57 protein-coding genes and 1 tRNA gene (2 of these 58 running past the window's edge) are annotated in these 55,199 nt (G+C 61.6%); 32 read left to right on the forward strand and 26 right to left on the reverse strand.

The window, feature by feature from the left end; translation table 11 throughout:
• Positions 1 to 277 carry the 3' end of a uracil-xanthine permease family protein gene (locus M1E02_RS20845; protein ID WP_479376071.1) on the forward strand. Its footprint begins 1,085 nt before the window's first position, so 277 of the gene's 1,362 nt are visible here — the last part of the coding sequence; the start codon falls outside the window, past its left edge; its stop codon occupies positions 275 to 277.
• Between the two features lie 122 nt (positions 278 to 399).
• Positions 400 to 684: a DUF1540 domain-containing protein gene (locus M1E02_RS20850; protein WP_479376072.1), complete on the forward strand. Its 285-nt coding sequence runs from the start codon at positions 400 to 402 to the stop codon at positions 682 to 684.
• Positions 685 to 804: 120 nt separating this feature from the next.
• On the opposite strand, the gene M1E02_RS20855 is transcribed toward M1E02_RS20850, so the two are convergent.
• A complete protein-coding gene (locus M1E02_RS20855) occupies positions 805 to 1,428 on the reverse strand; it encodes a hypothetical protein (RefSeq protein WP_479376073.1) in 624 nt (207 codons plus the stop codon).
• A gap of 81 nt (positions 1,429 to 1,509) precedes the next feature.
• Positions 1,510 to 2,409 (reverse strand): SDR family oxidoreductase, encoded by a 900-nt coding sequence (locus M1E02_RS20860; RefSeq protein ID WP_479376074.1) that lies wholly within the window; start codon positions 2,407 to 2,409, stop codon positions 1,510 to 1,512.
• A 200-nt stretch (positions 2,410 to 2,609) separates the two neighbouring features.
• Between M1E02_RS20860 and M1E02_RS20865 the strand changes: the two genes are divergently transcribed.
• Together M1E02_RS20865 and M1E02_RS20870 are read left to right on the forward strand one after the other, a co-directional pair.
• Complete coding sequence (locus M1E02_RS20865) at positions 2,610 to 3,101, forward strand: DUF6328 family protein (RefSeq protein ID WP_479376075.1); 492 nt, start codon at positions 2,610 to 2,612, stop codon at positions 3,099 to 3,101.
• Between the two features lie 50 nt (positions 3,102 to 3,151).
• Positions 3,152 to 3,814 carry a DUF6766 family protein gene (locus tag M1E02_RS20870; RefSeq protein ID WP_479376076.1) on the forward strand — a complete coding sequence of 221 codons (663 nt, stop codon included), beginning with the start codon at positions 3,152 to 3,154 and terminating at the stop codon, positions 3,812 to 3,814.
• A gap of 44 nt (positions 3,815 to 3,858) precedes the next feature.
• Here M1E02_RS20870 and M1E02_RS20875 read toward each other — a convergent pair whose 3' ends face one another.
• Positions 3,859 to 4,983 (reverse strand): glycerate kinase, encoded by a 1,125-nt coding sequence (locus M1E02_RS20875; RefSeq protein ID WP_479376077.1) that lies wholly within the window; start codon positions 4,981 to 4,983, stop codon positions 3,859 to 3,861.
• A gap of 138 nt (positions 4,984 to 5,121) precedes the next feature.
• Here M1E02_RS20875 and M1E02_RS20880 point away from each other — a divergent pair, with 138 nt between their 5' ends.
• Positions 5,122 to 6,810, forward strand: coding sequence for an alkaline phosphatase D family protein (locus M1E02_RS20880; RefSeq protein ID WP_479376078.1), 1,689 nt, complete (start codon positions 5,122 to 5,124; stop codon positions 6,808 to 6,810).
• Positions 6,811 to 6,854: 44 nt separating this feature from the next.
• Here M1E02_RS20880 and M1E02_RS20885 read toward each other — a convergent pair whose 3' ends face one another.
• Positions 6,855 to 7,187 carry a hypothetical protein gene (locus tag M1E02_RS20885; protein ID WP_479376079.1) on the reverse strand — a complete coding sequence of 111 codons (333 nt, stop codon included), beginning with the start codon at positions 7,185 to 7,187 and terminating at the stop codon, positions 6,855 to 6,857.
• Between the two features lie 95 nt (positions 7,188 to 7,282).
• The gene (locus tag M1E02_RS20890) at positions 7,283 to 8,188 is read right to left on the reverse strand and encodes a LysR family transcriptional regulator (protein ID WP_479376080.1); all 906 of its coding nucleotides are present in this window, start codon (positions 8,186 to 8,188) and stop codon (positions 7,283 to 7,285) included.
• Between the two features lie 125 nt (positions 8,189 to 8,313).
• Here M1E02_RS20890 and M1E02_RS20895 point away from each other — a divergent pair, with 125 nt between their 5' ends.
• The 3 genes from M1E02_RS20895 to M1E02_RS20905 all read left to right on the forward strand — a co-directional run bounded on the left by M1E02_RS20895 (position 8,314) and on the right by M1E02_RS20905 (position 10,745).
• Positions 8,314 to 9,288, forward strand: a complete 975-nt coding sequence (locus M1E02_RS20895) for an EamA family transporter (protein ID WP_479376081.1) — start codon at positions 8,314 to 8,316, stop codon at positions 9,286 to 9,288.
• A gap of 85 nt (positions 9,289 to 9,373) precedes the next feature.
• A complete protein-coding gene (locus tag M1E02_RS20900) occupies positions 9,374 to 9,982 on the forward strand; it encodes a dihydrofolate reductase family protein (RefSeq protein WP_479376082.1) in 609 nt (202 codons plus the stop codon).
• Positions 9,983 to 10,067: 85 nt separating this feature from the next.
• On the forward strand, positions 10,068 to 10,745 hold the full coding sequence (locus M1E02_RS20905; RefSeq protein WP_479376083.1) for an ASCH domain-containing protein: 678 nt from the start codon (positions 10,068 to 10,070) through the stop codon (positions 10,743 to 10,745).
• A gap of 46 nt (positions 10,746 to 10,791) precedes the next feature.
• Here M1E02_RS20905 and M1E02_RS20910 read toward each other — a convergent pair whose 3' ends face one another.
• Positions 10,792 to 11,010, reverse strand: coding sequence for a DUF6480 family protein (locus M1E02_RS20910; protein ID WP_479376084.1), 219 nt, complete (start codon positions 11,008 to 11,010; stop codon positions 10,792 to 10,794).
• A 255-nt stretch (positions 11,011 to 11,265) separates the two neighbouring features.
• Here M1E02_RS20910 and M1E02_RS20915 point away from each other — a divergent pair, with 255 nt between their 5' ends.
• From M1E02_RS20915 to M1E02_RS20925, 3 genes are all read left to right on the forward strand, one after another.
• The gene (locus M1E02_RS20915; protein WP_479378237.1) at positions 11,266 to 12,054 is read left to right on the forward strand and encodes a histidine phosphatase family protein; all 789 of its coding nucleotides are present in this window, start codon (positions 11,266 to 11,268) and stop codon (positions 12,052 to 12,054) included.
• Positions 12,038 to 12,973 carry an NAD(P)H-hydrate dehydratase gene (locus M1E02_RS20920; RefSeq protein WP_479376085.1) on the forward strand — a complete coding sequence of 312 codons (936 nt, stop codon included), beginning with the start codon at positions 12,038 to 12,040 and terminating at the stop codon, positions 12,971 to 12,973. Before M1E02_RS20915 ends, M1E02_RS20920 begins: the two co-directional genes overlap by 17 nt.
• Before the next feature lie 126 nt (positions 12,974 to 13,099).
• Positions 13,100 to 13,315 (forward strand): hypothetical protein, encoded by a 216-nt coding sequence (locus M1E02_RS20925; protein ID WP_479376086.1) that lies wholly within the window; start codon positions 13,100 to 13,102, stop codon positions 13,313 to 13,315.
• A gap of 77 nt (positions 13,316 to 13,392) precedes the next feature.
• On the opposite strand, the gene M1E02_RS20930 is transcribed toward M1E02_RS20925, so the two are convergent.
• Positions 13,393 to 13,581 carry a hypothetical protein gene (locus M1E02_RS20930; protein ID WP_479376087.1) on the reverse strand — a complete coding sequence of 63 codons (189 nt, stop codon included), beginning with the start codon at positions 13,579 to 13,581 and terminating at the stop codon, positions 13,393 to 13,395.
• Positions 13,582 to 13,884: 303 nt separating this feature from the next.
• Positions 13,885 to 14,205, reverse strand: coding sequence for a hypothetical protein (locus M1E02_RS20935; protein ID WP_479376088.1), 321 nt, complete (start codon positions 14,203 to 14,205; stop codon positions 13,885 to 13,887).
• 80 nt (positions 14,206 to 14,285) lie between these two features.
• On the opposite strand from M1E02_RS20935, the gene M1E02_RS20940 reads away from it, so the two are divergent.
• Positions 14,286 to 14,744, forward strand: a complete 459-nt coding sequence (locus M1E02_RS20940) for a hypothetical protein (RefSeq protein ID WP_479376089.1) — start codon at positions 14,286 to 14,288, stop codon at positions 14,742 to 14,744.
• Here M1E02_RS20940 and M1E02_RS20945 read toward each other — a convergent pair.
• The gene (locus tag M1E02_RS20945; RefSeq protein ID WP_479376090.1) at positions 14,741 to 15,601 is read right to left on the reverse strand and encodes a class I SAM-dependent methyltransferase; all 861 of its coding nucleotides are present in this window, start codon (positions 15,599 to 15,601) and stop codon (positions 14,741 to 14,743) included. The two genes, M1E02_RS20940 and M1E02_RS20945, sit on opposite strands and share 4 nt — an antisense overlap.
• Before the next feature lie 186 nt (positions 15,602 to 15,787).
• Between M1E02_RS20945 and M1E02_RS20950 the strand changes: the two genes are divergently transcribed.
• A complete protein-coding gene (locus M1E02_RS20950; RefSeq protein WP_479376091.1) occupies positions 15,788 to 17,404 on the forward strand; it encodes an ATP-binding protein in 1,617 nt (538 codons plus the stop codon).
• A 51-nt stretch (positions 17,405 to 17,455) separates the two neighbouring features.
• On the opposite strand, the gene M1E02_RS20955 is transcribed toward M1E02_RS20950, so the two are convergent.
• Complete coding sequence (locus M1E02_RS20955; protein ID WP_479376092.1) at positions 17,456 to 17,590, reverse strand: hypothetical protein; 135 nt, start codon at positions 17,588 to 17,590, stop codon at positions 17,456 to 17,458.
• A gap of 143 nt (positions 17,591 to 17,733) precedes the next feature.
• On the opposite strand from M1E02_RS20955, the gene M1E02_RS20960 reads away from it, so the two are divergent.
• Positions 17,734 to 18,762, forward strand: a complete 1,029-nt coding sequence (locus tag M1E02_RS20960; RefSeq protein ID WP_479376093.1) for a hypothetical protein — start codon at positions 17,734 to 17,736, stop codon at positions 18,760 to 18,762.
• A 278-nt stretch (positions 18,763 to 19,040) separates the two neighbouring features.
• The gene (locus tag M1E02_RS20965) at positions 19,041 to 20,603 is read left to right on the forward strand and encodes a putative bifunctional diguanylate cyclase/phosphodiesterase (protein WP_479376094.1); all 1,563 of its coding nucleotides are present in this window, start codon (positions 19,041 to 19,043) and stop codon (positions 20,601 to 20,603) included.
• Positions 20,604 to 20,615: 12 nt separating this feature from the next.
• On the opposite strand, the gene M1E02_RS20970 is transcribed toward M1E02_RS20965, so the two are convergent.
• The 7 genes from M1E02_RS20970 to M1E02_RS21000 form a co-directional block, all read right to left on the reverse strand.
• Positions 20,616 to 21,419, reverse strand: coding sequence for a glycerophosphodiester phosphodiesterase family protein (locus M1E02_RS20970; protein ID WP_479376095.1), 804 nt, complete (start codon positions 21,417 to 21,419; stop codon positions 20,616 to 20,618).
• Between the two features lie 28 nt (positions 21,420 to 21,447).
• The gene (locus tag M1E02_RS20975) at positions 21,448 to 21,693 is read right to left on the reverse strand and encodes a hypothetical protein (RefSeq protein ID WP_479376096.1); all 246 of its coding nucleotides are present in this window, start codon (positions 21,691 to 21,693) and stop codon (positions 21,448 to 21,450) included.
• 110 nt (positions 21,694 to 21,803) lie between these two features.
• The gene (locus M1E02_RS20980; protein ID WP_479376097.1) at positions 21,804 to 22,622 is read right to left on the reverse strand and encodes an HAD family hydrolase; all 819 of its coding nucleotides are present in this window, start codon (positions 22,620 to 22,622) and stop codon (positions 21,804 to 21,806) included.
• 56 nt (positions 22,623 to 22,678) lie between these two features.
• A complete protein-coding gene (locus M1E02_RS20985; protein ID WP_479376098.1) occupies positions 22,679 to 23,209 on the reverse strand; it encodes a YbhB/YbcL family Raf kinase inhibitor-like protein in 531 nt (176 codons plus the stop codon).
• Between the two features lie 30 nt (positions 23,210 to 23,239).
• Positions 23,240 to 24,241 (reverse strand): PfkB family carbohydrate kinase, encoded by a 1,002-nt coding sequence (locus M1E02_RS20990; RefSeq protein WP_479376100.1) that lies wholly within the window; start codon positions 24,239 to 24,241, stop codon positions 23,240 to 23,242.
• Positions 24,242 to 24,307: 66 nt separating this feature from the next.
• Positions 24,308 to 25,654, reverse strand: a complete 1,347-nt coding sequence (gene nhaA / locus M1E02_RS20995; protein ID WP_479376101.1) for a Na+/H+ antiporter NhaA — start codon at positions 25,652 to 25,654, stop codon at positions 24,308 to 24,310.
• A gap of 94 nt (positions 25,655 to 25,748) precedes the next feature.
• Complete coding sequence (locus tag M1E02_RS21000) at positions 25,749 to 26,552, reverse strand: alpha/beta hydrolase fold domain-containing protein (RefSeq protein ID WP_479376102.1); 804 nt, start codon at positions 26,550 to 26,552, stop codon at positions 25,749 to 25,751.
• A gap of 230 nt (positions 26,553 to 26,782) precedes the next feature.
• Between M1E02_RS21000 and M1E02_RS21005 the strand changes: the two genes are divergently transcribed.
• Entirely contained in the window at positions 26,783 to 27,886 is a 1,104-nt protein-coding gene (locus M1E02_RS21005) for a GTP pyrophosphokinase (protein ID WP_479376103.1), read from the forward strand.
• Between the two features lie 128 nt (positions 27,887 to 28,014).
• Entirely contained in the window at positions 28,015 to 29,178 is a 1,164-nt protein-coding gene (locus tag M1E02_RS21010; RefSeq protein WP_479376104.1) for a GGDEF domain-containing protein, read from the forward strand.
• Positions 29,179 to 29,220: 42 nt separating this feature from the next.
• On the opposite strand, the gene M1E02_RS21015 is transcribed toward M1E02_RS21010, so the two are convergent.
• Positions 29,221 to 29,928 carry a LysR family substrate-binding domain-containing protein gene (locus M1E02_RS21015; protein WP_479378238.1) on the reverse strand — a complete coding sequence of 236 codons (708 nt, stop codon included), beginning with the start codon at positions 29,926 to 29,928 and terminating at the stop codon, positions 29,221 to 29,223.
• Between the two features lie 205 nt (positions 29,929 to 30,133).
• Between M1E02_RS21015 and M1E02_RS21020 the strand changes: the two genes are divergently transcribed.
• The 4 genes from M1E02_RS21020 (at position 30,134) to M1E02_RS21035 (ending at position 33,488) form a co-directional block, all read left to right on the forward strand.
• On the forward strand, positions 30,134 to 30,532 hold the full coding sequence (locus M1E02_RS21020; RefSeq protein WP_479376105.1) for a DUF5997 family protein: 399 nt from the start codon (positions 30,134 to 30,136) through the stop codon (positions 30,530 to 30,532).
• Positions 30,533 to 30,660: 128 nt separating this feature from the next.
• The gene (locus M1E02_RS21025) at positions 30,661 to 31,335 is read left to right on the forward strand and encodes a hypothetical protein (protein ID WP_479376106.1); all 675 of its coding nucleotides are present in this window, start codon (positions 30,661 to 30,663) and stop codon (positions 31,333 to 31,335) included.
• 168 nt (positions 31,336 to 31,503) lie between these two features.
• A complete protein-coding gene (locus M1E02_RS21030) occupies positions 31,504 to 32,655 on the forward strand; it encodes an NRAMP family divalent metal transporter (protein WP_479378239.1) in 1,152 nt (383 codons plus the stop codon).
• A gap of 8 nt (positions 32,656 to 32,663) precedes the next feature.
• Entirely contained in the window at positions 32,664 to 33,488 is an 825-nt protein-coding gene (locus M1E02_RS21035; protein WP_479376107.1) for a putative hydro-lyase, read from the forward strand.
• Between the two features lie 97 nt (positions 33,489 to 33,585).
• Here the strand turns inward: M1E02_RS21035 and M1E02_RS21040 are convergent, their stop codons facing one another.
• Positions 33,586 to 34,284 (reverse strand): GntR family transcriptional regulator, encoded by a 699-nt coding sequence (locus M1E02_RS21040; protein WP_479376108.1) that lies wholly within the window; start codon positions 34,282 to 34,284, stop codon positions 33,586 to 33,588.
• 725 nt (positions 34,285 to 35,009) lie between these two features.
• Between M1E02_RS21040 and M1E02_RS21045 the strand changes: the two genes are divergently transcribed.
• On the forward strand, positions 35,010 to 39,530 hold the full coding sequence (locus tag M1E02_RS21045; RefSeq protein ID WP_479376109.1) for a beta strand repeat-containing protein: 4,521 nt from the start codon (positions 35,010 to 35,012) through the stop codon (positions 39,528 to 39,530).
• Between the two features lie 288 nt (positions 39,531 to 39,818).
• A complete protein-coding gene (locus tag M1E02_RS21050; protein ID WP_247041639.1) occupies positions 39,819 to 40,085 on the forward strand; it encodes a GlsB/YeaQ/YmgE family stress response membrane protein in 267 nt (88 codons plus the stop codon).
• A gap of 126 nt (positions 40,086 to 40,211) precedes the next feature.
• On the opposite strand, the gene M1E02_RS21055 is transcribed toward M1E02_RS21050, so the two are convergent.
• The 4 genes from M1E02_RS21055 to M1E02_RS21070 form a co-directional block, all read right to left on the reverse strand.
• Positions 40,212 to 41,960 (reverse strand): acetyl/propionyl/methylcrotonyl-CoA carboxylase subunit alpha, encoded by a 1,749-nt coding sequence (locus M1E02_RS21055; RefSeq protein ID WP_479376110.1) that lies wholly within the window; start codon positions 41,958 to 41,960, stop codon positions 40,212 to 40,214.
• Positions 41,957 to 43,630 carry a 5-oxoprolinase subunit B/C family protein gene (locus M1E02_RS21060; protein WP_479376111.1) on the reverse strand — a complete coding sequence of 558 codons (1,674 nt, stop codon included), beginning with the start codon at positions 43,628 to 43,630 and terminating at the stop codon, positions 41,957 to 41,959. The genes M1E02_RS21055 and M1E02_RS21060 overlap by 4 nt, the downstream gene beginning before the upstream one ends.
• Positions 43,627 to 44,385, reverse strand: a complete 759-nt coding sequence (locus tag M1E02_RS21065) for a LamB/YcsF family protein (RefSeq protein WP_479376112.1) — start codon at positions 44,383 to 44,385, stop codon at positions 43,627 to 43,629. Before M1E02_RS21065 ends, M1E02_RS21060 begins: the two co-directional genes overlap by 4 nt.
• Before the next feature lie 106 nt (positions 44,386 to 44,491).
• Positions 44,492 to 44,884: a VOC family protein gene (locus tag M1E02_RS21070; protein WP_479378240.1), complete on the reverse strand. Its 393-nt coding sequence runs from the start codon at positions 44,882 to 44,884 to the stop codon at positions 44,492 to 44,494.
• Between the two features lie 94 nt (positions 44,885 to 44,978).
• On the opposite strand from M1E02_RS21070, the gene M1E02_RS21075 reads away from it, so the two are divergent.
• Positions 44,979 to 45,620 (forward strand): NADPH-dependent F420 reductase, encoded by a 642-nt coding sequence (locus M1E02_RS21075; RefSeq protein WP_479376113.1) that lies wholly within the window; start codon positions 44,979 to 44,981, stop codon positions 45,618 to 45,620.
• Positions 45,621 to 45,718: 98 nt separating this feature from the next.
• Here the strand turns inward: M1E02_RS21075 and M1E02_RS21080 are convergent, their stop codons facing one another.
• Positions 45,719 to 46,552: an alpha/beta fold hydrolase gene (locus M1E02_RS21080; RefSeq protein WP_479376114.1), complete on the reverse strand. Its 834-nt coding sequence runs from the start codon at positions 46,550 to 46,552 to the stop codon at positions 45,719 to 45,721.
• Positions 46,553 to 46,659: 107 nt separating this feature from the next.
• Between M1E02_RS21080 and M1E02_RS21085 the strand changes: the two genes are divergently transcribed.
• Positions 46,660 to 47,268, forward strand: a complete 609-nt coding sequence (locus M1E02_RS21085) for a TetR/AcrR family transcriptional regulator (RefSeq protein ID WP_479376115.1) — start codon at positions 46,660 to 46,662, stop codon at positions 47,266 to 47,268.
• A gap of 40 nt (positions 47,269 to 47,308) precedes the next feature.
• Here M1E02_RS21085 and M1E02_RS21090 read toward each other — a convergent pair whose 3' ends face one another.
• Positions 47,309 to 48,745 carry a flavin monoamine oxidase family protein gene (locus M1E02_RS21090; protein WP_479376116.1) on the reverse strand — a complete coding sequence of 479 codons (1,437 nt, stop codon included), beginning with the start codon at positions 48,743 to 48,745 and terminating at the stop codon, positions 47,309 to 47,311.
• A 141-nt stretch (positions 48,746 to 48,886) separates the two neighbouring features.
• Between M1E02_RS21090 and M1E02_RS21095 the strand changes: the two genes are divergently transcribed.
• From M1E02_RS21095 to M1E02_RS21105, 3 genes are all read left to right on the forward strand, one after another.
• A complete protein-coding gene (locus M1E02_RS21095) occupies positions 48,887 to 49,576 on the forward strand; it encodes a TetR family transcriptional regulator (protein WP_479376117.1) in 690 nt (229 codons plus the stop codon).
• Positions 49,577 to 49,699: 123 nt separating this feature from the next.
• Positions 49,700 to 50,827, forward strand: coding sequence for an L-talarate/galactarate dehydratase (locus M1E02_RS21100; protein ID WP_479376118.1), 1,128 nt, complete (start codon positions 49,700 to 49,702; stop codon positions 50,825 to 50,827).
• A 10-nt stretch (positions 50,828 to 50,837) separates the two neighbouring features.
• Positions 50,838 to 51,545 (forward strand): FadR/GntR family transcriptional regulator, encoded by a 708-nt coding sequence (locus M1E02_RS21105; RefSeq protein WP_479376119.1) that lies wholly within the window; start codon positions 50,838 to 50,840, stop codon positions 51,543 to 51,545.
• A 75-nt stretch (positions 51,546 to 51,620) separates the two neighbouring features.
• On the opposite strand, the gene M1E02_RS21110 is transcribed toward M1E02_RS21105, so the two are convergent.
• Positions 51,621 to 51,703 (reverse strand) — tRNA-Leu (locus M1E02_RS21110).
• Between the two features lie 366 nt (positions 51,704 to 52,069).
• Here M1E02_RS21110 and M1E02_RS21115 point away from each other — a divergent pair.
• The 4 genes in view from M1E02_RS21115 to M1E02_RS21130 are tightly spaced (at most 2 nt apart) and all read left to right on the forward strand, a layout consistent with a single transcriptional unit that may run on beyond the window.
• Positions 52,070 to 52,816, forward strand: a complete 747-nt coding sequence (locus M1E02_RS21115) for an FhaA domain-containing protein (protein ID WP_479376120.1) — start codon at positions 52,070 to 52,072, stop codon at positions 52,814 to 52,816.
• Positions 52,813 to 53,304: an FHA domain-containing protein FhaB/FipA gene (locus tag M1E02_RS21120; RefSeq protein WP_479376121.1), complete on the forward strand. Its 492-nt coding sequence runs from the start codon at positions 52,813 to 52,815 to the stop codon at positions 53,302 to 53,304. Before M1E02_RS21115 ends, M1E02_RS21120 begins: the two co-directional genes overlap by 4 nt.
• 2 nt (positions 53,305 to 53,306) lie before the next feature.
• Positions 53,307 to 55,028 (forward strand): PP2C family protein-serine/threonine phosphatase, encoded by a 1,722-nt coding sequence (locus tag M1E02_RS21125; protein WP_479376122.1) that lies wholly within the window; start codon positions 53,307 to 53,309, stop codon positions 55,026 to 55,028.
• Positions 55,025 to 55,199, forward strand: partial view of an FtsW/RodA/SpoVE family cell cycle protein gene (locus tag M1E02_RS21130; RefSeq protein ID WP_479376123.1) — the 5' portion only. It continues 1,286 nt past the right edge of the window; 175 of the gene's 1,461 nt are visible here — the first part of the coding sequence; the start codon lies at positions 55,025 to 55,027; its stop codon lies beyond the right edge, outside the window. The genes M1E02_RS21125 and M1E02_RS21130 overlap by 4 nt, the downstream gene beginning before the upstream one ends.

The raw sequence follows: 55,199 nt of genomic DNA on the forward strand, positions 1-55,199 counted from the left end.
GGTCAACTTCTCCAACCCCATCAACCTGACCACGGCCGCCGTCGCCCTTATCATCGGCATCGCGGACTACACGTGGACTCTTGGTGAGCTCACGTTCACCGGGATCGCCCTTGGTTCAGCGGCCGCCCTGATCATTTACCACGGCATGAAGGCGATCGCAGCAGCACGCGGAAGCGTGGCCGAGCCGGAGACGGAACCATCGGCGAAATCGGTCCTGCCGCCAGCTGCCAAGGCTGCCGCCGCCGGGGTAAGGCGCCCAGGGAAGAAGCGGCGTTAGGAGAAGTTCCAATCGCGGAAATAGGTCACACGATTGGGTCTTTTTGATTGGGCTGAACACGCCTAACGTGGGAATCAGCCAGCAGCCCGTCCAGGGCGGGCAGAACCACGGAGGATCTTGCTATGACATCGCACGTCGCCGACTGCAGCGTAACTAACTGCTCCTTCAACGATCATTCAGAGTGTAATGCGGCAGCCATTACGGTTGGCGGAACTGAAGACCACGCTCTCTGCGCCACTTTCATTGATATCGGGGTCCATGGCGGCCTGCCCAAGGTACTTGCCGACGTCGGAGCTTGCCAGCGGACGGAATGCATCCATAACGAGCACCTGATGTGCCAGGCGCCTGAGGTTCATGTAGGACCGGGCAAGGACAACGCCGATTGCCTGACGTACGCACACGCTTAAACCAGCAATTTCTGCACAGAAAGTGCCGGCCGCCCCTTGGGCTGCCGGCACTTTCTTGTTTAGAACTTCCTGAGAAATCCGCTGCCTCCGGCTAAGGTTGCTGCTGGCAGGATTCCGCTGCTAACCGGCGTCGAAAGTTTCCTTGTCGTCTTCGCGGTCCTGCGGGGACCGCTCATCCGGAAGGTCGGTTCCGCTCCCATCCGGGATCCCTGCCGCATCCGGCTCAGGCTCCGAGGAAAAGGGCCGCCCCGATGCGTCGTCGGTGTTGGTTTCGTCCATCTCTGCTTCAACCGAGGGAACGGCAGCGCCCGGATCGTCATAGTCGGCGGAGTCATCCCCCGAGGGATCGGGGAGCTGCTGCTCCGGAATCTCATCGGGATGGGCAGACACGGGATTACCCGATCCGCCCGGTCCTGCCGAGGATCCGGGCACAGGCTCGAAGCCGGGGTCGGTGCTTTCGTTTTCTGCCATTATCTGGTCCTCCGTTCCTCCGAAGCGGCCTGCTCCGGGCTCTCCTGCACTGTCCTTGTCCTCGGTTCCAAACTGGCTCAAATCCGGGGATTCCGCCGGAAACTGCTCCCCCTCGGGGCTGTCCTGGCTTAGCCCTGCCGCGTCAAAGGCTTCTTCCTGGCGGGGTTGTGCAAACTGTTTGTTGTCACCAGGGGGCATTTCCTGCTCAGCGGTTGGCGTGCCATAGCCGCCGGCTTCCTCCGTGACGCGATCGTTCTGGCTCTCCTCGTTCATTTCTTCCTCCTTGTTAGTCGGTTCTGAACTGGCCGGTTTGCCACCGGGGTCCCTGGTTCATTGGACTGGCTGCTTGGGGATTCAGAGGCCTTTGCCGCCGGTGACCGGCAGCACGGCTCCGGAAATGTAGGAGCCTTGCTCGGAAGCCAGCAAAACGTAGGCAGCAGCCAGCTCGGCGGGCTGCCCTGCCCGCTGGAGCGGCGTGTCCTGACCAAAAGAGGGCAGCTTGTCCGGCCACTCAGTGGCCGGAATCAGGGGAGTCCAAATGGGGCCGGGGGCAACGGCGTTCACCCGGATACCCTTGGGTCCCAGCTCCTGGGCCAAGGCCTTGGTGAAAGCCACCTGCGCACCCTTGGTCATGGCATAGTCGATCAGCTGGGGTGATGGATTGAAGGCCTGGATGGACGCGGTGGTAGTGATCGATGCCCCTGGTTTCAGGTGCGGAACCGCCGCCCTGGCCGTCCATAGGAGCGAGTAGATATTGGTCTTGAAAACCCTGTCGAATTCTTCTGTCGGCAGCGATTCGAAGCTGTCCCTGTTCTTCTGGTACGCAGCGTTGAGGACCACAACATCCAGTCGGCCGAACTCGGCCAGCGTGTCCTCCACGATCCGGGAGCTGAACTCCTCGCTCCTGCCGTCACCCGCCAGCAGCAGAGCCTTCCGCCCCGCTTTCCGGATCCAGTCGGCTGTGTCCTGCGCGTCTTCCTCTTCCTCCGGAAGGTAGGAAATCGCGACGTCGGCGCCCTCCCTTGCGAAGGCAATGGCCACTGCCTTGCCAATCCCGGAATCGCCCCCGGTGATCAAGGCTGCCTTTCCGGTCAGGAGGTCCTTGCCTTCATAGCTAAACTCGCCGTGGTCCGGCTTTGGATCCATGGGCCCCGTAAGGCCTGGCTGCTCTTGCTCCTGCTGGGGGAACGGCCCCGAGTGGTAGCCTCCCCTGGGATCCCGCGGCTGCTCTTGCTGCTTGCCTGCATCACTCATAGTCCACCTACCCAACGTGTCGGTTTTCTTTAGAGGCCGGTCCCTCCCGGCCCTTCGAAACTATCCCAGCAATCTGGACAAGTCCACATTTACCAGAAATTAGTCAGCAAACTTATTATTGCTTGAAATTGACGGGCCTCAAGCCTAGGTTGAGAGTTAGAACCGCTTGGTGGCCGACGACAGTGCCGGAGGTGAAGGCCATGACCGATCCCGAAGCCCAGCAACGCAGCGGCCGGAACGAAACTGTAGAAGAACAGATGGACCGGAACTGGATGGAGCTGATCCAGGAGCTCCGGGTCCTGCAGACGGGAGTCCAGATTCTCGCAGGGTTCCTGCTCACCCTCCCCTTCCAATCCCGGTTCGAGTCCCTCGATGACTATCAGGTGACCCTCTACCTCGCCAACGTTGTCCTGGCCGCGCTTACCACCGCCCTTATCCTGCTGCCGGTCAGTGTGCATCGCCGTCTTTTCCGGAAGCGGCTCAAGGCCACACTCGTGTCCAGCGCAGACAGGATCACCAAGGTGGCACTCGGCGGCGTTGCCCTCCTTAGCGTGGGAACGTCATCACTGGTATTCGATGTGGCAGCCGGCCGTAATGCCGGCATCACCGCAGGAGCGGCACTGCTGGCCGTGCTGATCGTCCTGCTGGTCTATGTTCCGATTCATCTTCACAAACAAGCTGAAAAGAGGTAGCTCCGGGCGGAGTCACCGCGACGATATAAAACACACAACCAGGAGGAGTCATGGGTAAGTGGGTCAAGGAACACGGCCTGCTGCTGGCCAACATCGCACTGTTTCTAGTCTTCTTTGGCGGCATGATTATCAGCGGAGCCCAGAGCTACAGCGAAGACCAGATGGCCCATGGGGAGCCAGGGGTCACCGTGATCGAGTACCTGGGCACCGGGCAGTTCCTCGAGGCGACCTTTGAAAACTGGGAGTCCGAATTCCTCCAAATGGGCATGTATGTCATCCTCACGGTTTTCCTTTTCCAAAAAGGATCCTCGGAGTCGAAGCCAGTGGATGATGACGCCCCCCAGAATGAGGATCCCCGCGATGCCAAGGTCAAGGACAACACTCCCTGGCCCGTCAAGCGCGGCGGAATAATCCTCAAGCTCTATGAACACTCCCTGTCCATACTTTTCCTGCTCCTCTTCCTGGCCTCAATGACCCTGCACGCGGTTGGAGGCGTCGAGGAGTACAACGAGGAACAGGCCGCCCACGGCCAGCCCGAGGTGACATTCCTGGGCTACCTGGCTACAAGCCGTTTCTGGTTTGAGTCCTTCCAAAACTGGCAGAGCGAGTTTCTTGCCGTCGCGGTCCTGGTGGGCGCTTCCGTGTATCTGCGTGAGAAGGGATCGCCGGAATCAAAGCCGGCGGCTGAGCCGCACTACGAGACGGGATCCTGATTGAGGGTCCGAAAGGCGCGCCCACCAGAGCCGGGCCCGGCTCGTCAGGCGCCCTCCAGCACCTGGCTCGTGGCCCACGTCAGGTATTTCGCGGCCTGCGCGACGGCGTCCTCGGGGCTTGGGGCGACATCCAGCAGCTGCGCCGCCGCCACAACTCCATGCTCGGCCAGCTCCTCGAGGGTGACCAGGATCCGGCCGGCCACCACAATGACGGGGATCCCCCGTTCCTGGGCGGCGGCTGCCAGTGCAATGGGGGCTTTCCCTGTCAGAGACTGTGAGTCCATGGAGCCCTCACCAGTGATCACCAGGTCCGCGTCAGCCAGTTGTTTAGCCAGCCCGGTCAGGCCTGCCACCAGGGCAAACCCCCCTTCCAGCGCCGCGTCACTGAACGCCAGGAACGACGCCGGGAACCCACCTGCCGCGCCTGCTCCCGGAATGTTGACGTCCCGTCCGGTGGTTTCGCGGAGTACCGATGCCCAGTTCCGGAGCCCCGCATCGAGCTGCTCTACCGCGTCGGCGTCGGCACCCTTCTGCGGCGCAAACACGTGGGCGGCTCCCACTGGGCCGTAGAGGGGGTTCCGGACATCCACGGCGATACGGAATTTGACCCGGCTCAAGCGGGGATCCAATTCGGTGGCATCAACTGCGGCCACATCGACAAGCGCTCCGCCACCCAGCGGGACGATATTTCCTGCCGTATCAAGAGGCTTGAGTCCGAGGGCCCGCAACGCGCCACTCCCGCCGTCGGTCATTGCTGAGCCGCCAAGACCCAGCACAATCTCGGTTGCCCCGGCATCCAAGGCCGCGGCAATGAGCTGGCCGCAACCGTAACTGTGAGCCCGCAGCGCGTTCTGCGGAGTGGGTTCAACGTGCGCCAGGCCTGAAGCCTGGGCTGTTTCGATCACTGCAGTTACTGCACCGCCGGCATCAGTCCTCAGCGCCCACGCTGCGCCGATGGGAGCCAAAATGGGACCGACGACGGCGTTGATTCTTTCCTCGTAGCCTGCCGCTACCGCGGCTTCTAAGGTTCCTTCACCGCCGTCGGCTATTGGAAACTGTGTGGCAACAGCGTCAGGGTAGACGCGCAGGACTCCTTCGGCGATGGCACTGGCGGCTTCGGCAGCCGTGAGCGATCCCTTGAACTTGTCCGGAGCGATAAGAATGCGCATGAACCTATCCTGCCACTTACCAACCGGAAAGCGCTTGCCGCTGGGTGGTTGCATACGATCTATGACGCACCGCCGAAGCCACGAAATCAGGAGCGTCCAGATCTGGCCGGACCCCGTCTCAACAGGTACAACTGAGTAATGATCACCTCACCGTTGGTGCTCGGCCCCATGATGCGGTACGTCGATGGAAACTCCGCGAGTATCTGGGTGGAGACCCTGAATACCGCACAGGTGTCCGTCCGTTCCGAGAGCAGAGTCTGGGCGGCGCGTACCTTCTCGGTGCACGGCCACCACTACGCGCTGGTGGAAGCGGAAGGGCTGGCGTCAGGGCAGATGTCTTCCTACACCCTCGAAATCGACGGAGCACAAGTCTGGCCCGATCCATCATCCGCGTTCCCGCCCTCACAGATGGCAGCGCTGAAGCCCGGCCAGCCCCTGCGGATGGCCTTCGGCTCTTGCCGCACCAGCGTTCCACACGATGAATCCGGCAACCGCACCCATGGCGTTGACTCGCTGCGCGCGTATGCACTGAGCATGGCCGCGGACAACAACCAGCCCTGGCCTGACCTGATTGCATTCCTTGGAGACCAGGTGTACGCCGATTCCACCAGCGAGCAAATGCAGCAGTTTATCCGCGCCCGCCGGGACATCAAGCAACCCCCTGGCGAGGAGCTCAAGGACTACGAAGAGTACGCGCATCTCTACTACCTGGCATGGTCAGACCCCGCAAACAGATGGCTGTTGTCCACTCTGCCCAGCGCAATGATCTTCGACGATCACGATATTCGCGACGATTGGAATGCGTCGCTGAGTTGGCGAAAGAAGATGGCCGCGGCGCCCTGGTGGCCCGAGCGGATTGTCGCAGGACTCGCGGCATATTGGGTCTACCAGCATCTGGGCAACCTGTCGCCGCAGGGGCGGGCTGAGGATCCTATCTGGCAGAAAGTGGCCCGTCACCGGGGTGATACCGAACTCGACCTGAGCGCCGAACTGGACAGTTTTGCGGCCCGGGCCGATCAGGACCCTACTTCCTATCGGTGGAGCTTCAGCCGGGACTTTGGGGATACCCGGCTGATTGTGCTCGACTCCCGTGCCGCCCGGCACCTGGCACCGGAAAGCCGGGCACTTCTGGACCAGGCAGAAATGACATGGCTTGACGGCCTGATGCGCGGTGGTTTCCGGCACGTTCTGGTGGCCACGTCGCTGCCGTTCCTGCTGCCGATGGGACTGCATCATGTCGAGTCCTGGAATGAAGCCGTTTGTGAGGGCGCCTGGGGGAAACCGGCCGCCGCGGCTGCCGAAAAGGTACGTCAGGCAGTCGATCTTGAGCACTGGGCGGCCTTCCAGAAAAGCTTCCACGAGGTGGCCGCCATGGTGAGTGAAGTTGCCGACGGCGAACGCGGACCGGCTCCGGACACCGTCACCTTCCTCTCCGGCGACGTTCACTTCTCTTATGTATCGGAAGTGGAGCGCCCCTCCGGCAGCCGGATCATCCAGGCAGTCTGCTCCCCTATCCGCAACCCGTTGCCACGGCTACTGAGGTCGTTCACAGCCCTTACTTCCTACGGTTTGGCTACGCCTGTAGGCGCCTTGGTGGCGCGCTCGGCGAGTGTCCCTGATCCGCCATTCCGCTGGTCCGGCGTCAAAGGTCCGTGGTTCGTCAACAACCTGGCGTGTCTTGAGGTGGCAGAAGAAGGGCTGAAGCTGTGGTGGCAGACCGGCGTCGTGGACGGAGACGATCACCTGCACCCGCGGCTGGAACCTGTCGCATCGCTCACTTTATCTCCACGTGCAGCTGGCGTTGAGCCGGCCCGGGAACAGCGGTAAGGGCTGCTCGAGCCGTCAACCGGCCTTCCTCACCGGACATCGAGTCAGCCCGCTGGGCCTCCAGCCTGGAGTTGCGTGGCGGCGGACGGCAATTGATGGGGGTTCTCAGGACGATCCCGGTCTGAGGGTGTGGGTTCCCACGAATCGTAAGTACGGGGAGTGCGAAGGTCACGTGAGCGCTTCAACAGCCCCCGGCACAACAGCACCAGCCCGCCAAGCAGCAGGGCCAGGCCCACGATCATCGGAAGCATTGAACCGACCCCGGCCCTTCCGGATGCAACCTCGTACAGCGGTAAGGGCAGGACGAAAACCGACCCGAAGAGAGCCAGAATCCCGATCGCGGTCTCAATCAAGCCTTTTGCTTTGGTAACAGCCATCCCCATGTGTCCTTTGCTCGGCGCCTGTATCTCATTGAAGCGTGTCCTCGGAGAAAGGGGAAGGTGCTCCGGTGCGTCAGACGCGACTGAATCGGTCAGCCTGCTGCCGGGGCGATCCCCCTCAACAGTCCGGCAAGGTGCTGGATCCCGGGGCTGGCGGTCATGGTCTTCCGGTACACCATGCCAACGCGGCGTCCCGGTACAGGCTTGACTACCGGAACAGCCACAACGTCTGCAGGCAGGGCAGGCCTGCCCAGACGGGGAACGAGTGCCACCACAACCTTCTGCTCCACTAGCGCAATGTGGGTTGAGAAATCCGGATCGTAGACCTGGATATCCGGGACGCGCCCAAGATCCGCAAAAATCCTGAGCAAGGCCTCGTTGCAGATGGCGCCATTCGGGGTGCTGATCCAGCGCTCGTCCACCAGGTCGGCCGCTTCCACCTGGCTCCGCCCGCCCAAAGGATGGCTGCGGTGAACCAGAAGGTCCGCGATGTCCTCACACAACCATTCGAGCTCCAGGTGTTCGGGGATCACCAGCGGTACAGAGTTCCAGTCGTGGACAATGCCAAGGTCAGCTTCTCCGCCGGCTACACGGGCCACCGCTTCGCGCGGATCTTCGGCCAGCACACTGACGTCCAGATCCGTTCCGGAGGAGGAAAGCATGCCCAGCATCGGCCCTATGAGGCCCCGGCAAGCTGTGGAGAAGGCCACCACTCTCAGTCGGCCATACGGTTTGGTCGGATCGCTGAGCAGCGTGGACTGCAACTCTTCCAGCTCGGAGAGAATGCGCCGCCCATACGCAGCCAGGGTCAGGCCACGCTCCGTCAGCAGCACGCCGCGCCCGCGCCGCTCAAGCACCGAGAACCCGGTCTGCTTCTCCAGCTTCTTTATCTGCTGGGATACGGCTGATGGGCTGAATCCCATCACCTCCGAGGCTGCGATCACGGAACCGTGTTGCTCCACAGCCGCTAGCGCCTGAAGAGATCCGATGTCAATCATGAAGCAAATCTACACGGTATCAGGCATGAATCAACGCTTGTCCTTCATCCTTTGCCCTGCGAAAGTTAGGAACAGGAGGTTCGCCAATTTGCCGGCAGAAACACTCCATTTCAGAAGTGAGGAACATGACCACCCGCCATTCTCTGCTTGCGGCCCTCGTCGCCGTTCTATGGGGGCTGAACTTCGTCGCCATCGATCTGGGTCTTCATGCGAACGGCCGGGATGTTCCGCCACTGTTGTTCGTCGCGATGCGGTTTCTCCTGGTCGTCTTCCCCTGGATTTTTTTCATTCGCAAGCCGGACGTTAGCTGGGCGGCAATTATCGGCGTCGGACTCTTCATGAGCGCAGGCCAGTTCGGACTGCTGTACCTGTCCATGGCACTGGGGATGCCAGCCGGGTTGGCTTCCCTTGTCCTGCAGGCACAGGTACTTCTGACGGTGCTGCTGGCCGCCCTGTTCCTCGGCGAGCGGCCAAACCGCCGTCAATTGGCCGGGGTTGTGCTCGGCGTTGCGGGCTTGGCGATTGTGGCAGTTGGCCGCAGCTCTGTCGCGCCGCTGCTTCCCTTCATCATTGTGCTGGGTGCGGCACTTTCCTGGGCCGCCGGCAACGTGATCGCCCGCAAGGCCAAGTCGGCTTCCGGGCTGGGCCTGGTGGTCTGGTCCGGTGCTGTGGTCCCCCTTCCCCTTATTGCGCTTTCGCTGGTGATCGATGGTCCGGATGCCATCGCCGCTACGATGCTGGACCTCCAGGCCGGAACTGTGCTGAGTGCGGTTTACACGGCGGTTTTCGCTTCATTGGTGGGTTACGGAATCTGGAACTGGCTGCTCGCCAGATACCCGCCGTCGGCCGTGGTTCCTTTCACCCTGCTTGTGCCAGTGGTTGGGATGAGTGCTGCATGGCTGGCTCTGCAGGAGGTGCCGTCAGTGACGGAACTCGCCGGAGGCCTGCTACTGCTGGGAGGAGTTGCGACGGCGGTTCTCACCAGAGGCGGCGGACTGCCCAAGCCAAAGCAGGACGCTCAACAGCAGGCCGGACCAAAGGAAGTTCCAACGCCGGTTCCGGCCGGAACGACCACCGGTGCGGAGCAAGCGAGCCGCTGACGCCAAGCCAAAACCAGAGGAGGGTATGGTTTGCAGCAGATCCTTCTTGCGGTTTAAAGGCCTGACTTCAACCAAAGGAACCGAAATGGACACCACCCCCTCGGAACCAACCCGCGGTCGGAAAGACGTCCCGGCCATTTTGGACATAGGTATCTCCCTGGATGGCTTCGTCGCCACCCATGACCAGGATCCGGCGGAGATCCACGATTGGATGTTCGGCCGCAAAACCGCGGCGGACGAGGTGTTTGCCCGGGACATCATGGACCGCGGCTCGGTGATCATGGGGCGCAACACGTTCAATGTTTGCTACGACGGCAAGGCCCGGGACGGACCCGCATGGCCGGTCCCGATGTTCGTCGTGACCCACGAGAAGCGGGAACCGTTGGACTGGGACGGAGTCCCCTATACATTCATTTCAGGACTGGAGGATGCCCTGGCCGCGGCGAAGGATGCTTCGGACGGCCGCCCCGTGCAGATAATGGGCGGAGGGACTCTTGCCGCCCAGTACATCGCATCGGGTCTGTTGGACGAGGTGCGGATTCATATCGCACCAGTCCTCATCGGCTCCGGCGTTCCGCTTTTTACCGCAAAGAACCCCGGTACCGGACCTGGGAAGGTGACCGCGTTCGACGTCGTCCGCTCTGTCCAGACACCGGCGGCGACTCATCTGGTACTCAAACCCCGGAAGAACTGAGCGCTGTCCCGGCCCTGAGTGCGGGCTGCTCAAGATTGCTAGTGACAGTGAATGGTTCCTGACACGCCTGTTACCGTGGTCGCTTGTGAAACCATTTGAAGCCGAGCGCCGCGTAATTGATACCGCAGAAGCCCTGGCACGCACCCTCGGGGCCAATGACAATCACACGGTGGCAGCAGCGGCAATGGACATAGACGGGAACATTCACCAAGCAGTGAATGTGTACCACTTCAACGGTGGCCCGTGCGCCGAACTCGTTGTCCTTGGAGTTGCGGCAACTGCCGGGGCGAAGCAGCTTCTGACTATCGCCGCTGCCGGCGACAGGGGGCGGGGTCTCATCCCCCCATGCGGTCGCTGCCGGCAGGTGCTGCTTGATCATCATCCCGACATTTTGGTCGCCGTGCCCTCAGAGAAGGGCCCGCTTGTTCGGCCTATCCGGAAGCTTCTACCGGACACCTACTTTTACCCGGATGCCGACGGTCGACGCATCGTCAGGTTCAATAAGCGGTATCACGACGCCGTGATGTCAGGCGGGAAGACCACCACAATCCGCTGGGATGAAACCATCTCCGTGGGACCAGCCACCTTCGTCTTCGAGGACCATCCGAATTTTGCTTATGTCGAGGGCGAGATCCTGTCCGTCGAGCCAATGTGGTTGCAGAATCTTGATGCCGAGCACGCCGCGGGACTGCAAGCGCACTACCCTTCGATGCCTGAAAATGCAGAGCTGTTGCGTGCTACATTTCGCGTCGCTGGCTCCTGAGCATCTCGGCTCCTGAATACCTGGCGAACACCTACATGGTTGGCAGTTATTCGTCGTGACCCTGGTCGGAGCTCATCTGGTCTTCGGCGGGCGGAGTCTCCCCCGGTGGCACTCCTCCGCCGGGTTCAAGGCCTGTGATGTTTCCGTTGGCGGGATCGGGGTTGGCCGAGGCTCCTGGATCATCGCGGTCCGGGCTGGGATCGGAAGGTTTCCGCCCGGGGCGGTCGGGATTAGCCGGATCATTTTCGGGGTGGTACGTACTCACTGGATGCCATCCTCTGCGGAACTCGTCAAGCGTTACGGGTTGGTGGGCTGCCAGCCTAGCCCCCAATAACAGGCCACCACAACAGCAGGAGCATCACAAGGCAACGAGCCACCACAAGCTTCCCTCACGATGACCACACGCCGAATCGAAGACGAGACGCACGGGAGGAGGCCGTAGTAACGTGGGCCTTCCTGAACCGTTGTCCCGGAAGGGGCGGCGACACCGGCCGCTGAGGCCCGGATCATGGGGGTAGCGATGCACGAATCCCGGACTGGCCGCCCAGTCCAAGAGCCCCTTGCCGTGCCGGGCGCCGTCGAGCTCATGCTGGTCCGCCACGGTGAGAGCCAGGGAAACGTAGCCGCAACGGTAGCCCGTGAACAGGGCGCGCACGTGATTGACGTGCCGGCCCGGGACGCCGACGTCGAGCTTTCCGCCACAGGACGCGAGCAGTCTTTGGCCCTGGGGCGTATGCTGGCCGGGTTCCCCCAAGAGCAACAGGCCACGTCCGTCTGGTCCTCGCCTTACGCCAGAGCACGGCAGACGGCGGATCTGGCGGTCCGCAGCGGTGGCTGGCGAGCGCCCGTGCTCGCCGACGAACGTTTACGTGACCGGGAACTGGGCATCCTGGACATGCTGACCTCAGCCGGCGTGGAGGCCCGCCTTCCGGAGGAAGCTGCGCGGCGCCGGTGGCTTGGAAAGTTCTACTACAGGCCCCCCGGAGGCGAGTCCTGGGCCGACGTCGCACTCCGGCTGCGGTCTCTCCTCGCCGACCTGGACCGCCAGCACAGTGGCGGCCGCGTCATGCTCGTCTGCCACGACGCCGTGATCTTCCTGTTCCGCTACATCCTGGAAGGCCTGTCGGAACGGGAGATCCTGGATATCGCTGCCACATCGTCTGTCCTGAATGCTTCCTTGACGCGGTTCATACGCCCCGAAGGTTTTGGCCCCTGGACTTTAGAGAGTTTCAACGTCGCGGATCATCTGGTGAGCGGTGGCGTGGCCGTGACAGAACATGCCGGAGATACCAATGTCCACCCCCTCTGAAAGTCCGCGTCCCGAACTGGTGACGCCAACCCTTTTGCGCAATTGGCCTCTCCCGGGCGGCGGTTCCAGCAAAGAGGACCGAGGCTCGGTCCTGGTGATCGGCGGGGCTCGCAAAACGCCTGGGGCGGCGCTGCTTGCGGGTCTTGCCGCTTTGCGAGCGGGAGCGGGGCGGCTCACCCTCGGTGTAGGGGAATCGGCGGCAATCCACCTGGCCATCGCCTTGCCCGAATCAGGTGTGGTTGGGCTGGCCGAGACACCTGCTGGTTCCGTTCGTGGGGACGGTGTAGGCGCCTTGGCAGGAACCCTGCAGAAGGCTACTGCGGTGTTGGTAGGTCCTGGCCTTGATAACGAAGAAGAAGCCGCCGGGCTCCTAAGGGAACTGCTTCGGCTTGAAACTGAGGTGAACGGTCCTGAAGAGGACGACGGCGATGCGTCCGGCGGCGACGACGCCTCCCCTCCCACTATTATCCTGGATGCCTACGCCCTGGGTTGCCTTCCGCCGATGGTGGATGAGCTGCATTCTTGGGCAGGGCGCCTGATCCTGACGCCGAACACTAAAGAGGCCGGAATTCTCCTGGGCCGTGATGTGAAAGACCTGATCTCCGACGTAGCTGAGCTTGCCTCAAAGTTTCAGGCCGTGGTCACTTGCCAAGGGGTTATTGCCGATCCAGAAGCCGGACTCTGGGAGATCACCACTGGCTACGGTGGCCTGGGCACCTCAGGCAGTGGTGACGTGCTGGCCGGGGCCATCGCAGGCTTGAAGGCCCGCGGAACCACCGTGGCCCAGGCCGCTTGCTGGGGCACCCACCTCCATGCGGCGGCGGGAGACCGGCTCGCCAGCCGGTTGGGAAGCCTGGGTTATCTGGCCCGGGAACTCGCAGATGAGCTGCCCCCACTGATGATGGAACTCGGCACCTGACCCGCTACCAAAAGGGAATAGTTGCCCGTCCCGCGGACCCATTCCTCCGAGGCCTTGATCCTGTCTTTCGCCTGGTGCCACACTGGAACATAGCTGGGAAAACAGTTCAGATATGGAGGTTCCGCCATGGCAACTCTTCTCGATCGGTTCATGAAAAAGATCATGAGGCGAATCGATCTGGAGCCCAACAAGTCCGAGCGTGAGACCCGCATGAACGCAAAGGCGGCAGGCCCGTTCAGCACGCGTGGGACCAAGTACCGCGGCCGTTCAGGCTATCGGGCAGGCACGGGCCGGACACACAAGGCAGGCCGCTGGACCAACATGCTCCACCGGGGCCACTGACGTCCTGATAGTTAGTTCCTTAGGGGCCGGCTAGTGCCTTAGGGGCCGGTGTGTGGCCCGCTGAAGATGGCTGCGGGTCAGCTTCCTGTCTCCTCGGGATGTTTGCGCGCCCTCTTTTCCTCTGGCGGTGTGGGGTCGTCGTCGGGCACAAAATCGGGATCAAGTATCGGTGAAAGAGCGTCGGGAGGCAAGAACTTCCCTGCCTTCCTATCGGTCGCCGCGTCCTTATCGAGCCCGGGGGTGTCATCGGCTGGAATATCACTCATAGCCCCACGGTAGGCCGCTGGCTGCATCCTGTCGAGGAAGCTTCCGGACTCGACCCCAGCGTCCGCAGCAGGGACGCAAAATGCCGATTCTCTTCTAGAATTGAAGCGGGGCCGACGGCAATACAGAGCCCCGGTGAGCGGGGTGCCTTCCCAGCTGCCGCCGGCCCTTAATTGGAGGGCAGTCTCGTGGCTGCCAACGGCAGCTAGGCTGCAGGAATGACCACCCTAGTCCTTTATTCTGACGCCCAGGCGGCTGAGCTCTACAACGTGCTCAATCCCTGGGGGCCCAGCGATGATTTCTATCTATCCCTGGCAATGGCGGCGCCGTCCGTCCTCGACGTCGGATGCGGCACCGGAGGGATGCTCCATAGGGCTCGGGGATTGGGCCATCAGGGACGGCTGCCGGGCCTTGACCCTGATGCAGCCGCCTAAAGGTGGAATCCTGACCATCCCCGCACCACCCTGCGCTTCCTCGGTCCTGATACCTTGTCCGGCTTCCTCACAGACGCCGTCGCCGCCTCGGTGCTCCGTTTCGATGGTTCCCTGCCCACTCGACGTTCCGCAGCGTCGATCAGGCAGGGAACCGTCGAAACGGGCATGGAACTCTGGACTAATCGTAAGCATGCTGATAAATCTGGAAGCACAGACCGAATCACTCAGCCGGATAACTATCGGCCGGGAGGACCTCAGGTGAGGAGTTGGTGATGGGCATCGGAGACAACATCAAAAAGGCCGCGGAGAACGCCATGAAGGACTTGGGGGGCACGGCCGATCCCGTCGACGATGCCCATGTTCCTGAGCCAGGCCAGCGAGACGACGACATTCAGGTCCACTCCTCCATCAGCGAGGGGGCCAACGCCATGGATGACGAGGCGGACGACTACCCTCAACGCCAGGGCATGTCTGCCGGCGGTTTTGCCGAACAGGGGCAATCCGGATCTCGCCAATCCGGGGCAGGCAGCAGTTTCCCCGGGACCCCGGACCAGCCGCCTCCCGGCACGCCTCCGGAACCACCGGAAACCCTCCCGGATGACAGCCCTCCCTTAGGCAATCCAGAGGCACCGAGCGGTCCGGCCGGACTACCCGATCCGGATCCGGAGGAACTTCGCGCAGACCCCTCCGAGGCTGACGGAGACCCAACGTCCAGCATGGGGCGGGGCTAGCCCTGTTTGGCCCGGAGCGCCGCGTAGTAGCCCGGAATAAGCTCAGGCGTGGACGCATCCTTCATGGGGACTGTCTCAATGAATGTGGCGCCTTCCTCCAGCACTTCCCACTCGGAATCGGGGAAGGTCCGCCGCCGCTCGGGCGCGCCGAAATGGCCCGGCATCGGCAAGCGCCGTATGGCGCTTTCCAGTGGCGCCGGAATCGACCGGAGCGTTGCACCAAGATACGAAACGTATTCCACGGCATTGCCTTGGAAGTCTGTCTCGGCCAGGAACACGCGGCCCCGGATGCCAACAAGCTCCTTGATATTGCCGGCGAGGGCAGCCTGATCCGCCTCGTTCAGAACGTGGAGCACGCCGCGCAGGAAGACATTAACGTCGGGCAGGTCGGCATGGTGCGATGCGGGATTGTGCAGTTCGGAATTATGCGGTCCGGAACTTCCCGCGTATGCCTCGCCGGCCACCATACTCCCCGCTCGGGGGCGGGTCATATCCATCGTCAGAAACGAGACATTGGTGATTCCCGCGGACTCGCTCCGCGCCCGTTCCACGGCATGGGAGGAAATGTCCACACCTACGGCGGCCGGAAAGTTTGCTGCGAGCCAGCGCGTAAAAGTACCGTTTCCACAGCCAATGTCCAAAACAGGCAACTCGGGATCAAGGTGCTGTTTCAGACTTCCTGCATAATCAAGAAGTTCATGGTCTCCACCAGAGTCCCAAAGGACTTCACCGTGGGCACCGGTGGCTTTCACGCGGGCCCAGTAACGGTCCCAGGCAACGCTGCGCTCTCTGGGAGCACCAGCAGACAGCCATACAAGCTTGGGAACCAGCAGGTACTTTTTCAGCGCGGAGAGCATGGTCCAAATATAGATGTTTCTGCTGGTCCGGGTCGGTTTGTTGAGCGCCGTGGACGGCGCGGCGCTCCCGGCCATTCCCGTTAGAAGTGACCAATTCACCTTTTGGCGGCTGCTGTCGCCCTACAATGAACTGAACCAGAACCGGAGGGGGCACGGGTGGTAAGACAATCATCGGAGAAATTGCCCATGCCACGCACTGCCATCATTGCCGACCACGATGCCGGAAGGCTTGCCTCCGTCGGAGCAGTGCTGAGCAGCGCCGGATATGCCGTTGCGAGCGCTTCCGACCATCAGGCACTGGCAAAGTTGCTGGCCGACCAGCCGGATGCGAGCATCGTGGTTTTGGACCAGTCCTTCGCAGAAGCCACAACAACAGCGCCCATCCTCCTCCTCGTCGATCTGGCAGATGGACTGAAAACTGCACCTGGGAACTGGCATGGCGTAGCGGACTTCATCGTCAAGCCTCCATCTCCCGAAGAGCTTGTGTTCAGGGCGGATTCCATCATCCGCAGCGTCGCGGCAAGGTCAGAGGTCCGCAACTATGCTGAACGGCTCCGCGAACGGCTCCGGGATGTTTCCGCAGCCATCAGGACCACCAATGATCCACGCGTGATTGCCGATCACGTTGTCAACGGCTTCGGCAAGACCTTCGAGGCGGACCGCGTACTTTTCACCACTTTCGAAGACCAGCGGGTTCCCCGGATCACCGCCGAGTGGAAGCGCAGAGACCTGCCGCCGCTCACCGAGGGCCTGGAGGGAGCCGAGTGCGCGGCCCACCGCCTGGCAGACCGCCTTTGGGCTGAAGGTGACGTCCTGATAGTCGATGATCACAGAACCCATGAGTGGGCTGCGGATGACCTGGAGCTGCGTGACTGGATGAGCGGGATGAATCCCCGGACTTCAGCACTGATTCCGGTCGGCGAAGGAAACTCATCGCTGGGCCTTATCTGGATCACCCAGCTGGACTCGCCGCGTTTCTGGTCACGGACCGAGATCTCCATGATCCAGCACGTGGCAGGAAACGTTGCCTACGGCCTGATCCAGGGACACCTCATCAGCGGCCAACAACAGGTCCTCCGGCAACTGCAGCAACTGGATCAGGCCAAAACGGATTTTCTTGCCACCGTGAACCACGAGCTAAGAACGCCACTGACCTCTATCACCGCGTACCTCGACATGATCAGGGATGGATCAGGCGGAAAACTCCCCCATGAAGTCAACAGGATGCTGGATATCATCGTCCGAAACTCCGAACGTCTACGGCGGCTCATCGAGGACATGCTGGCTGTTTCCAAACCGGACTATGAAGCCACCGGACTCCACCTGGCACCGTCCCGGGTGGGCCACACGCTGCGGATCATCACTGCTGCTCTCCGGCCCCTGGCAGAGCAGCGGCAGGTCGATATCTCCCTGGACCTTGACCGGCGGGACCCGGACGTCATGGCTGACGAAGTGCAGCTGGAACAGGTCTTCACCAATCTGGTATCCAATGCCATCAAGTTCACACCCCGAGGGGGTAAGATCGCCGTCGGAAATACTTACAGTGAGGACGACGACGGGGAGCCGTGCGTGGTCGTCCATGTGACGGACACCGGAGTAGGTGTTCCGGACGACGAAATCCCGCATTTGTTCACACGTTTCTACCGTGCCTCGAACGCCACTTCCGGCGCTGTACCCGGCAGCGGCCTGGGCCTTGCTATTGCCCACGACATCGTCGAACGCCATAAAGGAACCATGGACGTTCGTTCCAAATTGGGCGAAGGAACCACTATCGAAGTTCGACTTCCACTAGCGGGACCTTAAGCAAAACTGCCTCTGGATTACTAGTCCAGAGGCAGTTATGGTGAATAGGCTTTACTTCGGCCACCATCCGGAAGTCTGTTCCAAAGAGGGCTTCGTGTTTTTATCCGACGCTGCTGTGGCGGGGGCAGCAAATCCCGCCACAGCAAGGATGCCGGTGAGCAAGAATGTAGCAGCAATCTTTTTCATCCTGTGATCCTTTTTATCAATTAGGTGCAGTAAATCATTACGGACGCTATTATAGCGCCCAATAATCAATATTCACTCGGCTGAATTCCTAAGTTTTAAGGCAGGGAACCCGCAGGTTCCCCCTCACCATGGATAATTGGGGAATGGCCAAGCCCGAAAAACTGTCGCCCTACGTCCTTGCCGATCTGCAGGCCCGTGAGAGCTTCAAAAACCGCGACTTCCAGGCCGCTTTGGAACTGGCCAGGGAAGCTGCGCGGCAGTCCCTTGAAGCCGGCGATCAGGCCGGCTGGTGGAACATGACCTACCTGCAGGCCGAATGCCAGCGGGACCTTGAATCGCTCTGGGACTGCCTCGAACTTGCCCGGCAACTGGCCGAACATCCGCTCTCCGCCGCCAAACCGGAGCTTGCCGCACGCACACACATCATGCTGTCCACGGCTCACCAAGGGCTGGGACATCTCGCCGAGGCTGCCGCAAATGCCGCCCGAGCCGGCGAACTTGTGTCCAGGGATGAGGAGCAGGTGGACCTGCAGATTCAGGCTCAACGGGCGCTTATCGCTGCCCTCGCCGAGAGCCGCAGAGTTGACGAGGCTTGGCGGGAATCCCTGGTGCTGGAGACGCTGGTGACGGATCTAGTGGATGAGGACACAGCGGGGAAGGCTTACTGGGTCATCGGCAATGTGGCTTTCCTCAGTAAACGGATTGAAGACGGCGGGCGGTACCACGATATGGCCGCTGAGCAACTGTCACGTTCGAAGGACGTCGATTTATGGGCGCATTTCAATAGGGCCTCGGCAGTGATGCGACTCGAAGCCAACCTGACCGATCCAGCAACGCTCCGGTGTATTGAGCGGGCCGAACTGGCCACGGACATTGTTGGCGGAAGTGAACGCGACCAGTTGGAAATGTCTTTTGTTCGGGCGTACTGGTATTTCCTGACGGGAGACGTGGAAAACGCGCTTTCCCTGCTGAAATCTGTATGTGCACGATCGGAAATCCTGCCTGCTCAAACAGCAGGAGAAGCACGTTTCCTGTTAGGCAAGGCTTTGGTTGCCAACGGCGATTTATCAGACGCCCGGGAACAGTTGAACACTGCACAAGTGCTATTCGAAGCTGCTGCCGCTACCGAGCGAAGCGAGGAAGTCCGGGCTTTTGCAGGCACAGTAGAATAGTCCTCGCATGGAATAGGCAGTCTCGGTGCTGGTTTTCCAAGCAACTGCACAATTAGTCCAGTTATTGGCGGAGGGATGCTTTACCGCCGCAGGGGCGGTATTTTAGGGACAAAACTCCGTCCCGCAACCGGGGATAGAGTCGGGAGGGCGGATGCCTCTCCCCTAGTGCAAGCGGGGGTTCATGTCAGAGTCACTAACGTTTCAGGTAGCGCCGGGCACCCTCCCGTTCACCGTGAATGACGCCGTTCGAGTCACCCTTCCGTTGATGGGCGTGCGAGATGTTCGCTGAAGACGATCCCCGCCTGGGACAGTTGCTTGACGGCATCGTCCGGCTGGCTGCCGGCGAGCTGCATTCCAGGATAGAAGTGTCCCCTGCGAGAGATGAGCTTGATGCCATCATCATGGGGACTAACCTCCTGGCCGAGGACCTCGAGATTATTTATCAGGAGCTCGAGCAACGGGTCGAATCCCGTACGCAACTACTGCACGCGGCGCATGAAGAAATGCGTGCCATGGCCCTCACCGATTCGTTGACTGGCCTGGCTAACCGCAGCGCGTTTGTGGCCGCCCTTACCCAGGCACAGGCTGACTCCGCCGCAACAGAAGACGGCCAGCCGCCCGCCGTCGTGCTTCTGGATCTTGATGCCTTCAAAAGCATTAACGACACGCGCGGCCACGCTGCCGGAGACCGGGTGCTTGCCATGGTGGGGGACAGGATCCGGCGCGCCGTCCGCGAAACAGATGTGGTGGCTCGTTTGGGTGGAGACGAGTTTGCGGTCATGATGCCAGCTACCTCCGCAACGCGTGCTGCAGGTGTGGGCACCAGGATCCTTCAGGCGCTTAGCGAGCCTATCGAGATTGACAACGACACCATCCACTGCGGAGCAAGCATGGGCCTGCGGATCAGCGAACCGGGGGAAACTGCCGAGCAGCTGATGGTGGAGGCTGATATCGCCATGTACGCCTCGAAGGCAGAGGGCCGGAGCAGGCTCAAAATCTTCGAGCCATCCATGCTCCACGCCCGCCAGCTAAGGAGCCAGCTGGCGGAGGATCTGCGGGGCGCCATAGCGGACTCTGAGTTGGTGCTCTTCTATCAGCCCATCGTGGAGCTTGCCAGCGGGAGGATCGAGGGCGTTGAGGCGCTGGTCCGCTGGAACCACCCGGAGCGCGGCATGGTGATGCCGGACGAGTTCCTACCGATTGCTGAGGATGCAGGCCTGATGTCCGAGCTGGGTATCTGGGTCCTCCGGACCGCCATAGAGCAATTGCGTCATTGGCGCGAAGATGGAATCGCGCCTCCTGAAATGTCCATGCGCGTAAACATCGCAGCCACTGACCTCCAGCGCCTGGAGTTTATTGAAGAAGTGAGGGATATCCTCACCCGCGCCGATCTCAGTCCTGACCTGCTGGTCCTCGAGCTGACGGAGCAGGCCATCATCATGGGGAACGAGCTGGACAGATACTCCCTTAACAGCCTCCGCAAGCTGGGTGTTGGTCTGGAGATTGATGATTTTGGCACCGGCTACTCCTCCATCAGCTACCTTCGCCGGCTTCCTGTTGACCGGGTGAAAGTTGACCGTTCAATCCTTATGGAATTGGGCACCGACCCGGATCAGCCTGCGCTGATCGCAGCAGTCCTGCAGCTGATCCGGGCATGTGGCCTGGAAGCTGTTTGGGAAGGGGTGGAAACAGCTGAACAGGCCGAATACCTGCGCAGTATCGGCTGCATCAGCGCCCAGGGTTACTACTACAGCCGCCCGCTCGCGGCCCTGGACATGGCCCGGTTGCTGCAGGTGGACCATGCGCCGTGGAATCACTCGGCCGGTTTGCACCCGAGCTGACCGGCGCCCGGCCTAGCGGGAAGGCCCGTGCCACGCCCCCCGTTCCTGCAGCACACGCTTCAGCAGGTCCGCCCGGTCCGTTACGATCCCGTCCACGCCAAGGTCCAACAGCCTGTTCATTTCAGCTGCATCGTTGATGGTCCAGACGTGAACCTGCAATCCGTGCCGGTGCGCCCTCCGGACAAGCGCGGGAGTCACCACCGGTACCCTGCCTCGGCGGACAGGTACCTGAAGGGCATGGATTCCCCGCATGATGCGTCCGAGCAGCCATGCTGGAAGGAAGCGGCCCAGCAGAACGAACATGGCGCTGGTCACCGTTCCGGCCGATGCTGCCACAGGTTTACTGAGGAGTCTGAGCACAGCCCTCCGCCGCAGGTCCGAGAAGCTGGTAACCAGTACCCGGTCGTGCGCCCCGTGGCGCTCGATGGCGGCGGCGAGGCTGCGTACCGAGTTCCAGTCCTTAACGTCCAGGTTCAGCCTGACATCAGGAAACTCATCCACCAGCTCGTCAAAAAGAGGGATGGCCTCCACTCCACCGATCTTCGCGGCAGCCACCTCCGCAGCGCTTAGGCGGGAAATGCGGCCTTCACCGTCAGTGATGCGGTCAAGGTGATCGTCGTGAAAGAGGAACAGTACGCCGTCGGCCGTGGTGTGAACGTCCGTCTCCAGATAGCGGTAGCCAAGGTCCACGGCGGCGCGGAATGCAACCATGGAATTTTCGAGCCCTTCAAGGGAAAAACCTCTGTGGGCCATGGCTATAGGCACGGGCGCGTCCGCATCATTCAATGACGCCAGGAAAGGAGGCGGCTCACTCATTCCTGAAGCGTAACGCGAAGGCGTGCCCTTAGCTGGTGGGAAGAATCTCCACGCCGTCGCTGCAGTGCACCAGCGTGCGGCCGCGGCCGCCGTCGAGGTCCACCCATATGGTGGTGTGATCCCGGCTGACCGCGTCAACGAAGCCACCCGTCTCAAAACCCGGCGCGCTGCGGACAAGGACACGATCCCCCTGGCGGAGGGCCTTCCAGCGCACGTCCGGTTCCACGTGGCGCAACGGCTGGTCTTCAACCCTGTTACTGCGGTACCTGGACATTTTCTTCCCGTCCTCTTCTTAGAGTGATCCTCTGCAATTGGAAGAGTAGGGCGCCAAAATGAACGTTGGTTGACCGTTGGCTGGGAACGAGGTGGACAGTTAAGGACCGCCTAGGAAAGTCTCACACCAAATTTCTGCAACTTGGCCTCGAGGATCTGGGCCACGCCGTCGTCATCAAAGTGCGGTGCCTGCTGACCTGCCGCCCGGATTGCGGCAGGGTGCCCGCTTGCCATGGCATAGCCGTCGCCTGCCCAGCGAAGCATCTCGATGTCATTGGGCATATCTCCGAAGGCAACAACATCTGCTGCGTCTATCCCCAAAGAATCCGCATATTCAGCGAGGGTAACGGCCTTGTTGATGCCGGGAAAGGCGATCTCCAACATGGCCACAGTGGGTGCCGAATGGGTCACCGACGCCAGGTGTCCCACCGCAGGCGCTACCTCGGCCAGGAACTCATCGGCTGTTCCTTCACGGACGACGGCGAGGAACTTCACCACGGCGTCATCTGCTGACAGCGTTGTGTGCAAGGGGGCAGGAGTGAACTGGGCAAGGAGTTCACTGGAATCGTTCTCGATGAACCCCGGCTCCAGGTGGAAACTGGTGAGGGTTTCCGCCGCGAAGAGCGCCGAGGGCCGCAATTCCTTGATGATCCGCCGCAACTCGAACACCGCTTTGAGGTCCAAGGTCCGGGCTGAAACCAACCGGTCTTCTTCCAGATCCCAAACGACCGCACCGTTGGAACAGATGACCCTCCCGGTGTGGCCCAGCTGGTCCTCCAGCGGATGCAGCCAACGCGGGGGTCTTCCCGTAACGAAGACAAGTTCGACGCCGGCAGCCCGGCAGGCACGGAAGGCACGGATGGTGCGGTCGCTGATTTTTCCGTCGTGTCCCAGGATGGTTCCGTCTATGTCACTTGCTACGAGCCGCATGAGGCAAGTCTACGTGGGCTCTCACCACGAGCGGCGCGCAACGGAATTCCCTGGATCTACCGCCGCTCGAACATGCCCTTCAGCCGTGCACGGCCCAGGGTGAGGTCTGCAAGCTTGGACACTATCGAGGCGGCCGGATCACTCGAAGCCACGCCAAGCTGTTCAGTGCCCAGGGCGTGGACCACCAGCAGATACCGGTGAGGCCCATGCCCCGGCGGTGGCGCGGCGCCCACAAAACCCGAAAAACCGGCGTCGTTCTGGAGCTGGACGGCCCCCGAAGGCAGGAAAGCATTGTCGCGGGATCCAGCACCGGCTGGCAGCGAGGTTATGTCCGCTGGGATGTTCGCAACCGCCCAATGCCAATACCCTGGGCCTGGCGCGTCGGGATCAAAGACTGTGAGTGCATAGCTTTTGGTTCCCTCAGGGGCGCCTGACCAGCTGAGCTGTGGCGATTCGTCCTCACCGCCCGCTCCGAGCACACCGCTGGTTTGGGCCTGCGGGAGAACCTGTCCGTCCTGGAAGGACTCGCTGCTTACTTGGAAGCTTGCGATACCGGACGTTGCTTCGAATGGATCAGGTACTGTCATGGCTGCCTTTCGGTTCGGTAAAAATCCGGTTCAGCTGCGGTCTGAATCAGCGAGGCCGACGGCGGGGACGTCTCCTTCCGGGGCGACCTCCCCGTTGAGGACCAAGGCATGGTTGAGTTCGCTGCGGGTGGGCGGATTTGCCCCTGCGCGGGACACATTTACGGCGGCTGCAGCGGCGGCGCGACCAAGGAGCCCGGCGAGGGTCTGCGGAGTCATTGCACGCAGTTCCTTTCGGTTCTGCCCGCCGTCCAATCCCAGGTCCACCACTCCTGAGAGCAGCGCCGCCATGAAGGAATCCCCTGCACCCACTGTGTCTGCAACGTCAACCACAGGGGTGACTGCTTCGGCTTCGCCCGCAGCTGCTATTCCCCAGGGGTTCGCCGGGCCGCGGGTCACTACCACCATGGCCGGACCTTCGGACCCGCCAAGGGACAACCAGCGGCGGGCAGACTCGAAGATGTCCGCCCCGGGGTAGAGCCATTCGAGGTCCTCATCAGAGGCCTTAACGACGTCCGCGAGTGACACGAATTTCTCGGCCTGCCGCCGCGCATAGTCCACATCCGCAACGATGCTTGGCCGGCAGTTGGGATCGAAGCCGATGGTGGCGGAAGGGTGTGCATGTTCAACGGCGGCCAACACTTCCGCCGCGCCCGGCGCCAGCATGGTGGCAATGGATCCGGTATGCAGCAGCGTGGTTCCCTGCAGCATGAAGGGAAGCCGGTCAATGAGGCCGGGAAGTTCCCAGGCGAGGTCGAACGTATAGGTGGCGGCGCCGTCGTCGTCGATCAGTGCAGTGGCCACGCTGGTGGGCAGCGAGTCCGGGCCCTGGGGCACCATCACGGAGCTTGACCGGAGGTGGGCAGCAACGGAATCACCATAGGCATCGCGCCCGTAGCGGCCGATGAACTGAACCGGGTGGCCAAGGCGGGCCAGCCCTACCGCCACATTCAGCGGGCTTCCGCCTACGTGGGCTTCAATTCCCGTTGGACGTTGCACAACGTCAACCAGGCCCTCGCCGATTACTGTGAGCATGCTCCCCACTTTGCCAGAGAATGCCGCATTCTGGCTGCCTTCCCCCGACCCGGAAAGAGCAGTGATTCAGGAGTTCGTGTCCTTGGCATAGACATCAGGGATCCCGTCGTTGTCCGCGTCCAGCTTGTCCTCTTCCTCTTCCAGGCGGTAGACGCGGTTCCTGGCACGCAGCACCACTGTTGCCAGGACCGAGGCCAGAAGGGAAGCGGCCAGGATTCCCACCTTGGCGTGATCGTCCTGAACTGTTCCATGCCCGAAGCTCAGCTCCGCAACGAGGAGGGAGACCGTAAAGCCGATCCCGGCGAGCAATGAAATTCCGAACACGTCGATCCATTTGAAGGAGCTGTCGAGCGTAGCCTTGCTCGTTTTAGTCAGGACCCAGGTGGTGCCTATAATGCCGATCGGTTTACCAAGTACCAAGGCAGCAATGATGCCGACGGCGACCGGATCGACCAGTGCCGAACGGAGTCCTTCCCAGCTGCCAACGGCCACGCCTGCGGAGAAGAAGGCAAAAATCGGCACGGCAATGCCGGCCGAAATTGGCCGAAAACGGTGCTCAAAGAGTTCCGAGAGGCCGGGGCCGGCTTCAGGACCGCCACTGGCCTGTGACCGCAGGACGGGGATCGCGAAGCCAAGGAGGACGCCGGCCACAGTGGCGTGGATTCCCGAAGCGTGCACCAGCGCCCAGACGATGACCCCCAGCGGTAGCAGGATGAGCCACGCGGCCCACACACGGGTCCCGAAGAACCGGCGGTACTTCTGGGCCAGGAGGGTGTAGAGGCCCAGTGGGATCAGCGCGAGCAGCAGGGGCATCGGCTGGATGTTCTCCGAGTAGAAGAGGGCAATGATAGAGATGGCAATGAGGTCATCAACAACGGCCAGCGTCAGGAGAAAGATCCGGAGCGCGCTGGGAAGGTGGGATCCGATGATGGCCAGGACCGCGACTGCGAAAGCAATGTCCGTAGCCGTAGGGATGGCCCAGCCTCGAAGGGATTCAGGGCTGGCGAGGTTAATTACGGCGTAAATGACTGCCGGTATCACCACGCCACCCGCAGCGGCAGCCACCGGAACCACCGATTTATTGAATTGCCTCAGGTCTCCCGCAACAAATTCACGTTTGAGCTCGAGTCCTACAAGGAAGAAGAAAACGGCAAGGAGCCCGTCAGCGGCCCAGGCTCCGAGACTGAGCTCCAGGTGCCAGGGTTCGTAGCCGATTTTGAAGTCCCGCAAGGCGAAGTAGCTATCTGACGCCGGAGAGTTTGCCCAGACCAACGCGATAATGGCAGCGGCCACCAAGAGTGCCCCGCCAACGGTTTCTTTGCGGAGGATCTCGCCGATGCGCAAAGACTCGGCGTAGCTTCCGCGTCCGAAGATGGTGATGCGCGGGGGATTTGGTACAGGCTTCTGGCTCATCTGGGTCCTCAAGGTAGCGTCGACAAAGTCACGCCGACCAGACTTCCCGGCACACCTGCCATCCAGTCTAGGGGACGGCTAAGCCCCCGCGCACTTATCCCAGCAGGCCCTGAACCAGTTCCCGGCATTTGCGGTATGACGGTGCCTTCGGATCGATCAGCGCAAAGTGGTCTCCCGGCAACTTCAGCAACTGAACGGGTGCACCTGCAGCCCGGGCAGCAACTGCATAGGCCTCGGACTGGCTCAGGGGAACGGTATCGTCCTCCAGGCCGTGGACCGCGTAAACGGGCACCGTCAGCGGGACCGTGCTCATCGGGTCCACATACATGTGGCGCTTGGGATACCTCCGGGCCGGCCCGCCAAGGAGATTGCTGACGGCGCCGTTGCTAAGGTCCAGCTTTTCCGCATCCGCCAGGTTGAGCAGGCCGGATTGGCTGACAACCCCCGTGAGATGGACGGCGCCGTTGCCGTTCTTGCGGACCAGCTGACGGTCTGCCTCAGGCGCTGGGAGGCTTCCTAGCTTGTCACGGCCCGCTGCCCACACGGCCAGGTGCCCGCCCGCCGAATGCCCCAGGGCAACCACGTTGCGAAGATCAAGGTCATGTTCTTCAGCGAGATCCCTCAGCTTGTCGATGCCGGCCAGAACATCCTCAAAAGTATGGGGCCATCCACCACCGTTTCCGGCCCGCCTGTACTCCAGGTTCCATGCCGCCATGCCGTGCATCGCAAGATCCCGCGCCAGCGGTTCGCCCAACTCAGCACCGTATTGGGAACGCCAGTATCCGCCGTGGATGACCACAACAATACCTTTGGGTGTTTGTTTGCCATTGGCTTCCGGCAGGAAAAGTTCGCCCCACTGACTGGGATCTGCACCGTACTGGTACTTGTGCCGCTTCACTGCATCCTCCTCGGGGCGTGTTTCTACAGAAAGCGGACCATGCCCCAACTGTCCCGCCTACTGCGGCGACGCCTGGTCTCGACGATGCACATCAGTTAGATCCGAGCCTACCTTGGCCTTTGGGATGCAAACCCGATTTGCTGCGGTGGGATTGCCTGATTCCGGATGGTCGGCGTTTCCCGGCGGGGTGTCAGTCCCATCGTGTCGCACCCCCGCCGTAAGCTGACTGTATGGCGAGCAATTGGGACTTCCTGGACACTGCCCAAAAGCAGGCTGTCCAGGAGAATGTCGAGCTTTATGAGCGCGTGCGCCCGGCTCTGAAGCTGGTTACGCGGGAGGTTCTTCTGACGCTGCGGGGCATGCTCAAGGACACTGAAGTCACGCCGTTGTTTGTCACCGGCCGTACCAAGACCGTGGAGTCCTTCCGGGAGAAGATTTCCCGGACGGAGGAGCCGCTGGAGCCGGGAGGCCCTCCGGTTTTGAAGTTCCCGGACCCCTTCCGCACGCTTAACGACATGGTGGGAGTGCGTGTCATTACCAAGCTGCCGGCTGAGAACGCAGTGGTGGCGAACCTCATCAAACGCCAGCGCCAGCTTTTTGACTGCCGTGGTGACCGGGAAAAGGACATCGGGTCCATTGAGTCGGGGACCTATGGGTACTCCAGCCGACATCTGATCCTCCGGACCATCCAGAACGAGGCCGTGAAGGACTACCAGCAAGCGTTCAATCCGGATCTGCCCGCCAACGGCAGCTACTTTTTTGAATGCCAGATCCGCACGGTTTTTGCCCACGCCTGGAGCGAGATCGAGCACGATATCCGATTCAAGGCTGAAGACCCCCGTGCCTGGACCCCGCATTTCGACCGGCAATTCACCGCAACGGCCGCCATGTTGGAAACAGTGGAAGGCGCTTTCGCTGACCTGCATGAGCGCTATGAGGAGGTTCGCAGCTTCTGGGACACGGAAGGTGAAGGTGCGGCACCGCTCACCCCCAACCGCATCCGCGATGTCTGGCGGACGCTCCTGCCGCACGTGGACCGCAAGGTCGACGACGATTGGGGCTGGGCGGCCGAGCTGATGGCCGCCCACGGCCTCAACCAGACAATGCAACTGGCGGAGCTTCTCAGCGCCAATCGGATCACTGAGGTTCGACGCGCCTTGGACCACCGGTATTCGCCGGGACCGGACAGGTTGCTGGATGACCTCCTGCTCTGGCAGTACGGCACCAAGCACATCGATCTCACCGCTGAATCGCCCGACGTCGTCCCCCACCCCAGACGGGACAGCCTGCAGCGGAGGCTGAAGCAAATCGAGCGGTATCGCCTGACCCAATAAGATTTCCGCTGCGCTCCCGGCACTGCGCCCAACGCATCCCGGCAAACTCCGGCAAAGATCGTTACACCGGCGTCCGGTAAGTGGGATACTGGGGCTTCGCAGGCTCGTTCAGCAGGGGGAAGAAGGGCATGGTCCTCGATACAGCTACCCTCAGGGTCGCTTTCGCCGTGATGGCCTTGGTACTTGGTCTCCTTTTCTACTTCTCGGCGTACCGGAGCACCCGCTCGGCGTACAGCGCCTGGTGGTGCTTCGCGCTCATACTGTTCCTCGCCGGCTCCGCGTCGTTGCTCCTCGAAGGAACGCCTCTTCAGTGGCTGGCCATTCCGGCAGGGCACGGCCTGCTCGTCGCAGGCGCCTCCAGCGTCTGGGCAGCTGCCCGCTCCCTCCGGACGCATCTACCTCGTACCTGGCTTCTGCTGGCTGGTCCGGTGATCACGGCCGTTGCCTCATGCCTGGAGAATCCGTCCGGCAACACCTGGTCCGGAGGCGCAGTTTTCCTTGCTTCCATGAGCGTGGCTATTGGTTTAGCTGCGCGTGAACTCTGGCACCTTGAGCCGGGTTATTCCAAAATCCGCGTCCCCATGGCCTTAGCGGCAGGCTCACTGTCACTGTTCTACTTCCTGCGGCTGATCGTGTTTCTTCTGGAAGGCCCGTCCGGGCCCAATTTCCAGGCGTATTTTGGTTCCGCCGTCACCACTGGCATCACAATGGTGCTCCTGGTGGTGGCCTCGTTCAGCATGGCGGCGCTGAGCACAGAACAGCAGACCCGGGCGTTGCGGACGTTCGCAACGCGGGACGGACTGACCGGGCTGCTGAATCGCGGCGGCTTTCTCGATCTGGCCGAGGCAGAACTCCTCAGGCTTCGGCATACGCGGGCTCCCGGAACCCTTCTCCTCGCCGATCTGGATCACTTCAAGGCCATCAATGACACTCATGGTCACGCCGCAGGGGATCGCGCATTGCAGGCATTCGCCAAAGCGTGCACGCAGACGGTCCGGTCTTCGGACCTCGTCGCAAGGTACGGAGGCGAGGAGTTCGTCCTGCTCCTGCCAGGAGTCAGTCCTTACCGGGCCGAGAACGTCGCAACAGACATCAGCCGCCGCATGGACGCTGCCTCCACGGAGCTGGGCATTCAAATGCCCACCGTAAGCTATGGCTTGGCGGCAGTGGACGAGGACACAGAAGGCCTCGAGGAACTCATTGCAGCGGCCGATGCCGCTCTCTACCGCGCAAAATCATTGGGCCGCAACAGAACCGTCCGCTACGCCCGTTCCACCAAACCCGGAGACTGAGAGCCGGGAAACCCCCGAATGGCGTCCAGGACGTGGGGTCAGCTAGCGCTTACCCTTTTTGCGTGAGCCACGGCCGCGGCCTTTGTCAGGATTCGGGGCGTAGCGCTGGGACACGGCGGGTTTCTTGGCTCCACCCGTTCCCCTGCGGTCTGGCTTAGGGGCTTTCTTGGGCTTCTCCTGGTTCGCGGATGGCTGCCGGGAGCTCTGGGCAGTACGCCCCCGGACGATTCCAATGAACTCCTCGAGTACCTCGTCCGTTGCTTCGGCGGGCCAGGCGAGCGCGATCTCCGTACCGGGCACACCGGTCAGCCTCCGCGCCACAGTGTCCTTGACATTGAAATGCCGGGCTACTGACATCGGGAGGATCAGTAGGCCGGCGCCGGAGGCGACCACCTGGAGGGCGCTCTGTGCTCCCCCGAGTTCGGCCGGGTCAAGAAAAACTTCTTCCGACAGGTCCTCGAACGCCACCTCCTCGAAGACAGAAATTTCGTGGCCCTTGGGCGCAACCACAACCGGCTGCTCTTCATAAAGAGGGATAACACTGAGTCCCTCGCGCTCTACGGGAAGGCGGACGAAGCTGAGATCAGCAGAACCGTTCCGCAACACCGCAAGCTGCTCGCCGTCGTCGGACATGAAGGACTGCAACGGCACGTCCGGCATCCGCTCTTCCCAGCGGCGGATCCATTTCCCCGGCGTCACCCCTGCCACGTACGCGAACCTCAGCTCGCGGCGGGAGGCTTCTGGTTCCACGCTGGGCGGTTCCGTCGGAACGGGAGGAGAAGCGGGAGGGGCAGGTTCGGGAGCCTGGGGGATTTCATTGTCTGCTGGCACAGCTTCACAGTACCGTCAGCCGTTCACCAGCGTCAGCCGCTCTGAACCGCCAGAGCGGAGGGATGGTGCCCGTGCGGCGCCTTCTCTGGTGCGTTGCAGGCGCGCATACGGATACCCTTGAAGCATGACCTCTGCAAACTCCCAGTCCATGAAGCCGGCCACCGTTGCCAAGAAACTCGGCATCTACCTGCCCGCTACACCCCAGGAGTTCCAGGAATCAGTCATCACCCGTGCTGACTTCGCCGAGCTCCAGGCCAACCCTCCGGAGTGGCTGGCTGAGTTGCGCCGTAACGGCCCCCACCCCCGCCCGGTTGTCGCCCAGAAACTGAACGTTTCCATCAGCGGTCTCGCCCGTGGTGGAGTTGAAGAAGCGCTTACGACGGCGGAGATCACTGCCCTGCTTCAGGCGCCCCCTGCTTGGCTGGTCGCTGAGCGCTCCACCCACGCCGCTGTCCGTGCTGAAGCGCAGCGCGTCAAGGATGAGGCCGCGAAGAAGGAAGCCAAGAAGGCCCGCCAAAGCTGAACCGGGCTGAAAAGGGGCCTAGCTGAGGCACATAGAGGCGGCGCATACTGAATTCAAGCGGCGCACCACCTTCATGCGGCACTCTTGGAGGACTGCGCCGAGCGGGTAATAGCGCTGGAGGTGGTCCGATGCCCGCCATGCCTGATGCCGTACTGATGGCGCCTGCCGAATTCGCCTTGTGGGCCGCTGTGCTGGTGGTCGCTATCGCATGCACCGTCCGTGTTCTCTACCGAAGCGTAAGCCGAAGTCCTGCCACTACCGATTCCGGCCCGCTGTCCCCCTACAGCCATCCATTCGCCAGCTCCAGGGAAGATACCCGTCGTGAGAACAGTTCCGGCCGGAGCGAACCGGACGCGCTCTTCTGGAACGTGTTTACCGGCCTCGTGGTGATCGTCCCTGCCGTGCTGATTCCGGCGGTGCAGTCCCCTGCGGTGGGACTGCTGTTGGTCACCCTCGGGGGTGCCGTTGCTCTTCTGACACTGAGCAGCAGCCGCAGGTTCGATCTTCGGCAGAGCAGGAAACCGGAGAACCGGCCCGGTTACATCCTCGCAGCGGAACGCCACAATGCCGTTCTCCAAAAGTGGAGCCGCTACGAACTGGACCCTGGAAACGCTATCGAGTTTCCCGGTATGAGCGACGTTCGCATCCCCGAAACCGCGGATTTCTTCCGCGCCATGAAGGAAGCACAACGTTGCCGGCTGTTACCCGATACCGACTACCAAGCTGCCGTGGAGCGGCTCGAAAAAGCCTTCACGGCCGCCGAAACGGCGTCCGGTCCCCTCAGCATCAATCTATGGTCTTAAGAATTGTTCAACAATCACTTGCGGAGATTGTTGAACAGTCTGTAGTGTTGCCCGTGACATCCCATTGTGACTCCTGTCACCCGCACCCTTTGGACGGACCCCGTGGAAAGCACAGCAACACTCCCAAGCAAAACGAAAGCCGGCCGGCGCTCGGCTCTCCTTGGAGCCATGTTTCTTATGGCCACCAGCGCAATCGGTCCGGGTTTCATCACCCAGACCGCAGCGTTCACAGTGCAGCTGGGGGCTGCCTTCGCCTTCGCCATCCTCGTCTCGATCCTTGTGGACATCGCGGTACAGACCAACGTTTGGCGCGTAATCGGGGTTTCGGGGATGCGGGCCCAGGAACTCGGCAACAAAGTTCTGCCGGGCGTGGGCTGGTTCCTCGCCGGCCTGGTGTTCCTGGGCGGCCTGGTCTTCAACGTCGGCAATATCGCCGGAACCGGTCTGGGCACCAACGCCATGATGGGGTTGGATCCGAAACTCGGCGGAGCTATCTCCGCTGTCATCGCAATCCTGATCTTCCTCAGTAAGAAGGCAGGGCTGGCCCTGGACAAGATCGTGGTGATCCTCGGCGCCGTCATGATCCTCATGACGCTCTACGTGGCCATCGTCTCCGCCCCTCCCCTGGGCGAAGCCCTCCGGAACACAGTGATGCCGGAGAAGGTCGACTTCCTGGTGATCACCACCCTGATCGGAGGCACCATCGGCGGGTACATCACATACGCCGGCGCCCACCGGATGCTCGATTCCGGCGCCACCGGTGTAGAGCATGTCAAGGAGATCACCCAAAGCTCCATCCTGGGCATCCTGGTGACCTGCGTGATGCGCGTCCTTCTCTTCCTCGCAATTTTCGGAGTGGTGGCCGGTGGAGTGGCCCTGGCCAACAACAACCTCGCCGCCTCCGCCTTTGAAGCTGCGGCCGGACAGATCGGCCTGCGGATGTTCGGCGTCATCTTGTGGGCTGCTTCCATCACCTCCGTGATCGGTGCCGCCTACACCTCAGTTTCCTTCGTAACCAAGTCCTCCACGAGGGAACGCACCCGCAATCTCATAACCGTTGGCTTTATCGCCTTTTGCGCCGTGGCCTACCTCCTGATCGGCCAGGCACCGCAGCAGCTGCTCATCTTCGCCGGTGCCTTCAACGGGCTTATCCTCCCCGTTGGCTTCGCTCTCCTGCTGTGGGTGGCGTGGCGCCGCCGCGACCTGATGCAGGGGTACGTGTACCCGAAGTGGCTGCTCATCATCGGTGCCCTTGCCTGGCTGCTGACATTGTTCCTAGGGTGGAACTCGCTGGCCGGCCTTGCGAAGCTCTGGACCTAGGAGGCACCGTGACACTTTCAACGAAGTCCCCGGCCGGCGTCGTACTTCCTGAGAATCCGGGAGCTCTGCTGCCATCCGAGGCGCGCGCACTGTTCCGGGCCGGCGTTGTTAGCCCCACCTCCGGCTGGAGCGCGGGCTATGCCCAGGCGAACCTGCTCATTGTGCCCAAGGCACAGGCTTTCGATGTCCTGCTGTTTGCCCAGCGGAACCCGAAGCCGTGTCCCATTCTGGGTGTGCTCGACGCCGGTGAGACATCTGGCCCATTGCTGTCCGGGGGCGATGTGAGGACCGACGTCGCACGGTACGTGGTGTACCAGAACGGGGTGAAGGTTGACGAACTTACAGACATTCTGGCCCACTGGCGCGATGACCTGGTGACGTTCATTGTGGGTTGCAGCTTTACCTTTGAAGCCGCACTCCAGGAGAACGGAATACGCGTGGCCCACATCGACCAGGGCGTGAACGTACCGATGTACCGGACCAGTGTGCGCTGTGAACCTGCGGGTTCCATGGCCGGCCCGCTTGTGGTGTCCATGCGCCCCGTTCCGGCGTCGCAGGTTTCCGACGCCGTTCGGATTACCTCACGCTATCCGGCTGTCCACGGCGCCCCGGTACATGTGGGAAATCCTGCGGAGCTCGGTATCGCCGACCTTTCCCGTCCGGACTTCGGGGACCCCGTGGACATCCCCGCCAACCATGTGCCGGTGTTCTGGGCTTGCGGGGTGACGCCCCAGGCTGCCGTGATGGAGTCCAGGCCCGCCCTTGCAATCGGGCACGCCCCGGGGCACATGCTGATAACTGATGCCAGGGACAGCAGTTACCTCGTGCCGTAGCCTTTATAGCCGCTCAGCTTGTTGGAGCGCCGCGGGTCCGTTTTCCGGATCCGGGGCGCTCTTCTTGCCTCTGCAGCATTTTTGTATGGTCGCAGCGTCAGGGTTGGGGGTTCTGCACGGCACCGATGTGGGCCAGCAACTCGTCCTCGGCGGCGTAAAGGTAACGCCGAAGCTCTGCGGCTGCCTCTTCCCGCTGGCCTGACCGGATCTGGGCAACAAGCGCGGCGTTACGCTCCACAAAGTGGCTGTGGAAATCGGGAGTGGTGGCCATTGCATGGAACACCAGGCGCATTTCAGCAAGGACTTTTTCCATCAATTCATCCAACGAAGCGCTGCCGGAGAGTGAGACCAGGGCTTTGTGCAGTTCCTGGTTCGCGTCCGCCATGCCCTGGATTGATCCTGCAGCCAACGCCTCCCGGGCCTGGGAGATGATGCCTTCGAGACGGTCCAGAGTTCCTTCCGGAATCTCACCCCAAAGCACTGCTGCCGGCTCAATCAGCCGCCGCACCCGGTAAATCTCCCGGACATCCTCGGCTCCCGGAGCTGCAACATAAACTCCCCTGTTGGGAATGCGCTGGACAACGGACTCACCTGCGAGGACTGTGAAAGCCTCCCGCAGCGTGTTCCTGGAAACCCCAAGGGCCTCAGAGAGTTTCTGCTCCGAGAGCTTGGTTCCCGGCGGGAGCTGCCCGGCAGAGATCCGCGCGCGAAGAACAGCCGCAACCCAGGCACCCGTGTGGGCATGGGTGGCGTGGCCGCTATCGGCGATCCCTTGGAGTGCAGCGTTCATGGGCATGATCCCAATCTACCTAACGAGCGCGGGATCCCACTCTTTCGTTCCTGGAATTCGGCGTCCAGGTGAGCGTCAAGGATCCGTTCTACATGCAGGTAAAAGCGTTACAAGATAAAAAGTAAGCAGCCTTATGAAATGCTGAGTGCAAGAATTAAATACGAAATTCTGCGGGAGACGCGTTATCCGCCGTCCGGAAATTTCAACTGCTGGCGAATCAAAGGCGACGGACCCATATTCTGCCGAATTCCAGCTGCCACTGACGCAGAATTTGTCATAGATTGGCGCCGACTACTCGTGACTTCTGTACTTGTCTTGGGCAGTTTTCCCCAGAATGCCTGCAACTTTCGGTTCTTTGGACAGCGCGCCCCATGGCCGAGCTAATAGTACAGTACCGATAGCTTAATATCAAAAGGTTTGTTCAGTCCGTTTATTAATTCCTCTGTAATGGAAATATTACCGACTTGACAAACAGATATGATCCCCTAACTATTTACGGTGGGGGAAGCATCAAGAGCACACTTGCAACTGCAGCGACCCGTACAACACGCGGGTCAAAGTCTGGCCCCGAACGATCTACAGGGGGTAGACCGTTGTATAAAAGACGCCCACATGCCGATCCGGCAAAAACAAAAACCAGGCCAGTCCGCGCAGTCAGACGAGGCGTAGGAATACTCACGAGCAGCGCACTAATTGCTGGGATTCTCGCGGTGGGGGGCATTGGCCTGAACGTGCCAACTCCTGCCGTAGCTGCCGTCCCGCTCACGTGCGAGTCCGTCTACTCGATCCAGGGCGCCGGCGAGCGCAACCTCTGGTTCGTGGACACTGCCACCGGCACCCAGAGCAGCGTTGGCTCATTCAACATCAGCGGAGCAACCGCCAACCTTAACGGGCTCGGTGTCGCTGCAGATGGCAGCGCGGCCTTCGGCGTGCTTCCTGACAACACCGGAACGGGTCGTACAATCTACCGCCTCGACAGGTCCACTGAGGCCACTGTCGCTCTGGGCGCCGGTGAGGCCGGAACCCCAGTCACGCATGGTGCAATCGATCCCGCCACCGGGTTTTACTACTACGGCGGATTCAGCGGCGGCAGCATCCAGATATACGGATTCAACACAACAACCAATACCTCGATAGGGCTCGTAGCCACTGGTGCCATTCCCAATGCCGGGGCTAACGGGGACTGGGCATTCGATCGCCAGGGACGACTTTACGTAGTTGGTGGTGGCACGGTTGAAAGTATTCTCACGGTCATCGACCAGCAACTTCCGACGTCGCCAGGAGCACCTATCACGGTCACCGGCAGTGAGATGGTTTCCGTCGCCACCCCGCAGCCGGTCAACGGTATCGCTTTTGGCGGAGACGGAATGCTCTACCTGGGCAGCTCCAACACCCTGCGGCAGGTAGATCCCGTCACAGGCGCCATTACAAGCACCCAACCCTTCTCCGAAACCGGATCCGTAGACCTCGCATCCTGCTCAACTCCGAACACAATCTCGGTCCAAAAGGATTTTCCAGCAGGTCGGATCGCAGCGACTGACCAGGTAGTAGTCACTCTCGCCGGCGGCGGACTCCCCGCCGGCATTGATGGAACCACCGCAGGCACGGATTCAGGGCTTCAGGATGAACCGGCTGAAATCGCCGGGCCGGTCTTTGGCCGCGCAGGCACCACTTACACGATTTCCGAAAGCGGAGCAGGAACCGCACCGAGCAGCCCGACGGCGTTCGGTTATGCTTCGAGCTGGACGTGCCTCAACGAAAACACCGGCGGTACTATCGCCACCGGACAAGGAACCACCGGCGAATTCACGATGCCGGATGCGGGGGCGGCCGGTGTAGCCGTAGTCTGCACGTTCACCAACGCGGCCCAAGTCACCGGTCTCACGTTGGACAAGCAGGCCGGCGCCGCCACAGGTAACACAGCCGGTTCAACAGTGACGTACACCTTCGATGTGACCAACACAGGCACGGTTCCGCTTGAGACTGTGACCGTAACCGACCCATTGGTTGGCGCGGTGACATGCCCTCCCGGTCCACTGGCGGTTGGCGCCACAACAACCTGTACGGCAGATCCGTACACAATTTCGCAGAGCGACGTCAACGCCGGCGAGGTAGTAAACAATGCGTCCGCCACCGGAACCGTCGCAGGACTCCCACCGGCAACGGACGAAGACACAACCACCACCCTGATCGAGCGGGCACCCTCCCTTCTCCTGGATAAGGAAGCCGGAACACCTTCAGACGTCAACAACTCCGGAATCACCGATGCCGGCGATACCGTGCAGTACACGTTCGCAGTCACGAACAGCGGAAATCTGCCGATCACCAACCTGTCCATTGCCGATAACCTTTTGGCTGGCCAGAACCCGGCAATTGCAGTTACCTGCGCGGCAACAGCACTGGCACCGGGAGCTTCCACCACCTGCGCTGCCGGCCTGCCGTACACGATTACCGCGGCGGACGAAACGGCAGGCGAAGTGGTAAACACCGCTACCGCCAACGGCGTCGACCCGGGCAACGCTCCTGTTGCATCGAACCCCGACAGCACGAACACAGTTGTCACCGCTCAGCAGAACCTGCTGGTGATCGACAAGACCGCCGGCGTTCCGGTGGACGTGAATGCTTCCGGAATCACCGATGCAGGCGACACCATCCAGTACACCTTCAGGGTCACCAACAACGGAAACGTTCCCGTGGCTGACCTGGTCATCAACGACGGACTGCTCAGTGGACTTGACCCGGCAATCGGGGTTAATTGCGGGCAGACAACATTGGCGCCCGCACAGTTCACGGACTGTGCAGCGTCTGCTGTTTACGTAGTCACCGAGGCCGACGAGGCGAGGGGCTCAGTAGACAACACCGCCACTGCTGAGGGGACAGATCCCGACGGCGATCCTGTGGTGTCCAACCCGGACGAGACCACCACCGAGGTCATCGTCCCGCGTCCGGCACTGACCATTGAGAAGACCGCGGGAGTACCGGCGGATCTTAACAGCTCAGGAATCACGGACGCCGGCGACACCATCCAGTACACCTTCAGGGTCACCAACTCGGGCAACGTGACAATCCACGACGCCGTCGTCAATGACCCGTTGATCGGCAGTGTCACCTGTGCAAGCACCACGCTGCTCGCCACCGCATTTACCGATTGCGTCGCAGACAAGCTGTATGTAGTGACGGAGGCCGACGAGACCGCCGGTTCAGTGAACAACACGGCCACAGCGTCCGGCACTGACCCTGACAACGGCCCGGTGAACTCGGAAGAGGACAGCACGTCCACTCCCGTGACGGTTCCGGCTCCATCCCTGGTAATCGAAAAGACTGCCGAAGCACCGGTGGATGTCAACAACTCCGGCATCACCGACGCCGGTGACACCATCCGGTACACGTTCACAGTCACCAACACCGGAAACGTTCCCGTCCGGAACGTCGTGGTCAATGATCCCCTGGTTGGCAACGTCACGTGCACGGTCACACCCACCCTCGCTGATGGAGTTGGCCCCATGGCGGTGGGAGACCCGATCACGCTGGGCGTCGGGGAAACGGCGGAATGCGTCGCTGACGCACTCTACGTAGTGACCGAAGCAGACGAAATTGCCGGTTCAGTGGATAACACCGCCACCAGCACTGGTACTGATCCCGACGGCGGCACCGTGACTTCCGATCCGGATTCCACCACCACGGACGTTACACTGCCGAACCCGTCCCTCCTGATCGAGAAAACAGCAGGGACTCCGACGGATGTCAACAACTCCGGCATCACCGACGCGGGAGACACCATCCAGTACACCTTCCGCGTTACCAATGACGGAAATGTACCTGTCGGCTCCATCGCAGTGGTGGATCCGCTCGTCGGATCAGTCCTTTGCCAAGCGACGGCATTGGCTCCGACAGTCTTCACCGACTGTGCAGCTGAAGCGGTATACACCATTACCGCAGCAGATGAGGTGGCAAACGTTGTCGCCAACACGGCACGTGCCACCGGCACTGACCCGGATCGGATTCCCGTGGAATCTGATCCGGATTCAACCAACACGCCCGTCACCGAACAGGCGCCTGTGTTGACTCTTGAGAAAACAGCAGGAGACCCTGTCGACGTCAACAGCAATGACACCGTTGACGCCGGCGATACGATCCAGTTCACGTTCCTCGTGACCAACGACGGCAATGTTCCAGTCCGCGAGATCGCGGTCGAGGACCCCCTTGCCGGGGCCGTTACCTGCGAGGACGTTGATCTCGGAGTAGGCGAGTCAACCGACTGCTCGGCCGATGAGGTATATGTGATCACGCAGGCTGACGTTGACGCTGGCAAGGTTGTTAACGTTGCAACCGCAGCGGGAACCGATCCCGACGACGAGCCCACTGTCTCAAATGAGGACTCAACCACAACGGAGATTGCACGCTCCGCTGAACTGCTGATCGAGAAGAACGCTGAACTGCTCGATGGTGACGGCAACAAGCTGGCCGACCTGAACGAGGAGATCAGCTACACCTTCACGGTGACCAACACAGGCAACGTGACCCTCAAGGACGTCCGGGTTGATGATCCGAAGGCTGGTGCTGTGACCTGCTCGGAAACTGTCCTTGCACCTGGAGCGTCTACTTCTTGCTCCGCAGTCGAGGAGTATGTAGTTACCCAGGCCGATATTGATGCCGGCTCCGTAGACAACGTGGCTACCGCTGCAGGCACACCGCCGGCAGGTATGGCACCCGTGGTTTCCGTTCCGGATACCACCTCCACCCCGGCGCGCGTGGTTCAGGCCCTCAAGCTTGAGAAGGACAACACCCTGCGCGACGGGGACGGTGACGGCGTGGCCGACGCCGGGGAAGTCATTCAGTACACGTTCACGGCTACCAACACAGGCACCACTACGCTGACGGGTCTTGAGATTGATGATCCCCGCCTGACCACCGCGGGCGTCACCGTCACCTGCCCTGCCACCACAGTGGCTCCTGGTGAGTCGATCATCTGCACGGCAGAGTACAAGGTGCAGGCAGCAGACGTCGCATCCGGCAACCCCATCGAGAATGTGGCCAGTGCCAAGGCCTTGGGTCTTGGAGGCGTTGCACTCTCCCCGGAGGATTCAACCGAAACTCCTGTCACTAAGAAAGATGCCGGTGCTCCGCTGGCAAACACTGGGAGCTCCCTGGCTAACACCGGTGGAGTTGCGCTCATCGCAGCAGGTGTGGCCGGTGTGCTCCTCCTTGGAGGACTGGCACTGACCTTGGTCTCCCGCCGCCGCAAGGCATAGTGGGGGTGCGGGTGCTACGGCCTAGGCCGTAGCACCCGCCCAAGACACGTAACAAGAACACTCGAAAGAACCGGTACCCAAGGCTTCCCGGCCTCGATCCGGGAACACAAAAGCGGCGATTGGATCATGTCCCCCCGGATAGCCCAGTCGCCGCTTTCGTGTGTCCGCACCGAACCGCCGGCCAAGAAGTCATGAAACAAAATGCTTGCAGGATAGTAAGGATGCTGATTAACTCATGTCATGGGCCGATACCCGTCGGCATTGCCATTATGAAAGGGAAGTGCAGTCATGGGAATTCTCGGATTTCTCCTGCTCGGTCTCATTGCTGGAGCAATTGCTAAAGCCATCCTTCCGGGCCGGCAAGGCGGAGGATGGGTCGTCACACTCGTTTTGGGTGTTGTCGGAGCAATACTCGGCGGATGGATCGGTTCGCTGATTTTTGGTGGAGGTCTTGGCGAGTTCTTTGATCTCCGGACTTGGCTGTTGGCCATTCTCGGCGCCGTCATAGTTCTCGCTATCTACGGTGCGGTTGCCGGCCGCAGAAGCCGCGTCTGACTCGGGGGCCCACTGACTTATAAGAGCTTTTCCTGGTCTGTGGGAATGGTCATACGGAAGGGCGGGCGAATGCCCGCCCTTCCGTATGACATCAGTTAGTCAGCGCACGGCACGCACTGTAAGCCGTCAGCCGATCTTCGCGAGGACCTCTCCGCTCCCGACGGCGGTACCCGCCTCCTGCGGGCCTCTCGCCACAATCCCTGCACGGTGGGCAATAACAGTGGTTTCCATTTTCATGGCCTCCAGAACCGCCACCGGCTGCCCGGCTTCCACGGCATCACCAGACTCCACCAGCCACTTCACCAAGGAGCCGGACATGGGCGAGGTGAGACTGGCGTCGTCGGCTCCTGAGGAGCCGGGGTTAAGACCCGCACTCGCATTCCCAGCAGATCCGCCGCCCCCGCTGAGAAGTGCCTCATAGAGCCGGGCGGGTAAACCAAGCTGCACAGCTTTACCGTCCAGTTCCACGGTAATGGTGCTGCGGGCGGCGCCGGGCGCAGTACGGGCGATCTCAGTTGAGGCTGCGAGGGTTTCGGCGAATTCATTTTCAATCCAGGTTGTGTGGACGCCCAGGCGCTCTTCTGCGATGAAATCCGGGTGACGTACCACGGCGCGGTGGAAGGGCAGCACCGTCGGCAGCCCCTTGATCTGCATCTCATCGAGGGCGGCCCGTGCCCGGCGCAGTGCCTGGGGACGGTCCTCACCGTGGACGATCAGTTTTGCCATCAGCGAGTCGTAGTCGCCGGGTACCACTGATCCGGAACGGACTCCGGTATCAACGCGGATGCCGGGGCCGGTTGGTGGCTCGAAGATGTCTACGGTTCCTGGCCCGGGCAGGAACCCGCGCGCTGGGTCTTCAGCGTTGAGCCTGAACTCAAAAGCATGTCCGCGGGGATCAGGATCCTCGGTGAAAGGCAAGACGCCGCCTGAAGCGATGCGGAACTGTTCACGAACCAGGTCCACGCCCGAAGTTTCCTCCGTCACAGGATGCTCCACCTGAAGCCGGGTGTTCACCTCCAGGAAGGAGATGATGCCATCCTTGCCCACGAGATATTCCACCGTTCCGGCGCCGTGGTAGTTGGCCTCGCGGCAAATTGCCTTCGCGGAGGCATGGATCTGGGCGCGCTGCTCCGGGGTAAGGAAAGGCGCCGGGGCTTCCTCGACAAGCTTCTGGTTGCGACGCTGCAGCGAGCAGTCCCGTGTCCCCAGGACCACCACGTTGCCGTGGATGTCCGCCAGGATCTGGGCTTCAACGTGCCGGGGCTGGTCAAGGAAGCGCTCCACGAAGCACTCCCCCCTGCCAAACGCCACGGTGGATTCACGGACAGCCGATTCGAAGGCATCCTCAATGTCTTCGAGTCGCCGGGCAACCTTTAGTCCGCGCCCGCCGCCGCCGAACGCTGCCTTGATGGCTACCGGAAGGCCATACTCCTGGGCGAACGCCAGTACCTCGCCGGCGTTGGCCACCGGACCGTCACTGCCGGGAACCAAGGGGGCGCCGGCCCGTACAGCGATGTCGCGGGCCGTTACCTTGTTGCCCAATTCGCGAATGGACTGCGGTGTGGGACCAATCCATGTGAGCCCAGCATCCATGATGGCCTGCGCGAAGTCGGCATTCTCGGAAAGGAAGCCGTAACCGGGATGAACGGCGTCGGCCCCGGCACGGCGTGCCACTGCAATCAGTTTGGCCATATCCAAGTACGTCTCAGCACCCGAGGACCCGTCCAGCGCATAGGCCTCGTCCGCCAAACGCACGTGGAGGGCGTCGGCGTCGGGATCTGAATAGACGGCGACAGACTCCAAGCCGGCATCCGAGCAGGCACGGGCAATCCGCACGGCAATCTCGCCACGGTTGGCGATGAGGACCTTTTTCATGAGGGGATTCCTTCGGAAATTGCACCGCGCGCAGCGGGGGCTTGATGGTGAAGCGGGACAGCTGGCTCCAGGGGTTCCAGCGTGGACGGATCTACTACGGTGAATCGGACCCTGTGGCCCGGCGGCAACTGCGCCGCCGTCGGAAGGTCTTCGGGGACAACTACGGCGATCACCGGATAGCCGCCGGTCACCGGATGATCCGCGAGGAACAGAACCGGATTGCCGCTGGGGGGAACCTGAAGGGCCCCTGCTACGGCGCCCTCACTGGCCAGCTCACCCTCGCGACTCCGGGCCAGGGACACACCTGTGCCTGCGTCCGGAACAAGCCGGACACCGATCCGGTTCGACTGCTCCGTCACGTGCCACTCCTGGCCTGAAAGAGCGTGCAATGCCTGGTCCGTGAACCAGTCATCACGGGGTCCGAGGGTCACGCGGAGGTCAGCGGCGTCCGATCCTGGTTGGAGGGTGGAGGGTTCCGGATGACCCACGGGGCGGAGACCCTCAACAGGCGCCACCGGCAGCAGGCTTCCGGCCGCCAGCGGCGGCGGGCCAACCCCCGACATTGAGTCAGTTGAGCGGCTGCCGAGCACCGGCGGAACATCAATGCCTCCCCGGGCTGCCAGATAGCACCGGAGTCCAGCTGTGGGTGTCCCTAGCGCGAGGCTTTCGCCGTCCAGCAATGCGAAGGGAGAGCTACCCATGGGGCGGCGTAAGGCAACACCATCCGGCGAGCGGATCTCGAGAGGGACCGTCGCTCCTGCCGTCGCCAACACCTGGTCGCCCTGCGCCCTCAGCGTGAGCCCGCCGAGGAGGTTCTCGACGACGGCGGCGCCGGGTTCGTTGCCCACCAGCCTGTTGGCTTGGCGGGCTGATCGCTGGTCGGCTGCCCCGGATGCCGAAACGCCCAGATCACCAAGCCCAGGACGGCCCAGATCCTGCACCAATGACTGCAACCCCGGCGACTCCACGGCGAGGCCATTCACCAGCTCATGAACCGGGCCCTTCATGGCCGGGGTGCCGGAAGCAGCCCTCGGTGCCAGGCCCGCTTGCGAAGCCCCCACAGCCACATACCGGACCTTGTCCCCCGGCCGGATGAGGGCGGGCTGCTCGCGGCCGAGATTCCAGAGAACCGCCGACGTGCGGCCGATTAGCTGCCACCCGCCGGGTGATTGCCGCGGATACACCGCTGAGAACTCTCCGCCCAGAGCTACTGCCCCGGCGGGAACCGTCGTGCGCGGTGACGTCCGGCGGGGGACGGTGAGACTGCTGTTCTCACCCACGAGGTAGGTGAATCCGGGGGCGAAGCCGCCGAAAGCGGCGGTCCAGATCTGACTGGTGTGGGCGGTTACGACGCCGTCCACGCCAAGTCCGGTGAGCCTGCCCACCTCAGCTAGGTCCTCGCCGTCGTACACCACCTCAACGGTGACTTCGCGTCCGCCTTCCTGGTGGAGTTCATCCACGTCAAGATTTCCGACGACGGCGCGTGCTTCAAGAGCTTGGGGATGCGTTGCGAATTTCACCAGGACCGTGGCGGCGGCAGCGACGGCGTCGAGTTGTCCGGGGAACGGTTGCTCCTGCAGCTGGTGGTGAAAGGCAAGCACGGACGCAAGGTCGGTCAATTCCACCAGCAAGGCCCTCGGGCCGGCCCAGCGGATCCCGGTAATGCTCATGCAAAGCTCCGGACGGCGACGCCTGCTGATTCCAGTCCGGCACGGACGGCGCCGGCCATGGCTACAGCCCCCGGCGTGTCGCCGTGGACGCAGATGCTGTCGGCCCGAACGTCCAGGATGGAGCCGTCCCGGGCAACGATCTTGCCCTCCGTTGCGAGCCGGACCATGTTCCGGGTGATCTCGTCGTCGTCATGCAGTACAGCGCCTTCTTCCCGGCGGGACACAAGGGTGCCGTCGGGTTTGTAAGCACGGTCAGCAAAAGCCTCCGAAAGGGCACGCAAGCCACGTGACTCTGCCTTGCGCAAGGCCAGCGAGCCGGGGAGAAGGAGCAGCGGCAGCCCGGGGCTGAACGCATGGACCGCGTCCACCACCGCTTGGGCGTGGACCTCGTGATGGACGATCGTGTTGTACAGCGCGCCATGGGGTTTGACGTATTTAACGTCCGAACCAGCCGCCTTGGCGAGGGCCTGCAGGGCTCCGAGCTGATAGAGGACGTCATCCGCGAGTTCTGTGGCAGAGCAGTCCAGGAACCGACGTCCGAAGCCGGCCAGGTCCCGGTACCCCACGTGGGCTCCGATGGTGACACCTGCGGCAACGGCGTCGCGACACGTCTGCGCAATGGTGCTTGGGTCACCGGCATGGAAGCCGCAGGCCACGTTGGCACTGGAAACGTGGCGGAAAACGGCGGCGTCCTCGCCCATGGTCCAGTTACCGAAGGACTCTCCGACGTCGCTGTTCAGATCGATGAAAGGCATTGTGACCCTCGTCTCAGGTTGGCTACATCACCATCATGCCCTATTTTCCCAGATTGTTCAACAATCTTTAATGAGGCCCCTGAAACGTTGGAATAGGACGTCCTTTTCAGTCCTGGTGAAGCTGTACGTAATTTCCGCACCCGTCATCCAGCACAACCGAAATCCCCTGAGCACCATCCGTTGGCTCGGACTGGAAAATTACGCCCTGCGCTGAGAGCCTCTTGTACTCAGCCCGGACGTCCGGAACCCCAAGGACTATGGCAGGCATCCCTGAATCGTGCAGGCCGTTCATGTATGCAGCGCCAATGGGATTGTCGCTGGGTTCCAGCAGAAGGCCTACTCCTCCCTGGCCGGAATCCCCGCTACTGTCCGGATCCTTCACGATGTAGAGGTTGTATTCAGGCATGGCCATCATCGTTTCGAAGCCCAGGATGCGGGTGTAAAACTCGTGGGCAGCTGCCGGATCCTTCACATGGATGCTGCACATTTTCAGTCGCATGGTGCCAAGGCTACGCCTGGCCAGCAGGCCTGTGAACGCGAGCACAGGGAGGATCCAAGGAAATAATCCGGGGTACCGCTCAGTTGGCCCGAGCATGACAACAATAGGAATCATCGGTGCAGGACACATTGGAAGCCAGATCGCCCGCAAGGCTGTTGAACTTGATTACGACGTGGTCATCAGCAACTCACGGGGACCTGAAACGCTGGCTGAACTCGTGAACGAGTTGGGCCCCAGAGCCAAAGCCGCGACCCCCGAGGAGGCGGCTGCCGCCGGTGATTTCGCCGTCGTCACCGTCCCCCTGAAGAGCTACAAGGACATCCCGGCAGAACCGCTGGCGGGAAAAATTGTTGTGGACACCAACAACTACTACTTTGAGCGTGATGGCCGGATTCCAGCCTTGGACAACGGGGAGGCAACAACCTCAGGGCTGCTGCAGGAGCACCTGGCCGAATCCAAGGTAGCCAAGGGCTTCAACCACATCATGGCCAAGGACATCACCACCACCGGCGCGCCAGCCGGCGCCCCTGACAGGCGGGCACTCGCCACCTCCAGCGACTATCCGGAAGCCGTTGAACTGGTCAGCCGGCTATACAACGAGTTTGGCTTCGACACCGTGAACATTGGCCCGCTGTCCGACAGCTGGCGGGTGGAGCGGGACCGGCCTGCTTACGTTGTCCGGCAGAATGCGGACGAACTTGCCGCCAACCTGGCCCGCGCTCCCCGCACTATCTAGGGAAGATTCCATCTCGTCAAGGATTTCCGGAGTTGGGCATCGCGGCTGGAGCCGGGATGCCCAACTGGGAATCTACCTGACCTGATTCCCCCGGGAATCTACTTTGCGAGGAAGGCCAGCAAGGCCTCGTTCACTTCCTCAGCATGGGTCCACAGCAGTCCATGCGGAGCGCCCTCGATCTCCACATAGTCCGCCGCGGGCAGTGCCTTGTAGAACGCCCGTCCGGTAGCGTCGATGGGGAGAATGTTGTCCGCGGTTCCGTGCAGAATGAGCGCTGGAACATCGATCTTCGGGATGTCAGCCCTGAAATCTGTGGTCCAGGTGGGGACAGCAGCACTCGAGGCGTACCAGGAAGCGCCGGCAGCCACATTCCAGCTGTTGCGCAGGGCCTCCTCCGACAACCTGTTTCCCAGGTTCTCCTCCGTGTTGTAGAAATTTTTGTAGAAGTCGGAGAAGTAGGCATAGCGGTCGGTGGTGACGGCCTCAAGAATTCCGTCGAAGACTTCCTGCGGGACGCCTCCGGGATTGTCTTCCGTCAGCAGCAGGAAGGGCTCCAGGGACGCGAGGAAAGCTGCCTTCGCAATGCGGCCGGACCCATACGTGCCCAGGTAACGCCCTACCTCGCCCGTTCCCATGGAGAAGCCGACCAGGACGGCGTCTCGGAGGTCGAGGGTTTCCAGCAGCACGTTCAGATCGGCTGCGAAGGTGTCGTAGTCGTAGCCGGCGGCGGGCTGGCTTGAACGTCCAAAACCCCGGCGGTCATAGGTGATGACGCGGTAGCCGGCATTGAGCAAGGCCGCGCTCTGCTTCTCCCAGGAATGGCCGTCCAGCGGGTACCCGTGGATCAGCACTACAGGCTGACCTGCACCGTGGTCCTCGTAGTAGAGCTCAATGTCAGTGCTGTTTTCTGTTCCAACCGTAATGAAAGCCATGGGATGTTCCTTTCGACTGCAGAGAACGAGCGTTCTCCGGTGATATGGACTACTATAGAGAACGATCGTTATCCACGCAAGTCAAGCTGTAGAAGTGAGGAAATCCGGTGGCAGATTCGAGTGCACCACTGACGAAGGGGTCTTCCGGCTCAGCTGATGATGCGGCCTTGCGCGAGGCTGCCCTTGAGGCGGCGGACCGCTTGTTCTACGCCAAAGGCGTTCAGGGCGTCGGGATGGATGAGCTACGGGCCGCTTCCGGAATCTCGCTCAAGCGGCTGTACCGGCTGTTTCCTTCAAAAGACGCGATCGTTGAGCAGGTCCTGCTGGGCCGCCACCGCAAATGGACGGAGGGGGTGGCATCAGCCGTGGCCCGCGAGACCCAACCCCGGGAGCGCCTCCTCGCCGTCTACGACTTCCTTGCCTCCTGGTTCACCCAGGAGGACTTTCGGGGGTGTGCCTTCATCAACTCATTTGGAGAGCTCGGAGGCACGTCGCCCCGCGTCGCAGAAATCGTGCGGAACCACAAGGATGATTTCCAGAAGTTCCTTTCAGGGCTCACGGAAGAGATGGGGGCGCCGCCCGCCCTGGCCCCTCAGCTCGCCATTCTCGCCGAGGGGGCTCAGACCACCGCGGCCATCTCCGGCAGTGCCGAGCCGGCAAGCCAAGCCCGTGCGGCTGCCGAAGTGCTGATCGACTCGGCACTGTCCCGTAGTTAGGGTCGGCGACAGTTAAGAGGGTGTCGGCGACGGCGGGAGGCTATGCCGGAACGGTGATTTTGCCTGCCGCCGGAGGACACGCGCTGACCCGGGTCGCCTCGATAATCCGTGCAGCCGTCAACTGACCCATTCGGACAGCTCCGTCGACGTGCTGGTAGCCCTCGGCAGCAAGGTCCGAAGAGGACCAGAAGATCGGACCGACGGGGGCATGCTGATCTTTGCCGTAGCGATGCAACCCGCCGAGGTCATAACTCGAGGCATAAGCGCCCCGCGTCCACTCCTCGGAGCCCCAATCGGATTCGTAGTACACCTCTGGCTCCAGCGCATTGTCACCCAGGAATCCGGCAATAGATTCCAGAACCGCCTGACGACGGTCCGCCTCGCTGAGTTCAAAGACGGCATCAGCTTTCTCGTCGGAGATGAAGCCAACGAGCGTGCCGCGCGTGTCCCCATAGTTGGTGTTGTCGTAGACCTCCTGCACCAGGGAGCCAGCACTGAAGCATGTTCCGGACAAACCTTGCTCCCGCCAGAACGGCGTCGGATACACCGCGTGAACCTTGATCACCAGGCCCAGAGACTGGTGCTGGTGCATCTGGTGCTGACGGCGGGGAAGCGGCGGATTAAAGGAGACGCGGGAGTAAAGGTTCGGCGGCACGGCCATAATTACGAACCGCGCCCTGACAGTGGCGCGCTCGGAAAGGACCGTGACGCGGTGGCTGGCGTTGACATCCGGTGTCCCGGGGTTGCTGACTTCGGCCCAGTTGATAGTGCGCACCGGACTGTTAAGTACGACGTCGTCCCCCAGTTCCGCTGCCTGCAACAGGGACACCTGCTGCATCCCGCCGATAACCCGCTTGTCGAGGATGAAGTCCTCGTCGGTCAGGTGGCTGAATGACCCGGCGGACGCCGCCATCAGGACAGCCTGCAGTGCCGAAAAGGCGTGGGCAGGCTTAGTGAGCATCCCGCCGGCGATGAACAGACCTATATTGTTGCAGGCCTCCTCGTCGGCAGAATGGCGGCGAAGCCAATGGTGGAACGAGATGGTGTCCAGTTCGCGTGCCTTCGGGTGGGCCCAGGGCTCTTTTGCGCCAATCTCTGCTGCAAGCCCATCCAGGAGGGCAATTAGCTTGTCCATTTCCGCTGCCGTGGTTTCCCCCACGGGGAACGATCCGCCCGTGTACCTGTGACTTTTACCATCGGCGCCCATATAGATGGAATCGCCGCTCCTGTAACGGGAATAGAGGGAAAGGCCCAGCTCGTCCAGCAGCTCCATGAGTGCCGATTGGTCAGGAGAAACCCATTGCCCGCCGATTTCCAGCATGGCTCCATCAACTGTGTCGGTCCAGGTGCGGCCGCCCACGCGGTCCCTGGCTTCCAGTACAGCGACACTGAGGCCGGCTTTTTTTAGTTCACGGGCCGCGGTAAGTCCCGATGGTCCCGCGCCCACGACGACGACGTCGCGATCAAGTTCCAGCATGATGTCCCTTTCTATGCCCGCAAGGTGATGCGGGCCACTAAATGAATGCCATTCATTTAAACGAACTATAGCGCGTTCCGGCGCGCCCCGGAAGGGAGCGGATGGAATAATGCTGGGAAACCCTCCCGAGAAAGGTCAGTAATGCCGGCATCCACGCGCGCCTCCGGAGAGGCTCCCCTGCCGGCAGTAGTAGAGCGCCGCAGAGCCGGTCGACCCTCGTCGGCCGTTCTGGACAAGGCGGGAATTACGGCCGCGGCGCTGAAGCTGATCGAAAAAAACGGCTACGACGGCCTGACAATGGCCGCGCTGGCCCGCTCTTTGAATGTCGCGCCCTCCGCCCTTTATAACCACGTCACCTCCAAGGACGACGTACTGCTGCTCGTGGAGGATCACCTTGCGGCCCTGGTGGATGTCTCATCTTTTGGCAAGGAGCGATGGGAAGAAGCCGTGCGGCAGTGGGCATGGAGCTACCGTGATGTTTTCGCGCGGCACACACCCCTGATTCCGGTCATCGCAGTGCTGCCAGTGACGGATGCCCCGCAGACCCTGGCAATGTATGAAACGGTAAGCGCAGGGTTCAGCAACGCCGGCTTCCCATCGGAACAAATCATCCCGGCCATCGTCGCTTTGGAATCATTCATCTTCGGCTCGGCCTATGACGTCACTGCACCCGCAGACATCTTCAATCCCGGGGACATGGCTGGCAGCACTCCTAATTTCGCTGGCGCAGTGGAGAGTCTGGCGCGGTTAAGCCATGAAAGACCCGCCGATGTGGCCTTCACGCTGGGTCTCGATGCGCTGATCAGCGGGCTTGGAGCGCTGCGCCGGTAAGCACTGTGCGGGCGTATGGGTGAATCGAAGCAAAGAAACGCGGAATAACTTATGTTACAAGTCTTATGCTTGTACTATAAGTACTAGGCAACGCCGCCTGCACTTCAGCGCCAAGGGAGAACCATGAGCAGCATCGATCTCATCCGTCACGTCAAACTTTCGACGGCCAGCCTGCCATTGGCAGTTCCGATCAGTGACGCCAAAGTATTTACCGGACGGCAGAAGCCCATGACAGAAGTGGTTTTCCTGTTCGCCGAAGTACTGACTGAACAGGGCCACACCGGTTTCGGCTTCAGCTATTCCAAGCGTGCCGGGGGCCCTGCCCAGTATGCGCACGCCAAGGAAGTTGTGCAGGGAGTCATCGGTGAGGACCCCAACGACATCGGCAGGATCTATACCAAGTTGCTTTGGGCAGGCGCTTCGGTGGGCCGCTCCGGAGTGGCCACCCAAGCACTGGCCGCGATCGACGTCGCGCTCTACGACCTCAAGGCCAAGCGCGCAGGATTGCCCCTTGCCAAGCTCCTGGGCTCCTACCGTGACTCGGTGCGGACCTACAACACGTCAGGAGGGTTCCTCAACGCCACCCTTGACGAGGTCAAGGCCCGGGCAACCCAGTCGCTCGAGGAAGGAATAGGGGGCATCAAGATCAAGGTCGGACTTCCGGATTCTGCAGAAGATCTGCGCCGCGTTGCAGGAGTCCGTGACCACCTGGGCTGGGACGTCCCGCTTATGGTGGATGCCAACCAGCAATGGGACCGAGCCACCGCCTTGCGGATGGGCAGGCGGCTGGAGGAATTCGATCTGGTCTGGATCGAAGAACCTCTTGATGCCTACGACTTCCAAGGACATGCCCAACTCGCCCAGGCCTTGGACACGCCCATCGCAACAGGCGAAATGCTGGCCTCAGTGGCTGAACACAAAGCGCTGATGACCGCCAACGGCTGTGACATCATCCAACCCGACGCTCCCCGGGTAGGGGGCATCACCCAGTTCCTGCGCCTTGCTGCCCTCGCAGACGAACGCGGACTTGGGCTGGCCCCGCACTTTGCCATGGAGATCCACCTCCACCTGGCGGCGGCCTATCCGGTTGAGCCCTGGGTTGAACACTTCGACTGGCTGGATCCGCTCTTCAATGAACGCCTTGAGACCAAAAACGGCAGAATGCTGGTTCCCGACCGTCCCGGCCTCGGCGTTACCCTGAGCGACCAGGCACGTGCCTGGACCACCGATTCGGTGGAAGTTGGCGCGTAATCTTGGGTTCATGAGCCGAAACCTGACCGCCGATCTCGCAGCGGACCTACGGAACCGCATTGTCGAGGGGACAATTCAGCCCGGAGATAAACTGCCAAGCGAAAACACACTGATCGGCGAGTTCGGTGTGAGCAGGACTGTGGTGCGGTCCGCCTTGACCCGGCTCCAGGCCGAGGGACTGGTGGAGACCGAACGCGGGCGTGGCAGTTTTGTCCTGACGCCTCCAATCGCGGGGCCGTCCGCTACCCCTGGCAGCCGGCCTGTGGCCACGTTGGAGGACCGACTGCATCTGCTCGAGTTCCGGATGGGGGTAGAAAGTGAAAGCGCGGCCCTTGCAGCCAAGAACCGGAGTGAGCGTCAACTGAAGGCTGTTCAGGGTTCACTCGAAGAATTCATATCCAATTCAGGTCATCCCGCCCATGCCATGAAATCCGACTACGGCTTCCATCGGGCCATCGCAGCAGCAACGGGCAATCCCTATTACTCCGAGTGCCTAACCAACCTGGGCCAGACCATGATCGCCATGCCGCGAACAAGGCTGGTCACTGGAGCCGAAGATTTTGCCCGTGACCACTTTGAGCAGGTGACACAGGAGCACAGGTCCATCTATGCGGCCATTGCTGAGCAGGATGAGCCCGGTGCTGCTGCAGCAATGCGCAACCACCTGGTGAACTCGCGACGCCGGTTGGTCGCCTCCCAGCGCGGTGCGACCGCCTGATTCGAGCCAGGTCCCAACCCGGAATCAGGCTAAACGCAAAGAACCCCGGTCCTAAGACCGGGGTTCTTATTTGCGTGCGCGAGGGGGGATTTGAACCCCCACGCCCTTTCGGACACTGGCACCTGAAGCCAGCGCGTCTGCCGTTCCGCCACTCGCGCGCAACTTCTTTCAGCGGTTGACTGTCCAATATCAGGACCATCACCTGCGTAAAAGCAGCGAGATCAAGCATAACGGACGATCCCGGTAAAACGCGAATCGCCTCCTTACCGTTCACCGGGGTACCTTGCGCCAGCACCGCCGTCGAAAGTCCGGTGACGTGCTCCCCAAGAGTCTCCATGCATGGCCGGGACGAACTATTCTGGCGGTGTGGGCGTTGTGGATTAAGGTCATTCACAGCCGTGCCCAGTAGTATCTGATGTAGGAGTGCCTGCGCCCTGCATGCCCTCCGGGTATGAACTTGTGCGTTGTCAACTGTGTTCGAAGTGCGTGAGCTGCTCGGCAGCCGTCAGGAAAGGAGAGGGACCATGGGATTGCTGGACAAAGTCGAGCGCGGCATTGAAAAGGCCGTCCGCGGTGTCTTCTCCACCGGTTCCCGGGCCCAAGTGGAGCCTGTGGAAATTGCGAGCCGCCTGCGTCGCGAAGTCGATCACAAGGCCATCACCATTGCCGCCGGACGCACGCTTGCCCCCAACGTTTTCGACGTCAAGCTCAGCGACGACGACTTCGTCAGGGCCCAGGAATGGGGTACGCCCCTCGCCGAGGAACTCTGTGACGTAGTCATCGCGCATGTTCGCAGCCAGGGGTATACGCTCCAGGGTCCAGTGCGGATTTCTTTCCAGCGCGACGACGCCCTGCGGGCGGGAGACTTTGAGATCGGCTCTAAAACGGAGAAGTCCACAGGTGCACCCGCTGCCCCGCCGCCTCCGCGCAACAATCTTCCGGCAGCTCCAGCACGGCAACCCGTCCGGATGCAGCCTGTCCTGGACATTGACGGCCAGCGCTATTCCCTCAATGCAGCTTCAATTGTGCTCGGCCGTTCATCGGAAGCCGATATCCTCATCGACGACACAGGCGTTTCCCGCCGCCATCTGGAAGTCCGCACTACCAGGGGCGTAACCGAAGCTGTGGACCTGGGGTCAACCAATGGCAGTTACGTCAACGGACACAAGGTGGCAGGTAGCGTGGAACTGACCGACGGCTCAACCATCACGATGGGACGGACCAAAATTGTCTTTCGCCTCCTGCCCGCTAACACCGGTGGTCGCGCGTGAATGATGTTAGTGACCTGACCATCACAGTCCTTCGTTTCGGCTTTCTTCTGCTGCTCTGGGTCCTTATCTTCAGCATCGTCGCCGCAATGCGTCGTGATCTTATGATCGGCAAGAAGGCCGCGACAGGTGTTCCCACAGCACGCCAGGTCCGTCGAAATCCGAACCTGGCCGACTCCACACCCCCACCCGTAAAGCAGCAGGCACGGCAACTGGTAGTCACGGAGGGCCCGCTCAAGGGCCGCACCATTCCCCTCGCGGCCAGCCCTATTCTGTTGGGGCGCGCTCAGGAAGCAACCCTGGTTCTTGAGGACGACTACGCCTCGGGCCGGCATGCACGGCTGTTCCCGCAAGGAAGCCGCTGGTTCATCGAGGACCTCGGCTCCACCAACGGTACATATCTGGCTGACCAACAACTCACCCGGGCTCTTCCGGTTGAGATTGGCGTCCCCGTGAGAATCGGCAAGACGGTTATTGAATTGAGGCCATAACCATGGCCGCCCCGGACGTTCCCGCAGACAAGGCAATCGCCTCGAAGCGGCCCCTCATCATGCGTTACGCAGCCCGCTCGCATGTCGGTCGGGTGCGGGCAAAAAACGATGATTCCGCCTACGTGGGCCGCCATCTCGCTGTTGTGGCAGACGGAATGGGCGGCCACGCAGGAGGCGACGTAGCGTCCGCGGCTACCGTGCTGGACATGATCCACCTTGATCAGGACACCTATGAGGAGGACGCCACCACCGTCCTGGCAGATGAGATCCAAACGGCAAACTCGCTGCTGTCCGAACTCGTCCACATGAATCCAAAGCTTGCCGGTATGGGCACCACCGTGACGGCTTTGCTGTTGGCGGAAGGCAAACTGCACTTCGCCCACATCGGTGATTCGCGTGCCTACAGGCTGCGCGATGGTGTCTTTGAACAGGTCAGCGTCGACCACACTTTCGTCCAGCGGTTGATCGATGAAGGCCGGCTGAAGCCCGAAGAAGCAGAAACCCACCCCCACAAGAACGTCCTGATGCGCGTGCTGGGCGACGTCGACGCCAGCCCCGAACTCGATCTTGATGCTTTGGACGTCCAGCCGGGAGAACGCTGGCTGCTCTGCTCTGATGGGCTGAACTACGTTGCAGGCCACGTTGTTGAACGAACCGTGCGCGAGACAAAAAGCCTCCGCGAATGCGCGGACAACCTTGTTGATCTGACCCTCGAAGCAGGATCCCCGGACAACGTCACCGTAGTGATGTTGGAAATAGCGGAGGAAACGCTCGACGACGTCAGTACCGCCGCCGTCGACATCGTCCCGCCAGGTGACGCCAAGGCCGAGACCATCTCGGCCACCGTCGCGGAGGATGCTGGGCCGCAGCGGAGCGCCGGATCCGCACCTGCAAACCCCGGCTCCACCCGCGCAGTCCTCCCGGACCGCGACGACGCCGATGCCGGCTCCCGCCCTCCGGGGGGAGCAGCTCCTGGCAATGAACAGGCCGGTGATGACGAGTCAGACGATCCCGGGGCCGACACTGATCCGGCCCTCGGAGAGCACCTTTCAGCAGAGGTCTTGAAGGAAGAACTTGCCAGCAGGCCGCATGAACTCGTGGGAGCTGCTGCCACTGCGGCTGAGACTGGATCGATTCCATCCATTGCAGGGCGTACTGTCGCCCGTCGCGCTGCCACTGTCCTTACCCACAAATCCGACCAGGCACGAGACGACTACGAGGATTACCGCTCGTCATATCGGCCGCGGCGGTGGCTTAGCATGGCGGTTGCCGTGGTTGTCCTTGTTTTACTTGGCGTTGGTCTCTGGCTAGGGTACGCCTGGACTCAAACCCGCTACTACATCGGGGAGTATGACCAGCGCGTGGCCATCTATAACGGCGTCTCCCAGCGCTTGGGCCCAATCCAGCTCTCCACCCTCGAAGCGGTAACTGAGATCCCTATGTCCTCCCTGCCTGAATTTTCCCAACAGCGCGTCCGCCAGACCGTACCTGCGCGTGACCTCTATGATGCGCAGCGGATCGTGAAGAACCTGGAGGAAACCGGGACCACGTCACCTTCTGAAGCGTGCCCTTCACCGCCAGCCGGCGCAGCGCCTTCAGGCACTCCTGGTGCAACAGGCCCCGCCCCAAGTCCCACGGCGTCGCCGGCACCCACACCGGCGCCCACCCAGTCACCTTCTGTTTCGCCGGGACAGAACGCCCAGAACTGCGAGGTGGTGAAATGACGAAAACAGATGGAGCCCCCAAGCCCCGCCGCAATGTAGAACTTCTGCTCTTGCTTCTGGCGTTATCCGTGGGAATCGGCGCAAATGCTCTGGTCGGCGTTGATCAGGAGAAGGCATTCGACTCCGATTTCTGGTTCCAGTCAAGCCTGTTGGCCGTAGCAGCCCTGGTTT

The organism is Arthrobacter sp. Z5-13 (assembly GCF_056499105.1).

Coding starts and splice junctions, on each gene's coding strand:
- M1E02_RS20930 (WP_479376087.1), bottom strand. CDS start 13,581: ATGAGTGATATTCCAGCCGATGACACCCCCGGGCTCGATAAGGACGCG.
- M1E02_RS20925 (WP_479376086.1), top strand. CDS start 13,100: ATGGCAACTCTTCTCGATCGGTTCATGAAAAAGATCATGAGGCGAATC.
- M1E02_RS20890 (WP_479376080.1), bottom strand. CDS start 8,188: ATGATTGACATCGGATCTCTTCAGGCGCTAGCGGCTGTGGAGCAACAC.
- nhaA (WP_479376101.1), bottom strand. CDS start 25,654: ATGAGCCAGAAGCCTGTACCAAATCCCCCGCGCATCACCATCTTCGGA.
- M1E02_RS20860 (WP_479376074.1), bottom strand. CDS start 2,409: ATGAGTGATGCAGGCAAGCAGCAAGAGCAGCCGCGGGATCCCAGGGGA.
- M1E02_RS21055 (WP_479376110.1), bottom strand. CDS start 41,960: ATGAAAAAGGTCCTCATCGCCAACCGTGGCGAGATTGCCGTGCGGATT.
- M1E02_RS20865 (WP_479376075.1), top strand. CDS start 2,610: ATGACCGATCCCGAAGCCCAGCAACGCAGCGGCCGGAACGAAACTGTA.
- M1E02_RS21125 (WP_479376122.1), top strand. CDS start 53,307: ATGGCCGCCCCGGACGTTCCCGCAGACAAGGCAATCGCCTCGAAGCGG.
- M1E02_RS20990 (WP_479376100.1), bottom strand. CDS start 24,241: ATGCTCACAGTAATCGGCGAGGGCCTGGTTGACGTTGTGCAACGTCCA.
- M1E02_RS20855 (WP_479376073.1), bottom strand. CDS start 1,428: ATGAACGAGGAGAGCCAGAACGATCGCGTCACGGAGGAAGCCGGCGGC.
- M1E02_RS20945 (WP_479376090.1), bottom strand. CDS start 15,601: ATGCTCTCCGCGCTGAAAAAGTACCTGCTGGTTCCCAAGCTTGTATGG.
- M1E02_RS21065 (WP_479376112.1), bottom strand. CDS start 44,385: ATGCCTTTCATCGATCTGAACAGCGACGTCGGAGAGTCCTTCGGTAAC.
- M1E02_RS20870 (WP_479376076.1), top strand. CDS start 3,152: ATGGGTAAGTGGGTCAAGGAACACGGCCTGCTGCTGGCCAACATCGCA.
- M1E02_RS21060 (WP_479376111.1), bottom strand. CDS start 43,630: ATGAGCATTACCGGGATCCGCTGGGCCGGCCCGAGGGCCTTGCTGGTG.
- M1E02_RS20950 (WP_479376091.1), top strand. CDS start 15,788: ATGCCACGCACTGCCATCATTGCCGACCACGATGCCGGAAGGCTTGCC.
- M1E02_RS21090 (WP_479376116.1), bottom strand. CDS start 48,745: ATGCTGGAACTTGATCGCGACGTCGTCGTCGTGGGCGCGGGACCATCG.
- M1E02_RS20975 (WP_479376096.1), bottom strand. CDS start 21,693: ATGTCCAGGTACCGCAGTAACAGGGTTGAAGACCAGCCGTTGCGCCAC.
- M1E02_RS21020 (WP_479376105.1), top strand. CDS start 30,134: ATGACCTCTGCAAACTCCCAGTCCATGAAGCCGGCCACCGTTGCCAAG.
- M1E02_RS20980 (WP_479376097.1), bottom strand. CDS start 22,622: ATGCGGCTCGTAGCAAGTGACATAGACGGAACCATCCTGGGACACGAC.
- M1E02_RS21080 (WP_479376114.1), bottom strand. CDS start 46,552: ATGGCTTTCATTACGGTTGGAACAGAAAACAGCACTGACATTGAGCTC.
- M1E02_RS21115 (WP_479376120.1), top strand. CDS start 52,070: ATGGGATTGCTGGACAAAGTCGAGCGCGGCATTGAAAAGGCCGTCCGC.
- M1E02_RS21010 (WP_479376104.1), top strand. CDS start 28,015: ATGGTCCTCGATACAGCTACCCTCAGGGTCGCTTTCGCCGTGATGGCC.
- M1E02_RS21100 (WP_479376118.1), top strand. CDS start 49,700: ATGAGCAGCATCGATCTCATCCGTCACGTCAAACTTTCGACGGCCAGC.
- M1E02_RS20875 (WP_479376077.1), bottom strand. CDS start 4,983: ATGCGCATTCTTATCGCTCCGGACAAGTTCAAGGGATCGCTCACGGCT.
- M1E02_RS20895 (WP_479376081.1), top strand. CDS start 8,314: ATGACCACCCGCCATTCTCTGCTTGCGGCCCTCGTCGCCGTTCTATGG.
- M1E02_RS20970 (WP_479376095.1), bottom strand. CDS start 21,419: ATGAGTGAGCCGCCTCCTTTCCTGGCGTCATTGAATGATGCGGACGCG.
- M1E02_RS20960 (WP_479376093.1), top strand. CDS start 17,734: ATGGCCAAGCCCGAAAAACTGTCGCCCTACGTCCTTGCCGATCTGCAG.
- M1E02_RS20920 (WP_479376085.1), top strand. CDS start 12,038: ATGTCCACCCCCTCTGAAAGTCCGCGTCCCGAACTGGTGACGCCAACC.
- M1E02_RS21105 (WP_479376119.1), top strand. CDS start 50,838: ATGAGCCGAAACCTGACCGCCGATCTCGCAGCGGACCTACGGAACCGC.
- M1E02_RS21095 (WP_479376117.1), top strand. CDS start 48,887: ATGCCGGCATCCACGCGCGCCTCCGGAGAGGCTCCCCTGCCGGCAGTA.
- M1E02_RS20955 (WP_479376092.1), bottom strand. CDS start 17,590: ATGAAAAAGATTGCTGCTACATTCTTGCTCACCGGCATCCTTGCTGTG.
- M1E02_RS21050 (WP_247041639.1), top strand. CDS start 39,819: ATGGGAATTCTCGGATTTCTCCTGCTCGGTCTCATTGCTGGAGCAATT.
- M1E02_RS20885 (WP_479376079.1), bottom strand. CDS start 7,187: ATGGCTGTTACCAAAGCAAAAGGCTTGATTGAGACCGCGATCGGGATT.
- M1E02_RS20850 (WP_479376072.1), top strand. CDS start 400: ATGACATCGCACGTCGCCGACTGCAGCGTAACTAACTGCTCCTTCAAC.
- M1E02_RS21005 (WP_479376103.1), top strand. CDS start 26,783: ATGGCGAGCAATTGGGACTTCCTGGACACTGCCCAAAAGCAGGCTGTC.
- M1E02_RS21030 (WP_479378239.1), top strand. CDS start 31,504: ATGTTTCTTATGGCCACCAGCGCAATCGGTCCGGGTTTCATCACCCAG.
- M1E02_RS20880 (WP_479376078.1), top strand. CDS start 5,122: ATGATCACCTCACCGTTGGTGCTCGGCCCCATGATGCGGTACGTCGAT.
- M1E02_RS21075 (WP_479376113.1), top strand. CDS start 44,979: ATGACAACAATAGGAATCATCGGTGCAGGACACATTGGAAGCCAGATC.
- M1E02_RS21070 (WP_479378240.1), bottom strand. CDS start 44,884: ATGCGACTGAAAATGTGCAGCATCCATGTGAAGGATCCGGCAGCTGCC.
- M1E02_RS20940 (WP_479376089.1), top strand. CDS start 14,286: ATGGGCATCGGAGACAACATCAAAAAGGCCGCGGAGAACGCCATGAAG.
- M1E02_RS21025 (WP_479376106.1), top strand. CDS start 30,661: ATGCCCGCCATGCCTGATGCCGTACTGATGGCGCCTGCCGAATTCGCC.
- M1E02_RS20900 (WP_479376082.1), top strand. CDS start 9,374: ATGGACACCACCCCCTCGGAACCAACCCGCGGTCGGAAAGACGTCCCG.
- M1E02_RS20985 (WP_479376098.1), bottom strand. CDS start 23,209: ATGACAGTACCTGATCCATTCGAAGCAACGTCCGGTATCGCAAGCTTC.
- M1E02_RS20915 (WP_479378237.1), top strand. CDS start 11,266: ATGCACGAATCCCGGACTGGCCGCCCAGTCCAAGAGCCCCTTGCCGTG.
- M1E02_RS20965 (WP_479376094.1), top strand. CDS start 19,041: ATGTTCGCTGAAGACGATCCCCGCCTGGGACAGTTGCTTGACGGCATC.
- M1E02_RS21040 (WP_479376108.1), bottom strand. CDS start 34,284: ATGCCCATGAACGCTGCACTCCAAGGGATCGCCGATAGCGGCCACGCC.
- M1E02_RS20935 (WP_479376088.1), bottom strand. CDS start 14,205: ATGCTTACGATTAGTCCAGAGTTCCATGCCCGTTTCGACGGTTCCCTG.